Below are 57,671 nucleotides of genomic sequence, written 5' to 3'. Positions count from 1 at the left end.
GATCGCATGAGCGTCATAGAACAGGCAGCCAAACGCCTCGAGCAGCTCCAGCGTGCCGGGGTTGCCGCGCCCGCGCCCGCGCCGCAGCCCACCGCTCAAACGGCCACGACCGAGGCGCAACCTGCGCCCGTGCCGCCGCCGAAAAACGAGGTGTCGCCTGCACCGGTCACGTCGCTGCGCGTAGAGGTGCCGCCCCAACCGGCCCCGGAAGCGGCGCCGACGTCGCGCAAGGTGGAGCTCGACCTCGCGCGCCTCGCCGCCGCCGGCATCGTCACACCCGACGCGCCGCGCTCCCGCGCCGCCGACGAGTTTCGCGTCATCAAGCGGCCGCTGCTCGAGAACGCATCCCTCCAGGGCGACTCCGCGATCCAGCACGGCAACCTGGTCTTCATCACGAGCGCGCTGCCCGGCGAGGGCAAGAGCTTCACGTCGGTCAACCTCGCGATGAGCATCGCGATGGAGCTCGACCACACGGTGCTGCTCGTGGACGCGGACGTGGCGAGGCCTTCGCTGCCGCGGATGCTCGGACTGCCGGAAACCCGCGGCCTGCTCGATCTGCTCGTCGACGGCTCGGTCGAGGTCTCGGACGTCCTCCTGAGAACCAACATCGAAAAGCTCTCGATCCTGCCGAGCGGAACGAAGCACGCGCGCGCGACCGAACTGCTGGCGAGCACCTCCATGAACCGGCTGCTCGAGGACATGGCGCGGCGCTATCCGGACCGCATCATCATCTTCGATTCGCCGCCGCTCCTGGTCACCACCGAAGCGCGCGCGCTCGCGACGCACATGGGGCAGGTCGTGCTGGTGGTGTCCGCCGACAGCACCCCGCAATCGGTCGTGACGCACGCCCTCTCGACGATCGAGTCGTGTCCGGTGAAGCTGATGCTGCTCAACAAGGCGCGCGGCTCTTCTCACGGCGGCTATGGCTACGGCTACGGCTACGGCTATGGCTACGGCGGTTGAACGAGGGCACGTGCGCGGCCGCGAACCGTGCGGCGGCGGCTCACGATGACGAGCGGCAGGCGCAGGCTGCCGGCCTCTCGTATCGTGGCGGCGGGCGCCATGGCGGTGATGCTGCCCGCGCGCGCCGCGGAGGCGCCGATGCCGGAGGCCGACGCGTCCGGCCTGCCGGTATACGGCCAGCCTGCGACGACGCCGTCGCAGCAGCGGCAGCCGGCGACGGTCGCCGAGGCGCCGACGGCCTCCCAACGGCGCGGCTGGTTCGTCGTGCCGTCGTTCTCGTTGCTGGAGACCTATACCGATAACGTCGGCCTGAAACCGGGAAGCGGCAAGGAATCCGACCTCGTCACGTCGCTCAACCCGCAGCTTCGCGTCATTGGCGACACCGCGCGCCTCAAGCTCAACCTCGATTACCGGCGGCAGCAACTCTTCTATGCCAACGAGTCCCGCAACAACAGCGGCCTGAACTTCCTGAACGCGACCGGCCGCTTCGAGGCGGTCGAGAATCGGGTATTCATCGAAGGCGGCGGCCACATCACGCAGTCGGCGATCTCGGCTTTCGGCGCGCAGCCGACCTCGACAGAGAACGTCAACGGCAACCGTGCCGAGGTCCGCTCGTTCTACCTGAGCCCGTACGTGCGCGGCCGCTTCGGCAGCACCGCCGACTACGAGGCGCGCTATCGCGGAACGGATACGCATGCGAGCTCGAACTCGCTCGTGAACGCCACCGTTCACGACTGGACGGCGATGCTCAAGAGCAGCAACGAGCTTGCGACGATCGGCTGGCGGTTCGATGCGCAGAAGCAGTCGAGCGAGTTCGACACGCGGCGTACGCTCGATCTCTCCCGCATACGCGCGTCGCTCTTGTACCGCTACCAGCGCGAGCTCACGTTTTCTCTACTCGGCGGCTACGAGACCAACAACTACGCGTCCGCGTCCCAGGAGGGTCGCGCGACCTACGGCATCGGCGTCGACTGGCTACCGGGTCCGCGCACGAGCGCGCACGGCTCCGCCGAACGCGGGTTCTTCGGCGACAACCACGAAGTCAGGCTGACTCACCGCACGCCGCTCTCGTCGTGGGAGCTCCTCGACAGCAGGGTCGTCACCATCCTTCCGAACCAGCTCGCGCAGGCGCCGGTCGGCACCGCATACGACCTGCTCTTCAACGCGCTCGCCTCTCGTATTCCTGACCCTATCCAGCGCGCGCAGGCGGTCGACCGGCAGCTCCAGCTCAGCGGCATCCCGCGGGATCTCGGTCTGGTAAACAGCTTCCTGACCAACGCCGCTTACGTGCAGCGCACCCACCAGGCCTCGGTCGCGCTGCTCGGCGTGCGCAACACCATCACCTTCACCGCGGCGTTGGGGCGGCGCGAGGGCATCACGACCGTCGGGGGGGCGTCCGGCGATTTCGCGACCGCGAACGTGATCGACACCCGCACGATCAGCGCGAACTGGGCGCACAAGCTGTCGGCGATCTCGTCGGTGAACCTGTTGTTGTCGCACTTCAACAACAAGGGAACGTCGGGCACGACCGTCGAAAGCACGCAGAACCTGGCGCGCGTGCTGCTGACGCACCAATTGAGTCCGCGCACGACGGCCACGCTCGGCGTGCGCTACGTCAACTTCACCACCACGACCGGCAGCGGTTACACGGAACGGGCCGTGACCGCGTCGATTGCAACGACGTTCTAGGGGCCGCAGTGTACGAATCCTTCTACGGCCTCACCGCGAAGCCGTTCCAGCTCAATCCGGACCCGGATTTCTTCTTCGCGAGCAAGCAGCACAACCGCGCGCTCGCTTACCTCGAGTACGGCCTGCACAAGAACGAGGGCTTCATCGTGGTGACGGGGGAGATCGGCGCGGGCAAGACGACCGTGCTGCGCAACCTGCTCGGTAAGATCGATCCGAAGGAAGTGGAGGCGGTACAGATCGTCAGCACGCAGCTCGATGCCGGCGATACGCTGCGCATGGTCGCCGCCGCGTTCGGCGTGCCTGCGGCGAACGCGACGAAATCCGATCTCCTGCTGGCGATCGAGGCTTACCTGCTCAAGCTGCGCATGGAAGGCCGGCGCGCGCTGCTCGTCGTCGACGAAGCGCAAAACCTCACGCTCGAGTCGATGGAGGAGCTGCGCATGCTCTCCAACTACCAGCTCGAGAACCAGGCGCTGCTCCAGAGCTTCCTCGTCGGGCAGCCGGAGTTCAGGAGGATCCTCGCGAGCCCGCGCATGGAGCAGTTGCGCCAGCGCATCACCGCGGCGTGTCACATCAGTCCGATGGACGCGGACGAGACGCGCGAATACGTGCGTCACCGCCTGCGCCATGTGGGCTGGACCGGGCGGCCGCACCTCGAGCTCGATGCGTACGAATCGATCTTCGAGGTGACCGAAGGCGTTCCGCGCAGGATCAACACGCTCTGCGACAGGCTGCTGCTCGCCGGCTTCCTGTCCGAAAAGCTCGTGCTCGACGGCCAGGACGTGAAGCAGGCCGCGGAAGAGATCCGCGCGGAGACGACGCTCGGTGCTGCGCCGGAACCCGCGGCGGCGAACGAATCCCGCGCGGGACCGAACGGGAGCGATGTGCTGCACGGCCTGGGCATCACCGCCGACGATCTCGATGCGCTCGACCTCGCGATCGACGACGAGACCGCGCAGCGCGTGACCACGATGGTGTCTCGGCTGCAGGCGGGCGATTTCGAAGAGCGTCTCGAGCGTCTCGAAAAGCAGAGCCTGTCGACGCTCGCGGTGCTGCGACATCTGCTGAATGCGCTGCGCGCACGCCGCTCGTCATCGGTCCAGAAGGAAAACGAACAGTGAATGCGATACGTGAGCTCGACGCGCCGGTCGCATGCGTCGTGGGCGCCCGCCCGAACTTCATGAAGATGGCGCCGATCCTGAGGGCGTTTGCCGCGCACGTGCCACGCCTCCCGACACTGCTGGTGCATACCGGCCAACACTACGACGTCGATATGAACAGCCGGCTGTTCGCAGACCTGGAGCTGCCGCCGCCGGACATCAACCTGGAGGTCGGGTCCGCGAGTCATGCGGTTCAGACGGCGGAAGTCATGCGGAGGTTCGAGCCGGTGCTCGACACGCATCGCCCTTCGTGCGTGCTGGTAGTCGGCGACGTCAATTCGACATTGGCGTGCAGCCTCGTCGCGACGAAGAAGGGCGTGCCGGTCGTGCACGTCGAAGCCGGCCTTCGCAGCTTCGATCGCGCGATGCCGGAAGAGATCAACCGCGTGCTCACCGACCAGCTTTCCGATGTGCTCTACACGACCGAGCGCGCCGCCGAAGGCAACCTGGCTCGCGAAGGTATCGAGCCCGCGCGCGTGCGTTTCGTGGGTAACGTCATGATCGACAGCCTACGGGCGAACCTCCCGCGTGCGCGCGCGCCCGAAACGACCCTGCAGGCATGCGGACAGGATGACGGGCTCTTGCGCGATGCCCGCGGTTTCGGCGTCGTGACGCTCCATCGCCCGTCGAACGTGGACGAGCCGGAGACGCTCGAACATCTCCTTCGCACGCTGAGCGAGGTGGCAAGGCGCTTGCCGCTGGTCTTCGTCATGCATCCGCGCACGCGCGAACGCGTGGAGCGATTCGGCTTGATGCCTCTCGTCGCCGCTTCGCGCATCGCGCTGCTGCCGCCGCAGGGCTATCTCGAGACACTCGGCCTGCTCTCGAAAGCCACGCTCGTGCTGACGGATTCGGGTGGTTTGCAGGAGGAGACGACCGCGCTCGGCGTCGTCTGTCTCACCCTGCGCGAGAATACCGAGCGCCCGATCACGGTAGAGCAGGGCACCAACACGGTCGTCGGTCGCGACCGGGGCGCCATTCTCGGCGCGGTGGACGACGTGCTGGCCGGCGGCGGCAAGCGCGGGCGTGTCCCCGAGCTCTGGGACGGCCGCGCCGCCGAGCGGATCGCCGCCGATCTGGCGCAGTACCTGTTGCTGCGTGATAACTCGGAGGCGCGCATTGGCTGATCCCGTGCGCTGCGTCAACGCTCTCACGATCGATGTGGAGGACTACTTCCAGGTCTCCGCATTAGCGCCGCACATCGATCGCGGGGGCTGGGATACGCGCGAATGCCGTGTCGAGCGCAACATGGAGCGCATCCTCGCGATGCTCGAGGCGAGCGGCGCGCGCGCGACGTTCTTCACCCTCGGCTGGATCGCGGAGCGCTACCCGCAGCTCGTCCGCGCCATCGTCGCGGCGGGGCACGAGCTTGCGAGCCACGGCTATGCGCACCTGCGTGCGAGCGAGCAGGGCGAAGCCGAGTTTTTCGACGACGTGGCTCGCGCGAAGCGGCTGCTCGAGGACATCGGGGGCGAGCGGGTGCGCGGCTATCGTGCGCCGAGCTTCTCCATCGGCGCGTCGAACCTCTGGGCTTTCGAATGCCTCGAGCGCGCCGGTTACGAGTACAGCTCGAGCACGTACCCGATCCGCCACGACCATTACGGGATGCCCGACGCGCCGCGTTTTCCTTACCGGCCGTCCGGCGGTCTCATCGAAGTGCCGGTCACGGCGATGCGCCTCTTCGACCGCAACTGGCCGGCGGCGGGCGGCGGTTATTTCCGTCTCATGCCTTATCCGGTCTCGCGCTGGCTGCTCGCACGCGTCAACGACGTCGACCGGCGCCCGGCGGTCTTCTACTTCCATCCATGGGAGATCGACCCGGCGCAGCCGCGCATTCCCGGCGTCGGCGCGAAGACCCGCTTCAGGCATTACGTGAACCTCTCGCGCATGGAAGCGCGCCTGAAGCGCCTCTTCGGCGATTTTCGCTGGGACCGGCTCGACCGAGCGGTCCCCGAGCTGGCCGCGGCCTGAAGCGTGGACCTGACGCTGCCCCAGCTCGTCAGTGCGCCGTGGGTGATGGCGCTGACCTCGGCGGATCGCGCTGAGCGCGCCCGCTGGGACGCGTTCGTGATGAACGCACCGGACGCCTCGTTCTTTCACCGCTCCGGCTGGCAGCGCGTGATCGAGCGCGTCTTCGGACATCACACCTACTTCTTCTACGCGGTCGAAGGCACCGAGGTGACCGGCGTGCTGCCGCTTGCGCACGTGAAGAGCCGGCTCTTCGGCAATGCGCTGGTGTCGCTGCCCTTCACCGTGTACGGCGGCGTCGCCGCCACGAGCGCACGGGCGGCCACCGCGCTGGAAGCCGAAGCGCTCTCTCTCGCGGGCCGTCTGGGTGTCGATCATCTCGAGCTGCGCCACGTCTCGCCCCGTCATCCGAGCTGGCCGCGTCAGGACCTCTACGTGACCTTCCGCAAGGAGATCCTGCCGGAGGTCGAAGCGAACATGCTCGCCATCCCGCGCAAACAGCGCGCGATGGTGCGCAAGGGGATCAAGAACGGGCTCACGAGCACCGTCGATGCCGGCACCGATCGTTTCTTCGATTTGTTCGCCGACAACGTGCATCGCCACGGGACGCCCGCGCTGCCGAAGCGCTACTTCCAGGCGCTGAAGGACGAGTTCGGCGACGACTGCGAGATCCTCACGGTCTGTGACCGCGCCGGAAAAGCCGTCAGCAGCGTCATGAGCTTTCGCTTTCGGGATGAGATCCTGCCTTACTATGCCGGCGACGCCGAAGCCGCGCGCGATCTCGCCGCGAACGACTTCAAGTACTGGGAAGTGATGCGCCGCGCGTGCGAGCAGGGCGTGCGTATCTTCGATTACGGGCGCAGCAAGCGCGACACCGGCTCGTTCGCGTTCAAGAAGAACTGGGGTTTCGAGCCGACGCCGCTCCATTACGAATACCACTTGTACCGCCGGCGCACTATTCCGCAGAACAATCCGTCGAATCCGAAGTATCGCGCGTTCATCGCGCTGTGGCGCCGGCTGCCGCGCGCGGTCGCGGACCGGCTCGGTCCATACATCGTGCGCAATCTGGGCTGACGCGCGTGAGCAACCTGCTTTTCCTGGCGCACAGGCTTCCGTACCCGCCGAACAAAGGCGACAAGGTGCGCTCGTACCATCTGCTCAAAGCGCTGGCTCGTGACCATCGTGTCTTTCTGGGCACGTTCGTGGACGATCGTGCCGACGCCGCTTACGTCGGCAACCTGGCGCCGCTGTGTGCCGGTTTGCACGTCGAGCCGCTGAGGCCGGCGGCGGCCAAGGTGCGCAGCCTTACCGGGCTGCTCACCGGCGAAGCGCTGACGCTGCCGTACTACCGGGACGGCAACCTCGCGCGCTGGGTGCGCCGCACGGTGGCAGAACAGGGCATCGATACCGCGGTCGCGTTTTCCTCACCGATGGCGCAGTACGTCGAGGGGCTGCCGGGCGTGCGGCTGTTCGTCGATCTCGTCGACGTCGACTCGGCGAAGTGGCAGGAATACAGCCGCTCGCATCACTGGCCGTCGTCGTGGATCTATGCGCGCGAAGGACGGCGTCTGCTCGCAGCCGAACGCGCGATCGCCGCTCGTGCCGAGCGCTCGTTCCTCGTCACGCCCGCCGAAGTCGCGCTCTTCAGCCGGCTCGCGCCCGAGTGCGCGGGAAGGGTGGACGCGATCGGCAACGGCGTCGATTCGGAGTACTTCGCTCCGCAGACCGAGCGGCTGTCGCCGTATGCAGCGGGCGAGACGCCGGTGGTGTTCACCGGCGCCATGGATTACTGGCCGAACGTCGACGCGGTCACGTGGTTCGCCGACGCGGTGCTGCCCGCCCTGCGGGCGCGCAGGCCCGACGTGCGGTTCTACATCGTCGGCATGCGGCCCGCGCCGGCAGTCGAAGCGCTCGCAAGCGATGCGATCGTCGTCACGGGCGGCGTTCCCGACGTGCGGCCGTACGTGCAGCACGCCGCGATCGCCGTGGCGCCGCTGCGTGTCGCTCGCGGCATACAGAACAAGGTGCTCGAGGCGATGGCGATGGGCAAAGCAGTCGTGACTTCGCGGGCGTGCGCGGGCGCGATCGAAGGCGCGACGGACGACGTGGTCACCGGCGTCGGGAGCGCCGGCGCTTTCGTCGATGCGATCGATGCGCTGCTGGCCGATCCCGCACGGGCTCAAGCGCAGGGCGCCGCGGGCCGCCGCTTCATCGCCGCGCGCCATAGCTGGGATCGACAGCTCGAGCCGCTGTTGCGGCGCATTGCGCAGCCTGCCGCCTTCGCTGCGAGTCCGTTCGCGCGAGGACACGAGGCGCTGGCGCCATGAAACGGGATCTGCCGACCGATTACGATGTCGCTTCGTCGGCGCGGAGCGGCATGACGTGGCGTACGAGCGCGATCGCGATCGGCGCGTGCATAGCGTGCGTACTGGCGCTGTATGGCTCCACCGCGCGCGGAATGGTCGAGATCTGGACGCGCTCGGACACGTTCGCTCACGGCTACGTCGTCGTTCCGATCTCGCTGTGGCTCGTCTGGAGCGAGCGTGCCGAGATTGCGCGGGCGGTGCCGCGTCCGGCATGGTGGCCGCTGGTGCTGCTTGCAGCCGCGGGCGCCGCCTGGCTTGCGGGCGAGCTTGCGAGCGTCAATGCAGTGACCCAGCTCGCGCTGGTGGCGATGGTCGTGTGCGTCGTCGTCGCGCTCGTCGGCGGAGAGGCTGCGCGCAGCCTCGCATTTCCGCTCGCCTTCCTGTTCTTCGCGGTGCCGATCGGCGAGTTCGTGATGCCGCGGCTCATGGAATGGACCGCCGACGTGACGGTGCTCGGGTTGCGCCTCACCGGGATTCCGGTTTATCGCGAAGGGCAGCAGTTCGTCATACCCAGCGGGCGGTGGTCGGTCGTCGAGGCGTGCAGCGGCGTGCGCTACCTGATCGCCTCCCTCATGGTCGGCACCCTGTTCGCGCACCTCGCGTATCGCTCAGCGCGTCGCCGCATCGCATTCATCGCGTTCGCAGTCGCGGTGCCCATCGTCGCGAACTGGATGCGCGCCTACATCATCGTGATGCTCGGCCACCTGTCCGACAACAAAGTGGCTGCCGGCGCCGACCACCTCATCTACGGCTGGGCTTTCTTCGGGATCGTGATGGCGATCCTCTTCTTCGCCGGCGCGCGCTGGCGCGAGGATCGGACCGGCGCTGCCGTAACAGCTTCGGCCGCGGCTCCGGCGGCGGGCCGGAAGGGCCGGAGCGTGATCGCGACCGCAGCGCTCTGCGTCGCCGTCGCGGCGGTGTGGAAGCTCGCGTTCGTCGCGATCGAGCATGCCGACGCCGCGAGCGCCCCGCAACTCGCGCTCGTGCAGCCGGGCGGCGGATGGCAGCGCGTCGATGCGTCGCGTGATGCGTGGCGCCCACGCTTCGAGAATCCCGCCGCGGAAACGAACGCGATCTTCAGCGACGGCACCGCACGCGTCGGGCTCTTCGTTGCGTATTACCGGAACCAGGGCTACACGAGCAAGCTCGTCAGCTCCGAGAACGTGCTCGTCACGACCAAGGACAAGCGCTGGGCGCAGGTGAAGTCGGGCGCGCGCAGCGTCGACGCCGGCGGTCGTAGCCTCGAGGTGCGCTCGGCTGAGCTCAAGGGTGCGAGCGGCGAGCGTATGGTCGTATGGAGCTGGTACTGGATCGCCGGCCGCACCACGACCAGCGATCACGTGGCGAAGGCGTACACCGCATTGTCGCGGCTGCGCGGTGAGGGCGACGATTCGGCCGCGGTGATCGTGTATGCGACGGGCGCGGACACGGCCCAGGCGGTGAAAGCGCTCGAATCGTTCGTCGCGGCATCCGAGGGACCGATTTCCGCTGCGCTGTCGCGAACGAGGTCCGTGCGATGAGCCCAGCCGATCCGCGTCCGCTGATCGCGCACGTCGTGTATCGCTTCGACATCGGCGGTCTCGAGAACGTGATCGCGAGCCTCATCGACTGGCTGCCCACCTACCGGCATGCCGTGGTGGCGCTGACGGAGGTCACTGCGTTCCGCGAGCGCATCGCACGGCGCGACGTGGAGTACATCGCGCTCGGCAAAGCCCCGGGACACGCGGTGCGGCTGTATCCCGCCTTGTACCGTTATTTCCGTCGTGCACGGCCGGCTGTCGTGCACACGTGCAACCTGGCCGCGCTGGAAGCCGCCGTCCCCGCATGGCTCGCGCGCGTTCCCGTGCGCGTGCACGCGGAGCACGGCTGGGACGTGCACGATCGCGACGGATCGAGCCGCAAGTACCGCCATATCCGCCGGTTGTATCGGCCTTTCGTCAGCCGCTACGTCACCGTGTCGCCGCACATCGTCGAATACCTGACGCGCGGCGTCGGCATAAGCGAGGCGGATGTCTCTCTGATCTTCAACGGGGTCGATACCGATCGCTACGCGCCCGCTGCGGGCGGGAGCGCGGCCGTGCCGTTCGACGGCGGTGCATGGGTGGTGGGAACGGTCGGACGGATGCAGGCGATCAAGAACCAGACGCTGCTCGCGCGCTCTTTCGTGCGCGCGCTGCAGATAGAGCCTCGCGCCGCCGACAGCATGCGCCTGGCGATGATCGGGGACGGTCCGTTGCGCAGCGTAGCCGCGGCCATCCTCGCCGAGGCCGGCGTCCATCACCTCGCCTGGCTGCCCGGCGCACGCGACGACGTGGCGGCGATCATGCGCGGGTTGGGATGCTTCGTGCTGCCGTCGCTGGCGGAGGGCACGTCGTGCACGATCCAGGAGGCGATGGCGAGCGGCCTGCCGATCGTCGCTACGGCCGTGGGAGGCAACGCCGACTTGGTGACCGAAGGCGTCACCGGCACGCTCGTTCCCTCGGGTGACGTCGACGCGATGGCGCACGCGATCCTGCGCTACTGGGGCGACCGCACGCTGGCTGCGCGCCACGCAGCGGCGGCGCGCGCGCGCGTCGCCGAAGCATTCAGCATCCGCGCGATGGCGGACGCCTACGACCGGCTGTTCTCACGGCTGCTCGCCCAGCGGGCGCCGCAGCTTGCACCCGGAGCGGCCTGATCGTGTGCGGCCTCACCGGCATCTTCGACACCCGGCACCGCCGCGACATCGATCGCGGCGTTTTGCACCGCATGAACGAGAGCCAGCACCATCGCGGGCCGGACGAGGGCGGCCTGCACGTCGAGCCGGGTATCGGCCTCGGCCACCGGCGGCTGTCGATCATCGACCTCGCCACGGGACAGCAGCCGCTCTTCAACGAAGACGGCAGCGTCTGCGTGGTGTTCAACGGCGAGATCTACAACTACCGCGACCTCATACCCGAGCTGACGGCGCTCGGGCACGTGTTCCGGACGCGCAGCGACACCGAAGTCATCGTGCACGCATGGGAAGCGTGGGGCGAAGACTGCGTGCAGCGCTTTCGCGGCATGTTCGCTTTCGCGCTGTGGGATCGGAACAGCGAAACCCTCTTCCTCGCGCGCGACCGGCTCGGCGTGAAGCCGCTGCACTACGCGCTGCTCCCGGACGGCCTGCTGCTCTTCGGCTCCGAGCTCAAATCGCTGCTGGCGCACGGCGGCTTCTCGCGCGACATCGATCCCTGCGCGGTCGAGGAGTATTTCGCCCTCGGCTACGTCGCCGAGCCGCGGTGCATCTTCAGGCAGGCCCGCAAGCTGCCGGCGGGACATACGCTGAAGGTGCGGCGGGGAGAGCGGGTCGCGGAGCCGCGCCAGTATTGGGATGTGCGATTCGGCGCGACCTCACCCATCGGTGAGGTCGAAGCTCGCGAAGAGCTGATCCGGCGGCTGCGCGAATCGGTGAAGCTGCGCATGGTGTCCGAAGTGCCCCTCGGCGCGTTCCTGTCCGGTGGCGTGGATTCGAGCGCGGTTGTCGCGATGATGGCCGGTGTTTCCACCGAACCGGTGAACACCTGCTCGATCGCTTTCGCCGACCCCGCATACAACGAAGCGCAGTTCGCGCGACAGGTCGCGGATCGATACGCCACGCGGCATCACGAGGACCTCGTCGACAGCGAAGACTTCGGCCTCGTCGATACGCTCGCCGCGCTCTACGACGAGCCTTATGCGGACAGCTCGGCGATCCCGACCTATCGCGTGTGCCAGCTCGCGCGCAAGCACGTCACCGTAGCGCTGTCGGGTGACGGCGGCGACGAAGTCTTCGCAGGCTATAGGCGCTACCGCATGCACCTGGCAGAGGAGGGCGTGCGCGCGCGTTTGCCATTGTCCCTGCGCCAGTCGGTCTTCGGCCTGCTCGGTCGCGCGTATCCCAAGCTCGACTGGGCGCCCCGCGTCTTCCGCGGCAAGACGACATTCCAGGCGCTCGCGCGCGATGCGGTCGGTGCGTATTTCCATTCGGTCTCGGCCGTGAGCGACGACCTGCGCAGCGGCGTCTTCAGCGGTGAGCTCAAAGCGGCCCTCGGCGGCTACAACGCGGTGGAGGTCTTCCGCCGCCACGCGGCGTACGCCCGAACCGACGATGCGCTCGCGCTCGTTCAGTACATCGACCTCAAGACCTGGCTGGTCGGCGATATCAATACCAAGGTCGACCGAGCGAGCATGGCGCATTCGCTGGAAGTGCGCGAGCCGCTGATGGATCACGCGCTCGTCGAATGGGCCGCGACTCTGCCGAGCGCTTTCAAGCTCGCCGGCGGTATTGGCAAGAAGGTGTTCAAGCAGGCGCTCGAGCCGTACCTGCCGAACGACGTGCTTTACCGGCCGAAGATGGGTTTCTCGGTTCCGCTTGCGCGCTGGCTGCGCGGTCCGTTGCGCGAGCGCATCCGCAGGTCGTTGCGCGGAGAGCGCCTGCTCGACACCGGCTGGTTCGATCGGCGCACGCTCGAGCAGCTCGTGGAAGAGCACGGATCCGGACGGCGTGACCACAGCGTGGCCATCTGGTCGCTGCTGATGTTCGACGCGTTTCTCGGCCAGGCCGATCACCGCATTGCCCGGCCCGCGCTGGCCGCGTAAGACATGCGCATTCTCTACCATCATCGCACCGCCTCCCGCGACGGCCAGGCGGTCCATATCGAAGAGATGATCTCGGCCCTGCGCAAGCTCGGGCACGAGCTGATCGTCGTCGCGCCGGGCGGCGACGGCGGCGCCGGGATGGGCAACAAGATCGGCTGGGTGCATCGGCTCAAGTCGGCTTTGCCTAAAGCGTTATACGAGCTGCTCGAGCTCGCGTATTCGCTCGTTGCGTATCGGAGGCTCGTCCGTGCGATTCGCGACGCGCGGCCCGACGTCGTCTACGAACGCTACAACCTGTTCATGCTCGCCGGCGCGATGGTCCGCAGGCGATTCGGCCTGCCGCTTCTGCTGGAGGTGAACGCGCCGCTCGCGCACGAGCGCGGCCGGTTCGGGGGGCTCGGCCTGCCGCGGCTTGCCGCATGGGCGGAAGGCGTGGCATGGCGCAACGCCGATTTCGTGCTGCCGGTCACGAGCGCGCTGGGTGCGCACGTGCAACGCCGCGGCGTGCCGGCGTCGCGAGTCGCGGTCATCCCCAACGGCATCAACCTCGAGCACTTCAGCGCCGCGCCGCCGCCTGCTACCGCAAAGGCGACACTGGGCTACGGCGACGAGATCGTCCTCGGCTTTACGGGTTTCGTACGCGACTGGCACGGTGTGGATCGTGTGGTGCGATGGCTCGCGAGTGCCGCGGCGCCTCGCAACGCGCGGTTCCTCGTCGTCGGAGACGGTCCCGCGCGCGCCGATCTCGAAAAGCTGGCCGCGGACCTCGGGCTTGCCGAACGCGTCAGGTTCACCGGCGTCGTCGATCGCAGCGCCGTGCCCGCGTACGTGGCCGCATTCGATATCGCCTTGCAACCGGCAGTGGTCGAGTATGCGTCGCCGCTCAAGCTCTTCGAATACCTCGCGCTCGGCAAGGCCATCGTAGCGCCGCGTCAGCCCAACATCGAAGAAGTGCTCGTCGACGGTGAAAACGCGGTGCTGTTCGATGCATCCGGAGCAGGGCTCGAAGCGGCGCTGACGCGGTTGTGCGGAGACGCTCGCCTGCGCGAGCGCCTCGGCGCGGCGGCCGCCGCCACCATCGCGCAGCGCAACCTTACGTGGACGGGTAATGCGCGGCGTGTGGAATCGCTTGCGGCGGAGCTGTCCGGGCGCGGCCCGGGCAGCCTGGCCGCGGAGCACGGAGCGCGGCGGTGATCAAGCTGCTGACTTTCACGACGCTCTACCCGAACAGCGTCAATCCCGCGCACGGCATCTTCGTCGAGACGCGCCTGCGGCATCTCGTGGCGAGCGGAGAGGTGCAGTCGAAAGTGATTGCGCCGGTGCCGTGGTTTCCGTCCAAGCATCCGCTGTTCGGAGAATACGCGGCTTTCTCTGCCGTGCCTCGGGTCGAGGTGCTCAACGGCATCGAGATCCGTCACCCCCGTTATCTCGTGCTGCCGAAGATCGGCATGACGGTCACTCCGTTCACGCTCGCGCGTGCGGGTATCGCGGCGGCGCGCAAGCTGATCGCGGAGGGCTATGACTTCGATGTCATCGACGCGCATTACTTCTATCCGGACGGGGTTGCGGCCGTGATGATGGGCAAGGCTTTGGGCAAGCCGGTCGTGGTCACGGCGCGCGGGACGGACATCAACCTGATACCTCGCTACGCGCTTCCGCGCCGCATGATCCTCTGGGCGGCCGAGCATTGCGCGGAGATCATCACGGTCTGCGCCGCTCTCAAGGACGAGCTCGTCGCGCTGGGCGCCGACGGCGCAAAGATCACCGTCCTGCGCAATGGCGTCGATTTGAAGCTGTTCAGGCCCGAGGATCGCGGGCAGGCACGCGCGGCGCTGAATATCACGCGATACAGCCTGGCCGCGGTCGGTCGTCTGGTCGAGGCAAAGGGGCACGATCTCATCATCCGTGCGTTGCCCCAGCTTCAGGATGTCGAGCTGCTGATCGCGGGAACGGGACCCTGCGCGCAGGCACTGCGCGAGCTCACGGTCTCCCTCGGGGTGGCGGATCGCGTCCGCTTTCTCGGGCGTCTGTCTCAGGGCGAACTGCGTACGCTCTATAGCGCGGTAGACGCGCTGGTGCTCGCGTCGGTGCGCGAGGGGTGGCCCAACGTCTTGCTCGAAGCGATGGCCTGCGGAACGCCGGTTATCACGACGCGCCTGGCGGGTTGCGCCGAGGTCGTGACTGACCGCGCGGCCGGCGTCCTCATGCGCGAACGATCGTCGAGCGCGATCGCAGAGCACGTGACGGAGCTGCGCCGCGATGCTCCGGATCGCGCCGAAACCCGGCGCTACGCGGAGCGGTTTTCGTGGGACGACTCGACGGTCGGGCAAGTCGATCTGTTCAAGCGGGCCTGCTCGACGACGGGCGAGCTACGGGCGGCCGCACTACGTTCGACCTGATGCCCGATGCGTGACCTCGCCATTACTTCGTTCCTCATCATCGGTGCGCTTGCCGCGCTCGGCCGGCCATGGCGGGGGGTGATTCTTTGGGCAATTGTGAGCCTCATGAATCCGCACCGCCTCACGTGGGGATTCGCCTATGACTGGCCATGGGCGCAGTGGATCGTCGCAACGACGATGATTGGTTTGTTGTTCCATTGGAAGGAGGCGCAGGCGAAGTGGTATGCGCCGGTGATTCTGCTCGTGGTATTTACGGTGTGGCAGAGCATCACGTATCCGTTCTCGTTCAACCCGGAGCTCAGCTATGAAATGTGGACGCGGGTACTGAAGATCAACTTCATGCTGCTGGTCACGATCGCGCTTCTGCATACGAGGAAGCACGTGCACGCACTGGTGTGGGTGATCGTGATATCGCTCGGATTGTACGGGGTGAAGGGTGGCTTGTTCACATTGGCGACGGGAGGACATTACCGCGTCTACGGTCCTACGCAGACGTTCATCGAAGGGAACAACGAAGTGGCGTTGGCGCTGACGATGGTTATCCCTTTGATGTACTACCTTTCGTCGGTCGCCACCAAGAAATACGTGAAGTGGGGCTTGCGAGTCTCGATGTTGTTATGCGTCGTCTCGGTTCTGGGCAGCCATTCACGCGGTGCGTTGGTGGCAATCGCCGCGATGTCGGTGCTCTTGGTGTGGAAGAGCGAAAAGAAACTTGGCGTGGGCGCTCTTGTTGTGCTCGGTGCCGCACTGATACTTCCGCTGATGCCGGAGCAATGGTGGGAGCGGATGGAGACGATCCAGGACTACGATACGGACGCGTCGGCGCAGGGTCGGATCAACAGCTGGTGGCTTACCGTCAACGTGGCCAAGGCGCACTTCTTCGGCGGAGGCTACGCCATGTATACCCGCGACGTATTCGCACAATTCGCCCCGAATCCGCTGGATATTCACGTTGCACATAGCATTTACTTCTCCACGCTCGGGGAACACGGAGTGGTCGGCCTCGTGCTCTTCCTCGCTTTCTGGGCGGCGACCTGGCGCGCAGCCGGGTGGGCACAACGCGACGCGCGCGTCCGGACGGGGCCGGAGTTCGCGTGGGCGCGTATGTTGTTCGCAATGGTCAAAGTGAGCCTCATCGGGTATCTCGTCGGAGGCGCGTTCCTGAGTCTCGCCTATTTCGACCTGCCGTATTACTTGATGGCGATCGTGGTCGTCACGCGTTACTCCATAGAAAAGGCGAGGCAACAAGAGCCGGTGCTGCAACACGCGACGCCCCCGAGTGTTGCTGCTCAGCCGCACTGACGAGACTTTTTGTGCGCCGCGAGGCGGCTGCCACGGCGTTATGCCTGGTCGCCCGCTCACTAGCACAAACCGCGCGAGTCCCTACGTATCGCAACGTTACGAAGACCGGTACACGCTATGTTGAGCGTACGAGCATGATGGCTTGGTTCAAGAACCGCCTGCGCGCGATTGCCTATGGCGTTGGAGTCTATGGATTGATCCATCGCGTACGGAACAGGCACACGCTGACTGTTTTCATGTTCCATCGCGTGCTTCCGCGTTCCAGTACGGCTTTTGCGAGTGCCGAGCGGGAGTTTACGCTCTGCGTCGAGAATTTCGCGCGATCCCTCGACTTCATTCAAAAGCACTATCACGTGATCGACCTCGATCATGTCGCGCGCGCAAGAGAAGGAAAGCGGCCTTTACCAACTCGCGCGGCCCTTATCACCTTTGATGATGGCTGGCGCGATTCACTCGAATTCGCGTACGCCGAGCTTCGTCGGCGGCGCATGCCATGCGTAGTCTTTGTCGCCTCCGAAGTCCTGAATACGGAGCAACCGGTCTGGTGGCAGGATCTCCTAGTCTCGGCACTCGCGGAATCGACTGAGATCGCGGAGTTGAAGACGTTGTTCCCGCCTCTTGGCGAGGGCCGGGCAAGTGCTCCTATAGGTATCCAGGAATACACCGCGGAGCTCGCGCGGCATCCCCTTGCCGATCGCTATGAGATGCTGCGCAGGTATGCGCCCTGCCATGCCCCTGGGCGGCAGATGCTTACGGCTCATGATGTGCAGGAAGCCGATCGCACGCTCGTCGAGTTTGGAGGTCACGGGCATACCCACGCCCCTCTGACCCACGTCGATGATGTAGACGGCGAGCTCAACGAGTCATTCACCGCAATTGCCAACGTTGCCGGCAAGGTGCGATCGATGTCGTTTCCGCATGGGGCGTTCGATGAGAGTGTGGTAATGAAGGCGGCGTCGGCAGGCTTCGAAATGCTTTTTTCGAGCGAGCCGGTGCTCAACCGTCCCCAGACGCAGGGGCGCGTGCCCGGTGTGTTTGGCCGCGTCCATCTGCCAGAGAATCAGTGGACTTGCGACGGGTTGAACATATCGCATCCAAAGCTCGCGACTTTTATGTTTTTCCGGCCTCAGCGGAACCCATGTGCGCCACGCGATCGCACAAGCATCCCCGTTCCACGCCAGCCTGAAGCTTTCCTGATCCATGCACTCCCCGGGCGCGCACATGGCGATTGGTCCGGGGTCGTCAAGCGAATGGATGATCTTACGCAGCAAGAGCGTGACGCGTGGCGGAAGATCCAACAAGAACACCCGGAATATCAATCACCTTTCTTCTCGGCGGAGTTTTCAGCCGCGGTCGCAAATGCATCCCGGCAAGTGCGGGTGTGTCTCTTGCACTTCAACGGTCGTTTGTGCGGCTTTTGGCCGTTCCAGTTTGCCAATGACTTTGCCCGCTGGTGTCGAGCTGCAGAACGCGTTGGTTCTGAGCTCAATGACTCGTGCGGAGTCATTTTGGACACTGATATAGCCCCAACCATCGATGCGGTTACGTTGCTCGCCTGCGCTGGACTATCGCATTTCCTTTACAGTCATTTGGACGAACGGCAGCTGGAACTGGGATTAGCCGGGGCAGAGCCTCGGGTCGGAGCGAGTATCTCGTTGCCTGATGGGTCTGACTCGTATTGGAGTGGTGTGAGGCAGCGCCATCGTGGCGTGTTCAACAACATCAAGAACAGACAACGCAAAGCTGAAAAGGATTTCAAACGCGTCGCCTTTACGTTTGATCAGGAACATTCATGGGAGTGGCTGCAAGTCGCCATTTCACAAAAGCGCGAGCAATACCGCGTGAACGGGGTGCCCGACGCGCTGGCGGAGGCGTGGAAGGGACATGTGCTTGAGAATCTGCGCGTGCAGAAGTCGCCCGGGTGCGCTCTCGTCCTATCCACGCTCGAGTTCGACGGCGTGTGGGCGGCAGTACATATCGGTCTGCGATCGTTCGACAGATTGCATTACTGGTTTCCCGTCTATAACCCCGCTTTACGCGGATACAGCCCGGGGTTATTGCTCCTCTCGAACATCATCGAGGAATCTGGTCAGCATGGGGTGTCGCACATCGACCTGGGAGAAGGTAAGAGCCAGTACAAGGACTGGTTCGCAACCGAAGAGTATCGGGTGTTCCGTGGCGCGTGGAGCGCTTCGGATATTCGGAGTATCGCTTATCGGGTTCAGTTGTCCGCTGGCTGGCGCTTGTCGCGTTATGCGGCCGCGCTCAAGTAGATATAAGAAAGCCTGGCGGCGCGATTGGTTCGACGCGGCCCGCGAAAAAAACGAGGAAGGTTTGTTACTTAGCTCTATCCCTGTCGAGGAATGCGCGTGCGAGGCCAGGCGGTGATGCGGGGCCAGCAGTGCGCATCGGCGATCCGACATCTATCGGAGATACGGCGATCAAGGACGCTACGGCTGTGCTGAAGAGGTTCGCAAGATGTTTGTAGAAGCGAAAGAAGCGTTTTCCCGTGATCGAGCGCTGCGAATCGCGCTATATGCGCCGATCGCCGAGCACGCGGCCTATAGCGCGATTAAAAAGAGACCTGTAGCCCGTCTCAAGAGCGTTATCAAGAACGCTTGGAACCGTTTGAGCACGCGGATCACCGGCACGCTCGTGTTGAGCGATTACCATTACCTGACCCGACAGCACACGAACAAGGGTGACCTAGCCATTAGAGTGGCAATTCGAGAGCAGCTGATCGAAGCGTTCAATCCGCAGCAGCTGGAGTTTTTGGAGATCACCTGGGGCGACATGACGCCCGAGCTACTGCGGGAGGTGAACGCAAGTTGCGACTTGTTCGTGATCGGCGGCGGAGGCTACGTCTTCGTGCGGGGCGACGGCTCTACGAACACACGCTTGGAGGACATCAACTTTTTACGGCAGATCAGTTGTCCGGTCATCGCCTACGCTATCGGCATGAATCGATTGATGCACGAGCAATTGTGTGGGCTGGATGAAGTCACCGCCGAGACGAAGAAAAAGCTTGGCGAGCTTGCGCGGCTCTGTGCTCACATGTCCGTGAGGGATGTGGAGACGCGTCAACTATTCGCCATGCACGTCGACAAGTTGCAAGCGCCAGCCGTAGTGGGTGACCCGGTGCTGTTTTTGAGAAAACGCAACGAATCGAGGGGCCGGGGCGTTGTCGCCGAGCGATGCCGCATTGGCATCAATCTCGCTGCGCACGGCTGGCAGGCCATCCAGGTCCTAACAGGGGCGCTGAGCGAGCTCGTTGCGTTCCTGCGATGGCTAAAAGACGAATACGGCGCGGAGCTCGTTTACTTTGTCCATCACGATCTCGAGCATCCTGTCGCGGACTACCTACAGGCGCAAGGTCTGCAACTGGTCAAAATCGACACCGATCCGGTTTCAATGATCGGGGAGTATGCGGAAGTGGACTTTGTAATCTGCCAAATGCTGCACTCGAGCATTTTCGCCGCAAATGCGGAGGTCCCTTTCCTGAGTATTGCTTACGATCAAAAGAACCTGGCATTCTGCCGATTGCTCGAGGTTCCGCAGTGCTGCATCCCACACGAGCATGCCACCGTGGCTACGTTGCAGGAGGCGTTCCGCACGTTGTTCGGCGTGCGCGATGAGTTGCGTGGCGTTCTGCAGCGTCGGAAGCAAGAACTACAGGCCGACATGCTGGAGTTTCAGAGGCGCATTAAGGAGTTGCGGGCCCACGTAGGTGACTAGCGCAGCCGTCGGACGCGTCCCTAAGAGATTCGTTCCTCCGCTACGACCGGGAACCGAATGCCGAGCGTCATCAGGTATTGCACGAGCAACCTGTTCGACGTCTTTGCCCAAGGCGAGAAACGCGGCAATTGATAGAGCGACGTCTGCCGCGTGGCCGCCCCGAGGGCAGTCGTGACCGCCGCGGCGAATCCGGCTTGCCGCACGTAGCGCACGTGCGTCGATACGATGTCCACGCCCGGGAGGCCGTTCGGATAGGCAAACAGGTTCACCGGGGCCCGGATCACGCTCTCGAGCATCTCCTTGGACTCGGCGATCTCTGCACGCGCCTCGTCGTTCGAGCAGCGCGACAGTATCGGGTGATTCACGGTATGTGCCCCGATAGAGAAGCCTTTGTCGTGCAGCGCGCGGACGTCGTCCGCGGAAAACAGGGGGTAGTCACGCGCGACCCCCGACAGCTCCTCGCATTCCAGAATGAACGCGTCGCGGTGCTCGGCGCCGAGGTACTTCGCATGTTTGATGACGTCCGCCGCCTGTACGGGGGCGAGCGGGTGAGAGCGTACTCCGTACTTGCGGAGCAGCGGCTGCAGGCGGCGGGGCTCGCCGCCCAGCGCGTTCAGGACGCGGTGAAGCCTTTCGAACCATAACGGCCGCCCCTGCAGTTGGCAGGTCGTAATGAAGAATGTCGCCGGCAGACGGTGCGTTTCGAGGTACGGAACGACCCCGGTCAACCAGTTGCTGTAACCGTCGTCGAACGTGAGGGCGGCGGCAAACGGCGGCAACGCATTCCTGCCCAGGCGCGCGATGGCGTCCTCGAGAGGAAGCAACACGAAATAGCGCTGAACCACGGCGAGCAGTTGCTCGAAATCGCGGAGCGTGAATTCGTCCGGGCCATACTCGTCCGACTCGCCGGGGACCTTGTGGAAATTGAAGATCGTCAGCTTCTCCGTGCGGCGGCGGACCACGTCGCCGCTGACGACCCCGGCTGCGAGCCTTGCCCATAACGGAGCGCCCGCGCGGCGCGAAATGATGGGCGCCGTGACCTGCGGCTCCAGGGTCGCCGGCCGCGCCGCCATTGATCGCTCGTCGGAATCGGATCGCAATGACCGAGCGCGCTCGCGCATCACCCTCGCGGCGGCGAGGCCCAGATAGACCAGCGCTCGCGACGGACGGGCACCGCCTTCGAGCGCTTTCCGAAATGCATCCAGGGCGACGGAAGCATTCCCGTCCCAGTAATGCGAGTAGCCGTGCGCGAAGTAGGTCATCGCCACGCGCCGGCGAAACTCCGCGTCCGGGATGGTGTTGCCGTTCGGATCGACGGTGCCCCACTGAGCGTGCGCGCGCTGAAGTATGAACGCGAGATGATTTTCCGCGTCCAGCCTGTGCATCGCGCTCGCCGGATGCATGCGATACAGCGCGATCGGTGCGTCGAGACAGTCCATTTCCGCGACCCGGGATGCTCTCAACCAGAAATCGTAGTCCTCGCCGATTCTCAACGATTCGTCGAAGCCTCCAATGCGCTCGTAGACGGTTCGCCGGATCATTGCGGTGTTCATTCCGACCAGCAAGCCGAGCAGCAAGCGCGTATAGATCCAGCCGGATCGAGTCGGTTCTGGACGCGCCAGAGTCGAGCAATTCCTGACGAGACCGGCGGCAGCTGGATACTCGCCGTCTTCGCCGCGTTCCCACCTGATGAAGCCGCCGAACACCACGCCGACTTCGGGATGTGCCTCGAGGTAGGCGGCCTGTGCGGAAAGCTTGCCGGGGAACCAGACGTCGTCGGCATCAAGAAACGCGAAGAATTCGCCTCGCGCCTGGCTCATTGCGAAGTTGCGCGCGCGGGATACGCCGCCTTTGTCCCGCCGGAAGACGCGTATGCGGGGATCGAGGTCCGCGAGCGTGGAGTACGCGAAATCGTCCGAGCCGTCGTCGACGATCAGGATTTCGATGTTCCCGAAGTCCTGGCTCAGGATGCTGTCGAGCGCCTCGCGGATGTACTCCCGGCAGTTGTATACGGGAATGATGACGGAAACGACGGGCGCTTCACCGGCGCTGGCGTTCGGCTCGGCACTCTGCTGCGTCTGCAACGATGTGTCCACGGCGGTTATCGGCTTCCCGAATCCGAGCGTTTCCTGACCTGCAGCGTCGCGCTGACGGTGGAGAGCATCAGCAGCAGCTCGCGACGAAGGGGATGCCGGATGAGAAGCAGCGTGACCGTCCAGACGGGCAGCACGATCGCACCGGCAACCACGAGCCGCTCGAACGGCGCCGCAACCGAATCGAACAACAGCGCTTTGATGCCTGCGACCGCCAGGCTTACCGCGAGGGTGAGGGTGAGGCTCGACACCAGTGGCAACATCAACTGCCCTGGCCTGGTTTGGATGTGCTTGTGGGCGAGATACAAATACGCCGGGATCGAGGCCACCTCCGCGATGACCACGGCGTACGCGAAAGAGACGAGCGAGCCGTCGAACAGGGCGAGACCGAGCGCGATCTTGGCTGCCACGACCAGCACAAGAGGCAAGGCCGTCCAGTACGGCCTGCCGATGCCGGTCAAGGCCGGCTGCAGGAACGAGAAGGTGATCTGCACCGCGCACGCGAGGCAGAGCAGGGGGATGACCGGCGCGCATTCGAGCCACGCGGATCCGTACAGGGTTTCGATCACTTCCGGGGCGAGCGCCGCGGTGACTGCGAGGATGGGCCAGGCGATCGCGGTCAGGTAGGCGATCGCCCTGGTCACTTCGGCGCCGAGATCTGCCCCGCTGTGATGCACCGCCGCCATGTAAGGCAGCGACACGTAGTTGAGCGTCGGGCCGGTGACATGGTTGAGGATGTTGACGGTCGAATTCGCCCGGCTGAAGAGTCCGACGTTGTGCGCGGTGCTGAGCTTGCCGAGGAAGAGGTCCGGAATCGCGTTGTCGATCGCTTTCAGCGCTGATGAGAGCATCGCACCGAGTCCGAAGTGCGCAACGCTGCGCCAGCCTCTGAGGCTGGGCAACCAAGGCAAACCCTTCGGCCGCAGGAGGTTGTATGTGGTCACCGAGGCGATGATGTTCAGCAGGTTCCCCCAGGCGAGGCTCATGTAGCTGAAACCGAGGTAGGCGAGGGTGATGCAGGAGGTCGCGTACACCACGGTGCTCACACCGGTCGCAATGGCCGCTTTCCCTGCCTGGAGCTCGCGGCCAAGGACGGCGTTGGACACGGCTCCGAACGGAATGAAGAAAAAGCCGATCGCAAGCACCTTCATCGTGTCGCCGACGCCGGGCTGCCTGAAATAAGCCGCCAGGAAGTCGCTGGCGACGAACAGCGTCGCGGCAATAATCCACGAGGAGGTCATCAGCACACCCAGCGCCGCGCGCAGCATGTCAGGCGTGAGGTGCTTCTGCCTCTTGATGAACGCAGCTACCCCGAAGTCGCGAAATACGTGCGAAAAGTTGACGACCACGGCGGTGATCGAAAATATTCCGATCTCCGACGGGGAGAGCAGGCGCGCCAGCACGATCGACACGATAAAATTCGTGACGGTCGCGAAATTCGAGGAAAGAAACTGTATCGCCAGTTTCTGACGGAGATGTAGCATCTGCCACAATGTTGAAACGAATCGGCACCCCTGCCTTCGGGGCGTGAGTCTAACAGCTGACTTCCGGCGTCGTATCGCCCGTAAGGCAGTTTCGGGAAATGCGTCCTTTTAAGGCGGCGTGGGCCCTGCTTTTTCTGCTCGTCTGCTGCGCGGGAGCGGCGGCGGCCCCGCGGAATTCGGTCTCGATCATCAACCGCAGCGGCGCGGAGGAACTGAACTATCCCGTGCAGCTAGGGCGGCCCTTCGTCGAGGGCGAAGTGGCCCCCGGCAAGTCCGTCGAGGCGCGCATCGACGACCGGCCGCTGCAGACGCAGGTCGACGTCAAGCAGCGCTGGCCCGACGGATCTCTTAAGTACGCCATCGTTCTGTTCGTCGTCCCGAAGCTTCCGGCCGGCCAGCCCGTCGAAGTGGTGTTGCATCCGGCCGGGGCGGCCGCAGAAGCTGTGCCCCTCAGGCCGGCCGAGATGCTCGATGCGAGGTTCGACTTCGACGCGACGATCAATGTCGCAGGAACGTCGATTTCGGCGCGCGAGATGCTTTCGCGAGGCGACTTCGCGTACTGGACGAGCGGCCCGGTCGCCACGACCGTGATACTCGGCGATCACTCGGCGCGCCGGACCTACGACGTCCGCGCATCGTCGTTTCGCCCGATTTTCCACGCGACGTTCTGGCCGGCGATCAACAAGGTGAGAGTCAGGTTCATCGGCGAGAATTCGCTGACGACCGATATTCGGGATTCGCGCTACGACCTGATGCTTTCGGCGGGACATGCGCGCGCGCAAACCTTCTACGAGAAGCGCGACGTGAAGCACTACGCCGCGACGCGCTGGACCAAGGAATACTGGCTCGGCGGCGAGCCTGCGCGAAACGTCGATGTGGACTACAACCTCGCGTATTTGAGCGCTACCCGCTTCGTGCCGAATCTGGAAATAGCCGCCCGCGCGGAAAACTCGCGCGCCGTCGCTCAATATCATTCGCGCTGGCTGAAGCAGCCGCGAGATCTGTACGACGCCGGCTTGTGGACCAAGTACATGCCGACCACCGGCGGTCGGGACGACATCGGCCTCATGCCGGAGTGGGTTGCGCGCTGGATCGCCTCGGGCGATGCGCGCATGCGCGAAGTCGCGCTCGGTTCCGCGGACCTGGCCGCGGCATGGCCGGTCCATTATCGCGAGGGGAACGCGGCCAGGAAGTACGACGCGTCGGGAAAGATCGCCGCGATTGGCCGGCCCGTTTCGGTGGTCGCGTGGCCGACGATCTGGCTCGTGAACAACGCCGGAGTGCCGTACTTCGTCAAAGGCGATCGGATCACCGAGCAGGCCTATCCGCACGTCAGCGGCGGGTGGATAGCGGATGGGGCGCATCAGCCAGATCCATTCTCGATCGCGTATGTCGTGACCGGCGACTACTGGTACCTGAAGGAGTTGCAGTTCTGGGCCGCGGCCTGGGCGCTCATGTACAACCCCGGATTCAGACCACCGGGCGTTGCGAGGATCGACGATCAGGTCCGCGGCGACGCGTGGGTGTTCCAGAACCGGGTGAATGCCGCTTTCCTTTCTCCCGATGGCACACCCGAGCAGGCTTACTTCAGAACGCTGGTCGATCAGGCCTTGGCGATCTGGGAGGGCGAACGGGACGTTCATGGGCGCTACTCGGGCTCGGACCTATGGTCGTGGGCACGCCGAAATGCGGTGGAGCGGTCGCCACTTCATTTCTGGGGGCGCGGCAGCACTGAAAGCCGTGCCTTGGCCAACTTTGTAACACCCCAGGTAGCCGCGACAGAACCGCTCTGGATGAACTACTACGTGATGGCGGTCCTTGGCGTCGCGAAGGAGAAAGGTTTTGCGACGGCGCCGCTGCTGCGCTGGCATTCGCGGCTATTGACGACCCAGTTCGGCGCCAAGGGATACGACTCGCGGCTCCTGGCTGCCTATGTGACTCCGATGAAGCGATCGAACGGAACCTACTTCCAGACGTGGGAAGAGATCGGGAACGCATACGCGAGCGTAGCCAAGGTCAACCGGTCATTCGACAACAGCGCCTACGCCATTCAAGCCGCGACTGCGGCGGCGTTCGTCAGCGGAGAAGAGAGCGGCGCGGATGCGTGGTCGTGGCTTTCCAAGAACGTTCGGCAGGCACGATGGTACGACCCCACCGCGAATGCACGCTGGGCGGTCGTCCCTCGATGAGCAGGCGCGTGCTCATGGTCGCTTTTCACTTCCCGCCATTCGCCGGCAGCAGTGGCGTCCAGCGTGCTCTGAGATTCGTGCAGTATCTGCCGGCATTTCAATGGCAGCCTATTGTCCTGACCGTTCACCCTCGTGCTTACGAGTGCACCGCCGACGATCTCGTGGGTGAGATTCCCCACGACACGCCCGTGGAACGCGCGTTCGCGGTAGATGCTGCGCGCCATCTCTCGATTCGCCGGCGCTACCTGCGGATCACCGCGACCCCAGACCGCTGGACGATGTGGCGCTTCGGCGCGATCCGCTCGGGATTGCGGCTGATCGAGAAATGGCGCCCCGATGTGATCTGGTCGACTTACCCGATCGCTACCGCGCACACGATCGCCGCCCGTCTGCACCGGCGCACGGGATTGCCGTGGATCGCGGAGTTCAGGGACCCGATGGCACAGAGCGATTATCCGACCGACCCGGTGATATGGAAGAGCTTCAAGCGCATCGAGGAAGACGCGTTGAGCTCGTCGAGGTTCGCCGTCTTCGCGACGGCGGCCGCGGCCGAAATGTATACAGCCCGGTATCCGGACGCTGCCGACCGCGTGCGCGTGATCGAAAACGGATTCGACCAAGCCGCCTTTGAGGCGGTGGATGCTTCACCTCTCCGGCACACGCCGTTGACGTCAGGGGCGACGACGTTGCTGCACAGCGGTGTGGTGTATCCCTCCGAGCGCGATCCCAGCCACCTCTTCGAAGCCGTGGCGAACCTGCGGCGGCAGGGCGCTATCGATCCGGCGCACCTGCGTCTGCGATTTCGCGGCTCCGGTCACGACGCGTTCGTGCGATCGCTCGCTGCACGGGCTGGGGTCATCGAGTTCGTGGAGCTGCTGCCCTCTACCGCGTATGGGCAGGCGCTGGAAGAGATGGTTCGCGCGGACGGTCTACTGCTTCTGCAAGCCGCGAATTGCGACAACCAGATTCCGGCGAAGCTGTACGAATACGTTCGAGCGCAACGACCGGTGCTCGCGCTGACTTCCCACGAAGGCAGCACCGGCCGCTTTCTGCGCGGTGCTGGCGTCGATTCGATCTCCCCGCTCGATTCGGTCGAGGCGATCGCACGGCTGCTGGTGCGCTTTGTCGAGGACGTGCGGGCAGGGCGGGCGGTAACGCCGGCGCAGTCGTCGATCGAAGGCAGGTCACGGCGAGCCGGCGCGGGCAAGCTCGCAGAGCTGCTCACGGAGGCGTCACGGTGACGCGGTTAGCCGCCGCGATCTGCCTCGCGTGGCTTACGAGCGCGTTCGCTGCGGAGCCTGCGCCCTCGGCGCCAGGCCGCGTGCTGACCGTCGGCCCGGGCCAGCAGTACGTCTCGATCGCAGACGCGGCGCGCGCGGCACGGGACGGTGACACAGTCGAGATCGCTGCGGGGGAATATCGGGCGGATGTGGCGGTGTGGACCCAGAAGCACGTCACCATTCGCGCGGTCCAGGGACGCGCGCGCCTCGTCGCAGACGGCGCCGCGGCGGAAGGCAAGGCGATCTGGGTCATGCGCGGCGGAGAGTTCGTCGTCGAGAACATCGATTTCACGGGAGCACGCGTGCGCGAGCGCAACGGCGCCGGCATACGCTTCGAAAGCGGCCGGCTGATGGTGCGCAACTGCACGTTCACAGACAACGAGAACGGCATCCTCACGGCGGGAGACGAGAATGCGGCGCTGGAGATCGACCGCAGCGAATTCGGTCATAGCGGCGCCGGTGATGGATACAGCCATAACCTGTATGCCGGAACGATTCGCAAGCTCAGCGTCACGCGCAGCTACTTTCACCACGCGAGGACAGGCCATCTGTTGAAGAGTCGGGCCCGCGAGAACGACATCCGCTACAACCGGCTGACCGACGAGACCGGCGGGCGGGCAAGCTACGAGCTCGAGTTTCCGTCGGGCGGCGTCGCATACGTCGTCGGGAATATCGTCCAGCAAAGCGGCACGACCGAGAACCCCATCGTCGTCTCGTTCGGAGGGGAAGGCTATCGCTGGCCGCGGAGCGAGCTCTATCTGGTCCATAACACGCTCGTCGACGATCGCGGGCCGCCGGGAACGTTGCTGAGAATCGCACCGGGCGCCGATCGCGTGGTCGTTGCGAACAATCTGACCGTTGGAGGCGCAGAGCTCGCAGGGGACCGCGTCGGCCACTACACAGCGAACTTCAACGTGAGGCCGAGCGATCTTGCACGGGGAAGCGCGTTCGAATATCGGTTGCCGAGGAACTCCGGCCTACTCGGGCGTGCAGTGCCGATTGCGCCTATCGACGGCGTGTCGCTGACACCGCTCGAGGAGTACGCACATCCGCTGAATAGCCGGCCGTTGGCTGGCTTACGCCTCAGCCCCGGGGCATTGCAGCAGTCGTCGCCGTGAGCCGGGCGATGGTCATAGTTGCAGGCGTGGCGTGCCTGTTCGCCGGCATGGCGCTGGCCGCGGTCTACCCCTTAGGCGCTGCTTGGGCAGCCACCGCCTTTGCCGCGGCTGGGATAGTGTTCTACAAGTTCGAAGAGAGCTGGCTCGTCTGGGTTCCCGCTCTCCTTCCGGTCATCGGCTTCGCCACGTGGACCGGTTCGATCACCTTCGAAGAGTTCGACCTGCTCGTGCTCGCGGCCGCAGGCGCGGGATATCTGCGGCGTGCGGTGGACGATCGCTCCCGCCTGGAGCCGAAGCGTCAGGCTCGACCGGATGTTGTCGCCTACGCGCTGATTACGGCCTTTGCGGTATCGACGGTCATCGCCTTCATTCGGGGTTGGTATCCCGGCGACGAAGGCTTCGGATATTGGCAGGGATACGATGGCCCGATGAACAGCCTGCGGATCGCGAAGCCATTCATCCTCGCTGTGCTTCTCCTTCCGCTGTTGCGGTCAGCGCTGGCAAGAGATGGTGCGCTCACCGCCCGGCGGCTGAGCCTCGGCGCGACCATCGGACTCGCGGCCGCGTGCTTGACGGTCGTGTGGGAGCGAGCCGCTTTCCCGGGGTTGCTCGATTTCTCCGCCGACTATCGTGCGACGGCATTCTTCTGGGAGATGCACGTCGGAGGGGCTGCGCTCGACGGCTTCATCGCGCTGACCGTGCCATTTGCGGTGTGGCGCTTTCAGCGCGCGCATAGCAACGTGCACCGCACCGTGCTCACGCTCGTGCTCGGCATCGCGGCTTACGCATGCCTGGTGACCTTCTCCCGTGCCTTGTATGTCGCGGTCCTCGCCGGGGTCGCGCTGCTCGTGACGCTGCAGTTGAAGCAGGAGCGTGGCGAACGCTCGACCACCATCATCGGCGCACTGTCGCTTGCCGCGTTATTCGCATGCGTCACGGCGCTATTGTGTTTCGTCGCGTTCCGTCACGGAGGCTACAGGGCGCTTGCAGCGGTGCTCGACGTGGGCGCCGTGTCGATATTGCAGGCGCCCCTCGTGCGCTCGTCGACGCTTTCGCAGCAATCGGCCGGCGCCGCGGTCGGCGTGCTGGGCGGCGCAGGGCTGCTCATGGCCGCCTGTATGTTCTCGAAGGGGCCCTACGTGCTTTTCGGGATCGCGCTCGCGGCTGCCGTCGGGGTGGCGATGGCCGCGCACAAGACGCCGTTCATTCGAGTGGCTGCGGTCGCAACGTATGTGTGCTCAGTGATGAGCGCGGGCGCCGTCGCTGCCCACTGGGGCGGTGTCGAAGCGTTGAGGGATGCCTCCGCCAGTCTCGCCGCGGTCACGGCGGTCGCCGCGTGGAATGCGCGGGCACGCGTGCCGCTCTGGCCGGAGGAACGCCGGGCGGCATTGACGTTGATCGGAAGCGCTCTTCTCGTGGGTGCAGTCGTCGCTGTTTTCAGCGCGGGAGCCTATATGGGTGGCCGTGTGTCGACGGCCGAGCGCGATATCAGCGGCCGCATTCAGCACTGGGGCACCGGATTAGCGTTACTCAGCGGGTTGGACTGGTTTGCCGGAAAAGGTCTCGGCCGTTTCCCCGGGGCGTACTTCTACGAAGCGCCGGCCGGTGAACTTCCGGGCAGCTATCGCATCGTTGCCTCCGGCGGGGAAAGCTTCCTGGCGCTTGGAGGTCCGCGGCATATGCTGGGTTTCGGCGAGTTGTTTCGGATCTCGCAGCGCGTCTCGGCATCTTCCGCAGGCGTCTACACCGTCTCTCTGAAAGCGCGTGCGGCGGAGCAGGCTGCGCTGCACGTGGAAATCTGCGAAAAACATCTGCTCTACGTCGGTGCGTGTGCGGTGAAGGCCGTGGCGCTACAGGCAGCGCCAGGCGAATGGCGACCGCTTACGATCGCACTCGACGGCACTCAGTTCGGTCGCGGTCCCTGGTATGCGCCGCGCCTCGCGTTCTTTTCCATGGCGGTGGAGACGAAGGGACGCCTCATCGACGTAGACGAGGTGCAGGTCGTCGGTCCCGACGGCAGGTCGCAGATCCACAACGGCGACTTTGCGGGCGGGATGAGCCGGTGGTTCTTCACGAGCGACAAACACCATCTGCCGTGGCACATGAAGAACATGCTGCTCGCCCTGTTATTCGATCAGGGCGTGCTCGGACTCACCTGTTTGCTGCTGCTCGTCGCGACCGCTTTCGTTCGGGTTGCATTCGGTATCGCGGCACGTTCGGCAGTCGCGCCGGCGTTGGCGGCGTCATTGGCAGGCTTCCTGGTGGTAGGTCTTACCGACAGCCTCCTCGACATACCTCGCATCGCATTCTTGTTTTATCTTTTGGTTGGCGCCGCAGTATTCGCGCCGACGCCGACTGCAATCGATTCCCAGCACGCAGCCCCGCGCCGCCGCATACGCAACTCCCGCGGCAATCAGACCGACACGCGCTGAAATGGGTCTCATGTCTACGAACGAACACCTGCATCCGCTCGAGGCGCCGGCGTATTGCGCCATCCTGTGTACGCTCTGTGCTCTGCTGTTCGTATTCGGTGCGCCTGCCGGAGGGGCTTTTTCGTGGCCCGATTCTCCACGCCACGCGTTGAACGGCGCCTTCGTGATGGATCTTGTTCGCGCCGCTCCGATGTCAGACCTGAAGGGCTACGCCTACAACTACTACTCGCAATATCCGGCGCTCACGATTCTCTTCTATCCGCCGCTGTTCTATGTGCTGCTTGCACCGTTTTATGCGGTGCTGGGCGTCTCCCAGGAGACAGCGCTCTTCGTCATCTTCCTGTGCTATGCACTCTTCGCGTGGGGGACCTTTTTTTTCGCGAGGCTGTGGCTTGCACCGGTGCTTTCACTCGCAGTTGCGCTGGTGCTCGTGACGGCTCCGGAGGTGACCTATTGGGGACGTCAGGTCATGCTCGAGATTCCCGCCTTTGCCTTCCTGGTGTGGAGCGCGTACTTCTTCGTGCGCCACATACGCGAAGAGCGTATCGGGTGGCTCTATCTCAGCGTCGCGCTGCTCATCCTCGGTGCGTACACGAAACTCTCCGTCGTGTTCGTGGCGGCGCCCTACGCGATTACGCTTGTTGCCCATCGCGGAGCCAGTTTCTTCAGGGACCGCAATACGTACATCATCGCGGCGGCTGCGGCAGTCGCGATGGCCCCGCTCATCTACCTCACGCTCAACTTCGGTCAGGCCAACGTGCAGTCGGTTACGGGCCTCGCGGATGCGGCCGTGTCGAGGAGAAGCCTGGAAGGGTGGCTCTGGTATGCGCGCAAGCTGCCGGGCCAGATCGGCTGGCCCGCGCTGGTCGCGGCGATCGTATTCGTCTTCGCAAAGCCCGTTCTGCGCCATCGCAGCACGGGGATACACACCGCAACGTTTCTGCTCTCGTGGCTCATCGTCGGCTATGTGTTCTTCTCGGCTATCGACCTGAAAGAGGAGCGCCATAGCATTTTCCTGCTGCTGCCGGTCGCGATGGCGGTAGGGTTTTCGGCAAGCCTGATCTTCGAGCGCTCGCCTCGCTGGGCGGCGGTATCCGCCATTGCGATCGGCCTCATGACCCTCTCGATTACTTTGTTTACCAGGCCCGTGCACTACGTGCGGGGCTATGAAGCCGTCGTGGATTATGTGTCACGCCACGCTCCCCAGTACAGTAACGTAATGTTTTCAGGCTATCGCGACGGCGCGTTCATTTTCAACATGCGCGCTCGCTCGCATCGACCCGACCTGCGCGTGCTGCGCGCCGACAAGATGTTGCTGCAGATTTCGGTGCGGAGATCCCTGGGAGTCGGCCAGAGGACTTACACCGAAGCGGAAATCGGCAATCTCATCAGTGCGATGGGGGTTCATTACGTCGTCGCACAGCCCGATTTTTGGACCGATCTTGACCAAATGGCGCGTCTGCAGAGCGTCTTGCGGGGCGCCCAGTTCGAGGAGGTCACGCGATTCCCGATGCTCGCTAATTACAATGCGCAAGAGAAGTTGTTGATCGTTTACCGTAACCTTGGTCAGGTCAACAAAGATCCGGTCACGATCACGAACGAGATTCCGATGCTGAACATGAACGTCATCGAAGGAAAGCCGCCTGCAACTAACTGACTTCGTGACGGGCCCCGCGAATCAGGGCCAAGAAGACGAGGCAGAGAAAGCCTTGATGTCGAGCGCAGACGAAAGCGATGGCCTGGTTTCTGATTTGGCAGAGGGTATTACCGACAACTCTCTCACGCGTGAGATTCTGCGGGCTGTTATCTCGCTCAGGAACTCCCGCGGTCGACACGTCCAGATGATGCCGCGGCAAAGTATCTCTCAACAGCGAGAGCGGCAAGGATACACACCAGCGGCATGATCGGTTCGCGATAGCGAAAGATCACGTAGAAGAGCGCGTGCACCGCCGTGTAGCAACCCACGGCAGTCCAAAGCAAGGCGCAGCGTCGCTCGCGCAGCGTGCTGAGAAAGACAGTGGCTAGAGCACAGAGTGCGAGAACGAGAAACTCTATTGCCCAAAGCAGCCTGACGGAGCTCTCGACTGTTCCCGCCGGTTGTTTTCCGCTATGGAATGGCGGTGTCCAGAAATAAAGCACCTTTTTGATCGCCAACATCCCGAATTCGGCGGGGTGCTCCGCTATCCAGGCTAGCGCTTCTTGCTTCAACACATTCGACGCACGCACCTCTCCACTGCGGCGAAGCTCAGCCCAACTCCCTCCTCGCGGAGTATCTGCAATGGACACAAACCAACCGGTCGCAGCGGGGTTGTTGCCGAGATAAAGATTGAAACCCCCGTTGGTGTTGAGCACAGGGCTTCCCAATACTACAGCGTTTCGAATGAGCCATGGAGCGACAGTAATGAAGGCGACGATCATCACGATCATAGATAAAACGATGCGCTTCCTGGTGTTTACCGGGAGGAACACCAATGTGAGAGCTGCGGCGCCGGCGAGCGCGAGCCCTGCGTTACCGGTTAGTGAGATCAATCCGAATAACAAACCCGCCGCAAGGGCGATGGTCCAGGAAGGCTTTTGCATGAGCCGTAGTAAGCACCAGATTGTGCCTAGCATTAGCGGCGTCAACAGGTTCTCCTTCAGAACATAGACGCAATACACACTCGCCGGAAGATATACGGCCCATGAGAGCGCTGCGATTCGTCTTCCCCAGCGGCCGGCTCCGGCCTCCGCCGCCACAAAGTAGCAAAGAACGATCGTGACTGCGCCCAAGATGGCGTTAGCTGTCAGAACCGGTGAGACGATTTCACCAAACAATGCGAAAACAGGTGCGACGACGAGGAGCGGATAGCCCGCGTTATACATGGCGCGATTTCCCGCATCGTCCACCATAGCAGGGCCGTTTATGAGAGTTCTGGCCATGCTGATGTAAGCGAGCTCGTCGCTTTCGGGGATGTGTTTCAGAAACAAGACGGCGGCAACGCGCAAGACTACTCCTGCGGCGACGATGCCTACGAGCCAGCATACGTCGCGAGTGCTCATCCTGATATCGCAGAGCGCCATATCAACTGCGCGCGACGATGAATACGCCGGCGCAAATGAGGAGCACACCGATTAATCGGGGCAGCGAAACGTGCTCTCCCGCAATCGCACCGACAGCGACCGTTGCAAGGAAGCCGAGGCCGACGAGCGGATATGCCTTGCTCACATCCCATTTCGACAGCACAGCGAGCCATACCACGGCGCCGAGAGCGTAGAGCGCGAAGCCGGCGAGAACATATCCGTTCGCGAATATGGCGGCGACTGCTCGCACTCGAAATGGATCGCTCAAGGCGCTCTGGGCATCCGCACTGGACATGCCGGCTTTTAGGCAGAATTGCGCCGCGACTGAAAGCACTATGCTCAGAAGCGCAGTCAGGAGTGGGTTCATAGCGGCCAAGAGAAGGCGACGGTGTGTGCGACAACCACTACCGCGATTATTACGAGGACAAGGATGCGGCTGCCGTGATCCTTCGCAGCGTAAACGATCGGGTCGTCGTGCATTTCGCCTCTAGATGTCTTGATCCACAGACGCGTGAGCCAGTAAATAAGCCCGAGCCCCACCAGCCAAAGCAGTTGAGGGCTCGCATAGCGTGCCTGGGTCTCGGGCGTGACGATGAAGAGCCCGAATACGACGATCGCAGATACCGCAGCGGCGACTCCGAGCGGCCACAGCACGGCGAGGTCGGTCACTCGATAGTCTCGGCCGCGCGTCGTTGAAGTCCCCTGTTCGTGTAGCGTTACGAGCTCCGCGCAACGCTTCACCAATGCGAGGCTGAGAAAAAGAAAGATCGAAAAGGCGAGTAGCCACGAGCTCGTCGTGACGCCTATGGCGACCGAGCCCGCGAATATCCTGAGCGTGTACAGGATCGCAAGCACCAACACATCGAGTACGACGTACTGCTTCAACGTCCAGCTGTAAGCGCTGGTCAGCCCGAGATATATCAAAAGCATCACAAAGAACGCTGCCGAAACTGCCAACGCTAGTAAGCATCCAATCACCAACGTGACGAGAGCGACGACGAGCCCATGCGCGATCGGCAGATGCGCGCTGGCGAACGGACGTGTGCGCTTGCGTGGATGTGCGCGGTCAGCTTCCAGATCCAACAGATCGTTAACTATGTAAGTCGCCGAGGCGGCGAGCGAAAAGGCGACAAACGCCACAATGCTCTGGCTGAGCATCGACGTCGAAAGAGAGAAAGCGGTGAGGGCAGGTACGAACAGCAAGCAGTTCTTAACCCACTGGTGCACTCGGAAAGCCCTTGCCCATGCGCCCAGGTCGACGGACCGCCTCGGAAACTCGCGTTCTACGACGACGCTCCGACGAATCCTACGTGTGAGTCGGGACGGCACGCCCACTAGGATGGCCGCCTTTGCGGCCTCCCAGATCGGCACGTCCGCGCGGCTGTCGCCCGCATAGACGAACTCGTTGCCGACGGCCTCGCGTATGGCGCGCAGTTTCGCTTCGCCCTTCAGGTTATCATCGCCCGCGGTCGCAATGACCTTGTCGAAGATGCCCACATGCTGACCGATCGCACGGGCGATCCCCACGTGCGCGGCCGTCGCCAGCACGATGGAACGCCCCAGCGTCTTCTGCTCGCGAAGGTAGGCGAGAAGCTTTCCGTGCAATGGCAGGTGCTCGACGGACAGGCTCACCCGGCTCGTGACGGAGGCTTTGAATCGTGCGCGGCCGTGGAGCAGCCACAGCGGCAGGTTGAGCAGCGCGATCGGGGACGTCTTCAGGAGCTTGAGGAGCGATTCGAGCAGGGTGTCCGTCGGGGTGAGCGTTCCATCCAGGTCCACCACTATCGGAAGGCGTTGAGCTGAGTCCAATTTGCACCTTTGCGCTTGTGGCTACGTTGCCCCAATCACAGCAACAAAGTTGGGCTGGGCTGCATTCTAAGCCCGCGCCGAAGCCGCGACAGGCATGAGTGCCTCGCCGAATGCCGTTTCAGTCGAGTGCCGGACCGATGTCGATGGCGCGAGCGTGTTTCTGTCGCCCCGGTGGTTCGAACTGCTGAGCGCAACGGGTCCGAGGGCCGAGGCGCCCGTTCGCGTCTATTCGCTAAGGACGGCGAGCGGCGAGTCGATCGCTGAATTACCTACCGTGGAGGAAGCGGGCCGCGGCTTATGGCGACCGCGCACGCTGCGCGCTCTATCGAGCTACTACACACCGCTGTTCGCACCCTTGGTCACGCCGGGCGCGGCGCTCACTTGCCTCCCCGAGGTCGCGCGGGTCGTAGCCCGCGAGCGAGCGTGGGACATCGTCGACCTGCAGCCGCTCGCGATCGAGGCCCCGACGTTCGTTGCGCTGGAGGACGCTTTTCGCGCCGCGGGCTATCTCACCCAGCGTTACTTCCGCTTCGCGAACTGGTACCTGCACGTCGCCGGGCGCTCGTTCGAGCAATATTGCGAGAGTCTGCCTGCCGCGCTCCGCAACACCATCCGACGCAAGACGCGAAAGCTTGCCGCTTCGCACGATGTGCGTGTGGCGATCACGACGGGCGAGGCCGCCGACCTCGAGCGGATCGTTGGTGCGTACGAGCGGGTCTATGCCGCAAGCTGGAAGGAACCCGAGCCCGATCCGACCTTCATCCCTCGGCTCATACGCGTCGCCGCCGCCGAAGGCTGGCTGCGCCTGGGCGTCCTCTATATCGACGATCAGCCGGCCGCGGCCCAGCTGTGGCTAACGTCCGGCGGCACCGCCTCCATCTACAAGCTCGCCCACGACGAGCGCTACGCGGAATGGTCGGTCGGCTCCCAGCTCATGCTCGAGATGATGCGCCATGCGCTCGACGTCGACCGCGTCGACGAGGTGGATTTCCTAATGGGAGACGAGCCTTACAAGCGGGACTGGATGTCGGGTCGCAGGGAGCGGTGGGGGATCATGGCGTTCGATCCGCGGCGCCCGCTCGGGCTGCTCGCCGCCATGCGGCACATCGGCGGGCGGGCGTTGCGAAAAATGTTCGCCCGATAGCTTTCCCCGACATACAACTTGGTGCAATTTGTGTAAAATTGCACGTGCCACGTTGCAACCCTCAAGAAACGCAGTCCCCAGTCCGTGGCAGGGGTGGTCGGGGACTGCCGTCTAAGAATTCCCCCTCAGCTTTGCCTTGAAGCGGCCGTGCGCCGGCGTCTTTTCCGGCCGCGCGTGACGAATGTTGCACTTTGTGTCAAGCAGCAACGTTTGAACTATTGCCTTATTCCTGTAAGCGTGGCCGTACACAATACGCCCGTCTCCCGGATAGCTCGAATGGCCGACGCCGTCGATCGCCGGTGCGACTAAATTTGCTGCTTTGTGCACCTACGCCGAGTTTCAAATAAATCTAAAAATCGTTTTCAAATTAGCACCTAGTTTGTTGCGCTAGCATCGCCCGGTGGTTCGGCGCCGAGCGGACCCATAGAACGTAGAAGAGCGCCTCGAAAGGGCGCGAAAAGTGGTCGATAGGGGAATATCTTGATCAGGGTGTTCAGTCACTGGCTGCCGTCGCACACGGTCATCCAGATCGCGTTCGACGTATTGCTGCTGGTGGCGCTGGTCCTCGGCGCCGCATGGATGAGCTACGCCGAGCTTCCGGCGGTCTGGATGGCGGCGCCGTATGCGATCACGTTCGCGGTCGTCGCGGTGGCGCTCAACAAGGCGCTGGGGTTCTACCACCTGCGCGTGAAGCGCAGCACGGCGCGCCTCGCGGCGCTCGCGCTGGCGTCGGGATTCCTCGCCGCACCCGTGGCCTACGCACTCTTCGAGGAAGTTCCCCAGCGACACCTCGGCTATCCCGGGCTCGCCGTCTACGCCTTTGCGGCATTCCTCGGCATTCTCGCGATCCGGCTGTCCGCCAGCGCGCTCGGGTTCCGGCCGGTGCTGCAGCGCCGGGTGATGGTCGTCGGCACCGGCGCCGACGCGCAGGCGCTCGAGCACTCGCTCCAGCGTGCGGACACCACCGTGGTGGGCTTTTACCCCGTGGACGATTCCAAGCCCCAGGTCGCGGCTTCGCGCGTCCTGGCGAAAGGCGCCTCGCTCGCGCAGGTCGCGCTCGGCCTCAAGGTCAACGAGATCGTCGTCGCCGTCTCGGAGCGGCGCGGCGGCGGCATGCCGGTCAACGCGCTGCTCGACTGCAAGCTCGCCGGCGTGCGCGTGCTCGACCTTTCCAGCTACTTCGAGCGCGCGCTCGGTCAGCTCCGGCTCGATTCGCTGCGCGCGAGCTGGCTCGTCTTCGGCGACGGTTTCCGGCAGGGCTGGACCCGTACGTTCAACAAGCGTGTGTTCGACGTCGTCGTGAGCGCCGTGCTGCTCGTGCTCGCGCTGCCGGTGATGCTGGTGACCGCGCTGCTGATCCTCGCCGAGAGCCGCGGCCCGATCTTCTACTCCCAGGAGCGCGTCGGCCGCGGCGGCCGCCTTCTGCGCGTCGCCAAATTCCGCAGCATGCGACCCGACGCGGAAAGCGACGGCAAGCCTCGCTGGGCGCAGACCAACGACGAGCGCGTGACGCGCGTCGGCCGTTTCATCCGCAAATACCGCATCGACGAGCTGCCGCAGCTCCTCAACGTACTCAAGGGCGACATGAGCCTCGTCGGACCCCGACCCGAGCGGCCGTATTTCGTCGACAAGCTCACGAAAGACATCCCGTTCTACGCCGCCCGTCACAGCGTCAAGCCCGGGCTCACCGGCTGGGCGCAGGTGCGTTATCACTACGGCGCCAGCCCCGACGACGCGGTCAACAAGCTCCAGTTCGACCTGTACTACATCAAGAACCACACGCTGTTCCTGGACCTCGTCGTGCTCTTCGAGACGGTGATGGTCGTCATCACCGGCAAAGGCGCCCAGTAGCCGCGCCCGCGGCTGCCTACGCGATCGCGGAGCGCGCGTGACCGTTACAGCCTGGAGCTATGGTGCGGCCTGCGTCATCTTCATCGGGCTCGCGCTGCAGCTCGGCCTGACGCGCGGCGGCGGCCGCCATCGCTCGGCGCTCGCCGCAGCGTGCGTGTTGAGCGCGGTGTGGGGCCTGGCGGGCTGGGCGTTCGCCGTCACCCAGGTCTTCGGCTTCCTCATCGCAGCGGCGGTGGCCGACGCCCTGCGCATGTGCGCGTGGTTCGCCTTCCTGGTCCTGCTCCTCGCCGGGGCACGCGACGCCGAGACCGCGAGCCGCTGCCGTCCGCTCATCCGGGTCGGCGCGGTGCTCGGGTGCTTCGCGCTGTTCAGCGTGATCGCGGCGGCGAACGCGTGGCCCATCCTCGGCGCTCCGGGCCGCCTGGCGATGCTCAGCTCGCTCGGCATGGCGGTATTCGCGCTGGTTCTCCTCGAAACCCTGTACCGCAACGTCTCGGCCGATGCGCGCTGGCAGGTGAAGCCGCTGTGCATCGGGCTCGCCGCGGTCTGCGGCTTCGACGTCTACGTCTACAGCGACGCGCTGCTCTTCAACCTCGTCGACGTTCACGCGTTCAGCGTGAGAGGCTTCGTCAACGCCGCGATCGCACCGCTGATCGCGATCGGCGCCGCGCGTACCGGCGCGTGGCACACGCAGGTGCGCCTGTCGCACCGCGTGGTGTTCCATTCCGCCGCGCTGGTCGCGACCGGCGTCTATCTCCTGTTCGTCGCGGGCGCGGGCTACTACGTGCGCATCGCCGGCGGCACGTGGGGGCCGGCATTCCAGGTCGCGCTCCTGTTCGCCGGCCTCGTCGGACTGTGCGTGTTCGCGACCTCCGGCGCGGTGCGCGCACGCTTGCGTGTCTTCGTCGCGAAGCACTTCCACAGCCATCGCTACGACTATCGCGAGGAGTGGCTGCGGTTCACCCGCACGCTCGCCTCGGCCGAAGGCGAAGCGGTGCTGGGGCAGCAGATCGTGCACGGCCTGGCGAACCTCGTCGAAAGCCCCGGCGGTGCGCTGTGGCTGCGCGAGGGCGCGGACGGCGAATACCGGCAGAGGACGCGCTGGAACATGGGCGAGAGCGCCGGCGCCGAAGGGACCGACGGCGGCCTGGTCCGCTATCTGCGCGAGAGCGGCTGGGTGGTCGACCTCGACGAGTATCGCTCGTCGCCGGGACGCTACGGCGAGCTGCGCATTCCCGAGTGGCTCTCGGCGCTGCCGAGCGCGTGGCTCATCGTCCCGCTCGCCCTGGGCGACGACCTCATCGGCTTCGTCGTGCTCGGCACGCCGCGCACGCGCATCGCGATCGACTGGGAAGTGGGCGATCTCCTGAAGACCGCCGCGCGGCAGGCCGCGAGCTTCATCGGTCACATGCAGGCGACCGAGGCGCTCCTGGAGTCGCGCAAGTTCGACGCGTTCAACCGCATGTCCGCGTTCGTCGTGCACGATCTCAAGAACCTCGTCGCGCAGCTCTCGCTCATGCTGAAGAACGCCGAGCGCCACAAGTATAATGTCGAGTTCCAGGAAGACATGCTCGCCACGGTGCAGCACGTGGTGCAGCGCATGCAGCACCTGATGTTGCAGCTTCGCGACGGCAACACGCCGATCCAGTCGGCCGCGCCGGTCAACGTCGCCGACGTCGTGCGCCGGGTAGCGCGCACCAAGCAGGGCCAGGAACCCCAGCCGGTTTACGACCTTCAGGAAGACGTGCTCGCGCGAGGCCATGCCGAGCGCATCGAGCGCGTCATCGGGCACCTCGTCCAGAACGCGATAGACGCCACGCCCAGGAGCGGCGGCGTTCGCGTGCGCGCGGAGCGCGCGCGCGGCCACGCGGTGGTCGAGGTCTGCGACGACGGCTGCGGCATGACGCCCGAGTTCGCGCGCGAGCGTTTGTTCAAACCGTTTCAGACGACGAAAGACGGCGGCATGGGAATAGGGGCTTACGAGAGCCTGCAGTACGTGCGAGAGCTCGGCGGCGACATCGACGTCGAAACACGTGTGGGCGGCGGCACGACGATGCGCGTGCTGCTGCCGCTGTACGACGATGCGCGGTCGGCGCGCGAGCAGCCGGAGGCGGTGGCGTGAGCGAAGCCGCGCGCGTGCTGCTCATCGTCGAGGACGACCCGGCGCTGCAGAAGCAGATGCGGTGGGCCTTCGACGGCTACCAGACCGTGACCGCTGCGGATCGCGAGGAGGCGCTCGCGCAGGTACGGCGCCATTCGCCCGCGGTGATCACGATGGATCTCGGCCTGCCGCCGAATCCCGATTCGCCGGAGGAAGGGCTGAAGCTCCTCGAGCAGATCCTCGCCGAGGCGCCGGAGACCAAGGTCGTGGTCCTTACGGGGCAGAACGACAGGGCGCACGCGCTGAAAGCGATCGCGCTCGGGGCGTACGACTTCTACGCCAAGCCGTTCGAACCCGAATTGCTGGCGCTCACGCTCGAGCGCGCCTTCCGGCTCTACGACCTGCAGCGCGAGAACCGCCGGCTGCTCGCCATGCAGCAGCCCGACGCGCTCAGCGGATTGCTCACGCGCGATCCGGAGATGTTGCGCATCTGCCGGACCGTGGAGAAAGTCGCGACGACCGGCGCGTCGGTGCTGTTGCTCGGCGAGAGCGGCACCGGCAAGGAGCTGCTCGCGCGGGGCCTGCACCAGCTCTCGCGCCGGCCCGCCGAGAAGTTCGTCGCGATCAACTGCGCCGCCATCCCGGAGAACCTCCTGGAGAGCGAGCTCTTCGGCTACGAGAAAGGCGCGTTCACCGGCGCGGTGAAGACGACGCCGGGCAAGATCGAGCTCGCCGACGGCGGCACGCTCATGCTCGACGAGATCGGCGACCTGCCGCTCGCGCTGCAGGCGAAGCTGCTGCGTTTCCTCCAGGAGCGCGTGGTGGAAAGGCTCGGCGGCCGCCGCGAGATCGCGGTGGACGTGCGCATCGTCTGCGCCACGCACCAGAACGTCAAGGCGCTGATCGCCGACGGCCGTTTTCGCGAGGATCTCTACTATCGTCTCGCCGAGATCGTGGTGTCGATCCCCCCGCTGCGCAGCCGCAGCGGCGACGCGGCGCTCCTCGCACATGCGCTGGTGCGCCGCTTCGCCGAGGACTACAAGCGCGGCGGCCTCGCGCTGTCCGACGACGCGCTGAACGCCATCGCGGCGCATGCGTGGCCCGGCAACGTACGCGAGCTCGAGAACTGCGTGAAGCGCGCGGTGATCATGTCCGAGGGACGGCAGATCACCGCGGCCGATCTCGGTTTCGACGAGCAGCGCGAAAGCACCGAAACCACGCTCAGCCTGCGCGACGTGAGGGATGCCGCCGAGCGCAGCGCGGTCATCTCGGTATTGAGCCGCGTCAACGGCAACATCGCCAAGGCCGCCGAGGTCCTCGGCGTCAGCCGTCCCACCCTGTACGACCTCATGCACCGCTTCGGCTTGCGCTGATCGCGGCTTTAGAACGGGTTCACGATGACTTCTTCCAAATTCTGCAGGACCACGCTGCTCGTCCTCGCCGCTCTGACGGCCGCCGCGTGCAGCCGCGAGACGCCCGAAAGCCTCGTCGAGTCGGCGCGGGCGTACATCGCCAAGCAGGACCACAATGCCGCGGCGATTCAGCTCAGGAACGCGCTGCAGAAGCAGCCCGGCAACGCCGAGGCGCGCTATCTCCTCGGGCGCGAGCTGCTCGCGACGGGCGACTACGTCAGCGCCGAAAAGGAGCTGCGCCGCGCGTACGAGCTCAAGTATCCCGCCGACAAGGTCGTGCCGGCGCTCGCCACCGCGCTGGTGGCGATCGGACAACCGAAGAAAGTGCTCGACGAGCTGGCGTCGCAGACCGTGAGCGACCCCGACGCGATCGCAGAGCTGCAAACGGCGATCGGCTACGCCCATTTCGCCGGCGGTAACCAGGCGGCCGCGCGCAGCGCCTTCGCGGCGGCGCTGGCCGCGCGCCCTGCATACGTGCGCGCGAAGCTGGGGCAGGCGCGGCTCTCCGCTGTGGGCGGCGATCTCGCCGCGGCGCTGCAACTCGTCGAGCAGGCCGTCGCGGCGGATCCGAAGTCGGCCGAGTCGTGGCAGCTCAAGGGCGATCTCCTGGCCGCGCACCAGCAGCCCGACGCGGCGCTCGAAGCGTTGCGCAAAGCCGTGGAGCTGCGGCCGCAGTCTCCGGCCGCCCAGGCCGCGGTCGTGTCGCTGCTCCTGAGGCAGAACAAGCTCGAAGAGGCGGGCAAGCAGCTCGAGGCGATGAAGAAAGTCGCGCCCAAGCATCCGCAGACCGCGTACTTCGACGCGCTCTACCAGTACCGCAACCGCAAGCTGAAGGAGGCCGAGCAGGCGATCCAGCAAACGCTGAGCGTCGCGCCCGACGATCCCGCGGCGCTCACGCTCGCGGCCACGATCAAGCTCGACCTCGGCCAGTATGCGCAGGCCGAGGCCCACGCGCAGAAAGTGCTGTCGCGCTCGCCCGACCAGACGCTCGCCCGGCGCGTGCTGGTCGCGACGTACCTGCGCAGCGGTCAGGCGGCCAAAGCGCTCGAGTCGCTCGAGCCGGGACTGAATGCCTCGCCGCGAGACGCAAGCCTGCATGCGCTCGCCGGCGAGGCTCACATGATGAACGGCGAGGCGGGCAAGGCCGCCGCAAGCTTCGCGCGCGCGGCCGAGCTCGAGCCGTCGAATTCCAAAGTGCGCACGGCGCTGGCGCTGTCGCGCCTCGCGAGCGGCGATACGCAGAAAGGCCTGACCGAGCTGGAGCAGGTCGCCGCCGGGGATAGCGGCACCCGCGCCGACCTCGCCCTGATCTCCCAGTACCTGCAGCAGCGCTCGTACGAGCGCGCGCTGGCGGCCATCGCGGCGCTCGAGAAGAAGCAGCCCGGACCGCTCGCGCCCCACCTGCGCGGCATTGCATTCATGCTCAAGGCCGATCTCGCGACGGCCCGCAAGAGCTTCGAGCGCGCGCTCGAGATCGATCCGGCGTACCTGCCGTCGGTGGCGAGCCTTGCGAGGATCGATCTGGCGGAGAAGAAGCCGGAAGCCGCACGCGTCCGATACGAGGCGATCATCGCCAAGGATGCCAAGAACGCGGCCGCGATCCTGTCGCTGGCCGAGCTTTCGGCCGTAACGGGCAAGCCGCCGGCTGAAGTCGGCGCGCTGATCGAGAAAGCGGTCGCCGCGCAGCCGAACAACGGCAAGGCGCGCGCGACGCTGGTTCGTCACTATCTCGCACACAAAGACACGCAGAAAGCGCTGGCTGCGGCACGCGAAGGCATGGCCGCGGTGCCCGACAACCTGGAGCTGATGGACGCCGCGGCGCGGGCGTACCAGGTGAACGGTGAGACGAACGAAGCGCTGAGCATTTACAAGCGCATGACCGAGCTGCAGCCGGGTAGCCCACATCCGTACCTACGCATGGCCGAAGCTCAGCTCGCCGCAAAGCAGGTCGACGCCGCGGCGGGCAGTCTCAAGGAAGCGCTCGCCGTTCGGCCCGATTCGCTGGATGCGCAGCGCGGACTGATCGCCGTGCACCTGAGCGCCGGGCGCGTCGAGGAGGCGATGAAGGTCGCGCGACAGGTGCAAAGGGCGCATCCGCGGCAGGCGATCGGTTACGTGCTCGAAGGCGACATTCATGCCACGCGCAAGAGCTGGAGCGAAGCGGCTGCGGCCTATCGCGCCGGCCTGAAGCAGACCGGCAGCTCGACCGATCTCGCCGTGCGCCTGCATACCGTGCTCGTGGCCGGCGGCGATCGGGGGGGTGCCGAGCGCTTTGCCGCCGATTGGCTGCGCACCAATCCGCGCGACCAGGCTTTTCGCATGATGCTCGCGCAGGCCGCGCTGAGCTCGAAGGACTACGCCGCCGCCGTCGAGCAGTATCGGGCGATCCTGAAAGACCAGCCGTCGAATCCGGTCGTGCTCAACAATCTCGCCTGGGCTGCCGCGCAGCTCAAGGACCCCCACGCCATCGAGTACGCCGAAAAAGCGTACGCCGTCGCGCCCGCGCATCCGTCGGTGATGGACACTTACGCCGGACTGCTGATCGAGCGCGGCGAGACCGCACGGGCCGTCGAGCTCCTGCGCAAGGCTTCGGCGGCGGCGCCGGAATCGGCCGAGATCCGCCTCAATCTCGTGCGCGGCCTCATCAAGGCCGGCGACAAGCAGGCGGCGCGCGCCGAGATCGATTCGCTCGCGAAGCTCGGCGACAAGTTCGCCGGGCAGGCCGAGCTCGCCAAGCTGCGGCAGCAGCTCTGATGCGGTCGCGAGCGGGGCTGCGCGCAATCGCGGCGTGCGCGCTGCTCGGGCTGTGCGCGGCCGACGGCTTTGGCCAGGAGGCGTCCGAGCTGCGCGCCGAAGCGCGCGCGTACGAGCACGGCGAAGGCGTGCGCAGGAATGTCGCGCGGGCGATCGAGCTCTACTGCAAGGCGGCGCGTTACGGCGACGTCGAAGCGCAGTTCAGCCTCGGCTGGATCTATGCGAACGGGCGCGGCGTGCCGAAGGATGACGCCATGGCCGCATTCTATTTCCGGCTCGCCGCCTCGCAGGGCCATGACCACGCCGCGCAGATGCTGCGTTTCGTCGGCGACTCGGTCGCTGCGGCTCCGCACTGTCTCACCCCCGACCCGCCCTTGCTCGCGGCAGCGCCCGCGACGCCTGTCGACCGCGAAGCGCACGACGACGAGGCCTTCGTGCCGCGCACCCCGATGCAGAAGCTCGCGGCGGGACTCGTCCGCGAGCTCGCGCCCAAGTACGGGGTCAGGCCGCGTCTCGCGCTCGCGGTGATCCGCGCCGAATCGAACTTCGAGGCTTCGGCGCGCTCGCCGAAGAACGCGCAGGGACTGATGCAGCTCATTCCGGAGACGGCGGCGCGCTTCAACGTCGCCAGGCCGTTCGATCCGGCACAGAACATACGCGGGGGACTGGCCTATCTGCGCTGGCTGCTCGCGTATTTCGAAGGCGACGTCACGCTCGTCGCGGCGGCGTACAACGCGGGCGAGGGCGCGGTGAACCGCTTCCGTGGAGTGCCGCCGTTCGCCGAAACTCGCGATTACGTGCAGCGCATCCTGCGGCTGTACGGGGCGCTGGAGCATCCGTTCGACCCGGCCGTCACCGATTCGTCACCGGAGCTCGGCAGCATCCGCAAAGCCGCGTCTCGCGGGCCGAGGGTGTCGGCCGCCGCAACGCCCGCGCGCGAGTTCTGATCCGTGCCGGTCCGACTCGCGCTATTGCTGCTCGCGCTGGCGGGAGCGATGCCATGCCGCGCCGGCGCGCTTCCCGACACCATCGAGCGCATCAAACCTTCGATCGTCGCCGTCGGCACTTATCAGAAGACGCGCAGCCCGCCTTTCCAGTTTCGCGGCACCGGCTTCGTCGTCGGTGACGGCACCCGGGTCGCGACCAACGCGCACGTGCTGCCGGAGCAGCTCGACGTGCAGCAGCGCGAGGTGCTGGTCGTCATGGTGCGCGCAGGCGGCGAGCCGCAGCCGCGCGAAGCTGCACTGGTGGTGACCGACGGCGGCCACGACGTCGCCGTGCTGCGCATCAACGGCGCGCCGTTGCCCGCGCTGTCGTTCGCATCGGACGCGGTGCGAGAGGGCGACATGGTCGCGTTTACCGGCTTCCCCGTCGGCGGCGTGCTCGGTCTCGCGCCGGTGACGCACCGGGGCATGGTGTCCGCGATCACGCCGATCGCGCTGCCGATGGCAAGCGCACGGCAGCTCGACCCGCGCGTCGTGCGCCGGGTCAAAGCCGGCACGTTCTCGGTGCTGCAGCTCGACGCCACGGCCTATCCGGGCAACAGCGGCAGCCCCTTGTTCGACATCGAATCGGGTCGAGTCGTGGGCATCATCAACATGGTCTTCGTGAAGGGCACGCGCGAGTCGGTGCTGAGCCATCCTTCGGGGATCACGTTCGCCATTCCCATTCGTCACCTCGCCGAGCTGCTGTCGGCGCAGGAGAGCGGCGCACGCGACCGTTAGGCGGGCTCGGATGAACGAACAGCCTGTCGTCTTCGAATGCGCCGGCGAGAGCCTCGTCGGCATCGTCAGCGTGCCCCGCGGATCGCCGAAGCTCGGCGTGGTGATCCTCGTCGGCGGCCCGCAGTATCGCGTGGGCAGCCATCGCCAGTTCGTCCTGCTCGCGCGCCGTCTCGCCGCCGGCGGCGCCGCGGTCATGCGCTTCGATTATCGCGGCATGGGCGACAGCGCAGGCGCGAGCGTGCCGTTCGACGAGATCGCGCCCGATGTCGCGTGCGCGATCGACGCGCTCGCCGTCGCGTGTCCGTCCATAGATCGCGTCATTCTGTGCGGCCTGTGCGACGCCGCGTCCGCCGCGCTCCTGTACGCGCACTCGACGCACGATGCGCGCATTGCGGGTCTGGTGCTGTTGAACCCGTGGGTGGGCAGCGAGCGCGCGCGGGCGGCGGCCTACGTCAAGCACTACTACACCAAACGAATGCTCGAAGCATCGTTCTGGCGCAAGCTGCTCGCCGGAGGCGTGGACATCGGGTCAGCGGCCGCACACTTGTCGCGGTCGATCCGTCGCGTGCTCGGCAGTGCCGGGGAACCTGCAAGCCGCGGCGGGGAATCGCTCGCCGATCGTCTCGGCCGTGCGCTCGACGGGCTGACCACCCCCACCTTGCTGCTGCTCAGCAGCGACGATCTGACGGCACGGGAGTTCGGCGAGTACAGCCGCGCACGGCGGCGCGGCGCGCGGCTCAGCGCGTGCGTCGAGCAGCACACCGTCGATGCCGATCACACGTTCGCGTCCTCGGCGGCGCGACGGCGGATGGAGGACCTCACCGCCGAATGGTTGCACCGCACCTATCCGGAACCCGAGTGCCTCATCGCGAGCGGCGGTTTGCTCAATATCGATTGAGCGGACGTTCAACCGCTCTCGCACTTGGCCCTGCTGCGTGTCAATCATATAAACTGCGCTAATTCCAAGAACGATATCGAGGGAGAGTACGTGGACGAAAAGGTCTCGTACGCAGCAGGTCAGATTCACGCGCACATGTGTCTCCTGCGCGCGCTGGTCGCGGTTCATCCCGAGCGTGAGAAGCTGCTGATGGATTTCATCAGCAAGCGCGACATCGCGGTATCGCTGTCGATCTCGAGCGCAGTCACCGAAGGTTATCTCGAAGGTCTGCGCGACGAGAGCGAGAGCCTCCTCAAGGGTTTCGATTGCTGAGATGCGGTGCGTGTTAGGACGAACGACGGCGCCGCGACTCGCACCGCCCATGTCAAGTCCGGCGCGTCGTACCTTTGGCGGGTACGGCCTTTGATGCCTCCTGTGGCACAGTGTGCGCGGGAGAAGCATCGGGTCGAGCCCGGTCGCTGAACGGGAGCTTCCGAGAAGACCAAGAAGTGCGCCGGAGATGAAACCCCCGCGTTTACCGCTCTCGAGCCTGAGAACATTCGCCGTGGTCGCGCGGCTGCTGAGCGTCACCAAGGCGGCCGACGAGCTGAAGGTCACCCCGTCGGCGGTCAGCCATCACATCAAGCTGCTGGAGGAATATCTCGAGACCAAGCTGCTGCGTCGCACGGGCAACAAGATCGCGCTGACCGCCGCGGGCGAGCGCTACGTCGCTCAGGTCGAGGACGGTCTGCTGCTCCTGTCGAACGCGACGCGCAATCTGAAGGCCGCGAAAGACCAGCCCATCCTGCGGGTCGCATGCCCCCCGAGCCTCGGGATGCTGTGGCTGATGGGGCGCATCGGCGGCTTCATGAAAGAGCGCGACGACATCTCGCTGTCGATGACGATGGTGCCCGATCCGACGATCCTGCTCCGCAGCGCTTTCGACGTCGGGCTCTGGTACGGGCAGGGCCCGCTCAGCGGACTGCGTGTCGTGCCGCTCAGCCGCAACCCGATATTCCCGATCTGCAGCCCGCACCTGGCGAGACACGCAGGCGCGATCGCCGAGCCGGGCGATCTGGCGAATCACACGCTGCTCGACAGCTCGGACGAAACCTATTACGACAAACAGCCGCAGCGTCCCGGCTGGCACGGCTGGCTGCAGGCCGCCGGCCTCCCGGATATCGCAGGAAAGCGCTATCTCAATTTCACGCCGCGCGTGTACATGCATCAGGCCGTCAGGGAGTGTCTCGGCGTCGGATTGAGCCGCGGCTTGCTCGCGGTGGACGAGCTCGCGGAGAAACAGATCGTCGTGCCGTTCGGCCCCGCCGTCGAGCAACCCTCGACCTACAACCTGGTGTGTCCGACCGTGCTCATCAAACGCAGGGACGTGATCGCATTCACCGAGTGGATCGTGAGCGAGGCACAGCGCAGCATGTCGATTCTCGACAAGCTGCTCGCCGAGTTTCGCTGAGCCCGCGCGGGCAGGGACGGCCGCTCACTCGAAAAAGCTCGAGTTGAAGCAGAAGAGGTTTTCGCCGCGGTTGATCACTTCGAAATCGAGCGCGGCGATCGTCTGGAGAAAGCGCCGCGACGTGCCCTTGAAGGGCAGCAGCCAGTCGTGCAGCTCGATCGCGATGAGCGCGAAGCGGTCCACCCATTCGGTGTTCGTCGCGAAGAGATCGGCTTCGCCGCCTTCGATGTCGAGCTTGCACACCAGCGGGAATGCCGAACCGGCGCGTTCGAGCAGCGCGGCGATCGAATGGACCGCGACCGGCCGGCCGCCCTCGGCTTCGACACGATAGGCCCATTCGCCGCGGCCGGGATCGACGAGGTGCATCGTCCCGTCCTCGGCGCCGACCGCGCCTTCGACGATGGTGACGTTCGGGCCCGTGCAGTTCAGGCGCAGGAGCTCGACGTTGTCGGGCGCGGGCTCCACCGCGACGATCCGGGCCTCGGGAAACAGCGCGCGAAACCACGCCGCGCTCGCGCCGATGTTGGCGCCGGCGTCGAGGATGAGCGGCGTGACGCCTCCGGCACGCACGCTGTCGTAGAGGCGCCGCACGAGCTGTCCCTGCGCCCATTGCTCGAAGTGGTAATCCTGCTGGACGAATACCTGCTGCAGCACCCCGGCGTCGGCGTGGGACGCCTTGCGCGTCCAGAAGTCGAGCGTGGTCTTACCGAGCCTGACTTCGTGCTTCTCGAGCGCGTCGGCAGGAATCACGAGCGGGGCCTGTCAGGCGGGCCTGCCGTAGAGATCGTGCTCGTCCGAATCCTCGATGAGCACTTCGGCGAGCTCGCCCTGTTTCAGCTTGTGCGAGCGCGGCATGTGCACCAGCCCGTCGATCTCCGGCGCGTCGGCGGGTGTGCGGCCGACCGCGCCGCCCTCGTCGACCTCGTCGACCAGCACGGTCAGCGTGCGGCCGACCTTGCGTGCAAGCCGTTCGGCGCTGATGCGCGCCTGAACTTCCATGAACCGCTCGCGGCGCGCTTCCTTCACTTCCTCGGGCACGGGGTCGGCCAGCGCGTTCGCCGCCGCGCCTTCGACCGGCGAATAGGCGAAGCAGCCGACGCGATCGAGCTGCGCTTCTTCGAGGAAGGCGAGGAGCTCCTCGAAATCGCTCTCGGTCTCGCCGGGGAAGCCGACGATGAAAGTGCTGCGAATCGTGAGCTGCGGGCAGATCTCGCGCCAGCGCTTGATGCGCGCGAGGTTGTTCTCCGAGCTCGCGGGACGCTTCATCGCTTTCAGCACCCGCGCGCTCGCGTGCTGGAAAGGCACGTCGAGGTAGGGAAGGACCTTGCCCTCCGCCATCAGCGGGATCGCTTCGTCGACGTGCGGGTAGGGATAGACGTAATGCAGGCGCACCCACACGCCGAGCTCGCCGAGCGCGCGGGCGAGCTCGGTCATGCGCGTTTTCAGCGGGCGGCCGCCCCAGAAGCCGGTGCGGTACTTGACGTCGACGCCGTAGGCGCTGGTGTCCTGAGACACGACGAGGAGCTCTTTCACGCCCGCGTCGACGAGCGCTTCGGCTTCCTTCATCACGTCTCCGATGGGCCGGCTCACGAGGTCGCCGCGCATGGACGGGATGATGCAGAAGGCGCAACGATGGTTGCAGCCTTCGGAGATCTTGAGATACGCGTAATGCTTCGGCGTGAGGCGCACGCCCTGCGGCGGCACGAGGTCGACGAAGGGATCGTGCGGCTTCGGCAGGTGCGTATGCACCGCGGACATCACTTCTTCGGTGGCGTGCGGGCCGGTCACCGCGAGCACCCTGGGGTGCGTCTTCTGCACGACGTCGCCCTTGGCGCCGAGGCAGCCGGTGACGATCACTTTGCCGTTCTTGTCGAGCGCCTCGCCGATCGCATCCAGCGATTCGGCCACGGCGGCGTCGATGAAGCCGCAGGTGTTGACGACGACCAGGTCCGCGCCTTCGTACGACGGCGAGATGAGATAGCCCTCCGCGCGCAGCTGCGTGAGGATGCGTTCGGAATCGACCGTCGCTTTGGGACAGCCCAAAGAGACAAAGCCCACCTTGGCGGGCGCTTGAGTGCTCACGATGGAAAACGGTAGAACGACGCGCGGCTACTTCTTGTCGTCGCCGCCGCCTTCGGGTTCGGGTTTATTCGGCTGCGCCCCGGGGAAACCGGGGAACTGGAAATTGCCGAACATGTTGCGCGTCTGCTGCTGGAGCTGCTGCTGCATCTCCATGAACGCGTTCGCGCTCTGCTCGAGATAGCGGCTCATGAAGCCCTGGAGCGCCGGCCCCTGCATCTTCACGAACTCGCCCCAGGCGTCGGAGTTGATCATCGGGTTCTGGCCGTAGATCTGCCGCGACTGCTCCTGGAGGCGCTTCTGCATGTCGATGAAGGTGTGGATGTTCTTCTCGAGATACGTCCCCATCATGCCCTGCATCGCGTTGCCGTAGAAGCGGATGATCTGCGAGAGCATGTCGGAGGAGAACATCGGCGCGCCCGCGGTTTCTTCCTCGAGGATGATCTGGAGCAGGATGCTGCGGGTCAGATCGTCCTTGCTCTTCGCGTCCTCGACGCGGAAGTCGACTTGCTCGAGCACGAGCTTCTTCACGTCCTGCAGGGTGATGTAGCTGCTCGTCTCGGTGTCGTACAACCGGCGATTCGGATACTTCTTGATGATTCTCGACGGCTGCTGCGACATGGAAGGAACCTCGGAGGCTAGTGCGATCGGCAATTATTCCACAACCGCCCGGGCGTGACAATTAAAGGCCTGAATTAGCGGGGTAAATTCCCGCAAGAGAGGAGAGAGGCGAAAGGCGAGAGGAGAAGAACCCGGATCACGCGACGGTGTTCTCCTCTCTCTTATCGCCTCTCTCCTTTCGGCCTCTCACTGCATGTGCTGTCCGCCGTTGATGGCGATGTTGGCGCCCGTGACGAAGGCGGCCTCCTCCGAGCAGAGATAAGCCACCAGGCCCGCGACCTCCTCGGGCTTGCCGAGGCGGCCGACCGGAATCTGCGGGACGATCTTGGAATCGAGGATGTCCTTCGGGATCGCCAGCACCATCTTGGTCCCGATATAGCCGGGGGAGATCGTGTTCACGGTCACGCCCTTCCTTGCGTACTCGAGCGCCGCCGCCTTGGTGAACCCGTGCATGCCGGCCTTGGCCGCGGAGTAGTTGGTCTGGCCGAACGCGCCTTTCTGGCCGTTCACCGAGGAGACGTTGATGATGCGGCCCCAGCCGCGGTCGGCCATGCCGTCGATCACCGGCTTGGTCATGTTGAAGACGCTGTCGAGGTTGGTCTTCATCACCGCGTCCCAGTTCGCCCGGTCCATCTTCTTGAAGGTCATGTCGCGGGTGATGCCGGCGTTGTTGACGAGCACGTCGACCGGCCCGTGCTCGGCCGCGATCTGCTTCACCGCTTTCTGGCACGAATCGAAGTCGGCGACGTCGACCTCCACGGCGCTGAACTGATGGCCCTGACCCTTCATCTCGTCGAGCCATTGCTTCGATTTGGTATTGCCGGGCGAATACGTGGCGACGACCTTGTAGCCCATGGCGGAAAGCTTTACGCAGATCGCCTCGCCCAATCCGCCCATCCCGCCGGTAACCACCGCCAAACGCTGTGCCATGATGTCCTCCGCTGTTGAAAACGCGCGTGCTGCAACTACCTCAAACCGTCTTCTCTTTCACGTACCGCCCCGGTGCGGGTTCGATCTCGGGATACTCGTCGCTGCCGGGCGTCGAGCACGCCGGGATGCGTTCGCCCGCCTGCTTCGCGAGCCACTCGCTCCAGTGCTTCCACCAGCTCCCCGGCGTGTCGGTCGCTGCTTCCAGCCATCGCGCCGGGTCCTTCATGAGTTTACCGCCGGCCCAGAAATTGCGGCGGTTGCGGGACGCCGGATTGATGACGCCGGCGATGTGTCCGCTCGCGCCGAGCACGAACTGCACGGCGCCCTTGAGGTGTCGCGCGCTCGCGTACGCCGTCTGCCACGGCACGATGTGATCGTCGCGCGCTGCGACGACGTATGCCGGCATGTCGATCTTGCGCAGGTCGACCGGCACGCCGCACATCGTGAGCTTGCCCGGCTTCTTCAGGTTGTTCTCGAGGTACATGTTGCGCACGTAGTACGCATACATCGCGCCCGGAAGGTTGGTGCTGTCGCCGTTCCAGTAGAGGAGGTCGAAAGCTTCCGGCGTCTTGCCCTTGAGATAGTTGTTGACGACGTACTGCCAGATGAGATCGTTGGCGCGCAGCGACGCGAAGGTGAGGGCGAGCTCCTTGCCCGGCATGACGCCGCCGTTCGCGAAGTCGCGCTCGCGCTTGCCGACGTACGCCTTGTCGACGAAGACCGAGATCTCGCCGGTGTCGCAGAAGTCGAGCATCGCCGCGAGCAGCGTGAGGCTGGCGACCCGATCGTCACCCTGCGCGCGGCGCACCGCGAGCGCGCTGCCGAGCAGCGTGCCGCCGATGCAGAACCCCAGCGCGTTCACCTTGTCCGCGCCGGTGATGTCCAGCGCGACGTCCAGCGCGCGCATGACCCCTTGCTGCAGGTAATCGTCCCACGTGGTGGTGCCCATCGACTCGGGCATGTTGCGCCACGAGGCGATGAACACCGTGTGGCCCTGCTCGACGGCGTAGCGCACGAACGAGTTCTGCGGCTGGAGGTCGAGGATGTAGTACTTGTTGATGCACGGCGGGACGATGACGAGCGGCCGTTCGTAGACCGTGTCGGTCGCAGGATGGTACTGGATGAGCTGCATGAGCTCGTTCTCGTACACCACCGCGCCCGGCGTCAGCGCGAGATTGCCGCCGACCTCGAAGGCGGTCTCGTCGGTCATCGAGACCAGCCCCCGGTCGATGTCACCTGCGAAGTTGCGCAGCCCCGCAGCCAGGCTTTCGCCGCCGGTCTCGCCGGCGAGCTTCAGCGCCTCGGGATTGCTCCACGGGAAGTTCGACGGCGCCATGGCGTCGATGTACTGCCGCGTATAGAAGGAGAGCTTCTTCTTGTCGCGCGCCGGAAGCTCGGCGGCTTCGACGAGCTCCGAGAGCAGGCGCGCGTTGAGGAGGTACGACTGCGCGAGAAAGCTCCAGTACGGCTGCTGCCAGTCGGCGCCGCGGAAGCGGCGGTCGCCCGACTCGGCCTGGACGACCTGCGGCGGCGCGGCATCGGGCGCCGTCGTCGAAACGCTGGTCCAGAGCTCGAGCTGTTTCTGGTAATAACGGCTCTGGATGTCGAGCCAGCGCTGGGGATCGGCGGCGAACGCCGTCGTCAGCGATTTCAGCATCGCGCCGCTGCCGGGCGCGGTGCCGTCTTCCGCGAGCGGCTTCATCATGCGCTCGAGGAGTTGGCGGTTGAGGTCGGCGAGCGCCTGCATGGAGGCGGGAGCGGGCGATCCGGTGCGAGACGGTTCTTCGGCCATGGCGGGCTGCCGGCGGCGGGCCGGTTCGTTTGGTATGGTCTCGATTATGCGGGCAGATACGGATGCGAGCACGAGACGTGCCGCCTCGCCGCGTCAGACGTACGAGTGCACGACTTCGCCGACCAGCCAGATCGTCGCGATGCCCAGTCCGATCAGGACGACCTGCTGCGCCGTCGCGCCGAGCTCCGCCCGGCGGTGCAGGCCCGGGATGAGATCGGCGACGGCCACGTAGAGCATGCTCGCCGCGGCCAGCCCGAGGAGCGGCGGCACCCACTGCTGCACGGTCTGCAGCGCGAAATACGCGATCACGCCGCCCACGACCATCGCCACGCTGGAGAGCATGTTGAGGAGGAGCGCGGCGCGGCGGGTATATCCCGAGTGCAGCAGGATCAGGAAGTCGCCCACTTCCTGCGGAATCTCGTGGGCGATGATCGCGAGCGCGGTGACGATCCCGAGCTCGGTGTTGGCGAGAAACGCGGCGGCGACGAGGATGCCGTCGACGAAGTTGTGGAAGGTGTCCCCGATGAGGATCATCAGGCCGCTGCGGCCGTGATCGTGGGCGCCGTTGGGCGGCGGCGCGGCGTGGCTGTGCGCGTGATCCTGGACCGACGGATCGTGCGCCTCGCACTGCTCGAGGTGGCAGTGGCGCCACAGCACGAGCTTTTCGAGCACGAAGAAGAGCAGGATGCCGCCCAGTATCGTCGCGGCCATCGCCTGCATGCTGGTGGCGACCTCGAAGGCGTGGGGCAGCAGCTCGATGAACACCGCGCCGAGCAGCGCGCCGACGGCATAGCTGATGAGCACCGGGATGTGCGCCGCGCTCGCGAACGTCGCGAAGAACGAGGCGACGAGCACCGAGAGCACGCCACCCGCGAGGGTCGTCGCGACGATCCAGGTCAGGGAAGTCATTGAAGGAACCGGCGGGGCAGCGCGCGCGTCATGCAGCGCACGTCGCCGAGAAAAGGGCGGATTATACGCGCCAGATGAAAGCGCCCATACGCCCGGTGATGCGGTCGCGGCGGTAGGAATAGAAGCGCTGCGCGTTGTCGTACGTGCAAAGGTCGCCGCCGTAGACGCGCGCGACGCCGCAGCGCTCGAGCGTGCGCCGCGCGAGCGACGGCAGGTCGGCGAGCCACTTGCCTTGTGCGTGCGGCCGGAAAGCGCTTTTCGCGCCGGCATCCTTCGCCGTGTAGGCTTCGAGGACGTCGTCGCCCACTTCGAACGCCGTCGGCCCGATGCCGGGTCCGATGTACGCCATGAGGCTCCTGCCGTCGGCGCCGCGCTCGACCATCGCCGCGATGGTGTTGTCGATGACGCCGGCCGCGAGGCCGCGCCACCCCGCGTGTGCAGCGGCGACCACGCTGCCGTCGGCGTCGGTCAACAGGATCGGCAGGCAGTCGGCGACCATGATCGCGCACACCGTGCCCGGCTCGCGCGCCGTCGACGCGTCGGCCTGCGGGCCGTCGGCGACGCTTTCGGCTTCGACGACGCGCGCGCCGTGCACCTGTTTGAGCCAGCGCGGTTCAGCCGGCAGCATCGCGCGCAATCGCTCGCGGTTCGCGCGCACCGCCTGCGTGTCGTCGCCGGTGCTGTAACCGAGGTTGAAGCTCGCGTACGGGCCGGCGCTCACGCCGCCTGCCCGCGTGGTGATCACCGCCCGCGCGTTTGCGGGTGCGGGCCAGTCGGGAACGATCCAGTCAGGATTGAACATTTGAATATAGAGAGGAGACAGGAGACAGGGGAGGCGCGACGCTATTCTCCTCTCTCCTCTCTCTTCTCTCCTTTCAACCTCTCCATGAGCTCTCGCATATCCTCCGGCACCGGCGCCTCCCAGCTCATCGCCTTGCGCGACACCGGATGCACGAGCCCCAGCCTTTGCGCGTGCAGCGCCTGGCGGTGGAACGCGAGCTTAGGGTTAACGTTGCGCTTGCCGTACACCGGGTCGCCCAGGAGGGGATGTTTGATCGAGGCGAGGTGCACGCGGATCTGGTGCGTGCGTCCCGTTTCGAGGCGGCAGGCGAGCAGCGTCGCGTCGGGGTAGCGCTCGACCACGTGGTAATGGGTCACCGCGGGCTTGCCGCGCGAGACCACCGCCATGCGCGTGCGGCTCGTCGGGTGACGTCCGATCGGCGCTTCGACCTTGCCGTCGCGAGCGACGGCGCCGTGCGCGATCGCGGCGTACTCGCGCCTGACCGTTCGCGCCTGGAGCTGCCGCACCAGATCGGTCTGCGCTTCGAGCGTCTTCGCCACGACGAGAAGGCCGCTCGTCTCCTTGTCGAGCCGGTGGACGATACCGGCGCGCGGCACCTGGGCGAGTTGCGGCGCATGGTCGAGCAGGGCGTTGAGCAGCGTGCCGCTCCAGTTGCCGCTGCCCGGATGAACTACGAGCCCCGCCGGCTTGTCGATGACGATGATCGCCGCGTCTTCGAAGACGACGTCGAGCGCGATCGCCTCGGGTGCGGCCGCAAGCTCGCGCGGGTCGGCGGCGGGGCGCACTTCGAGCGCTTCGCCGCCCCAGACCTTCGCGCGCGGCAGCGCGGCGCGGCCGTCGATGCGTACGCGCTCGTCCTTGACCCATTGCGCGAGCCGGCTGCGCGAGTGCTCGGGCAGCAGCCTGGCGAGCGCCTGGTCGAGGCGCATGCCGGCGCATTCGGCGGGTACGGTCAAGGCCAGCGCCGCAGGCGAAGCCTGTGAGCTATAATCCTGTTTTTCGGGGAGTTTTTGCATGATCCAGCGTAGTTTAGCCGTAGTCCTGATGCTGCTCATCGGGTGGCTGCTGGGCGCCTGTGCGCAGTTCAAGAGCGACTACGACGAAACCAAAGGCTGGTCGGCGGGCAAGCTGTACTCCGAAGCGAAGTCCAACCTGAACGACCGCAACTTCGAGCAGGCGATCAAGTATTACCAGAAGCTCGAGGCGCGCTATCCGTACGGCCGCTTCGCGCAGCAGGCGCAGATCGAAGTCGCCTACGCGCACTACAAGCAGGGCGAGCCCGCGCTCGCCGTCGCCGCGTCGGACCGCTTCATCAAGATGCACCCGAATCATCCCAACGTCGATTACGTCTATTACCTGAAGGGCCTCGCGAACTTCAACGAGGATCTCGGCATCATGGGCTTCATCGGCCAGCAGGACATGTCCGAGCGCGATCCGAAGGCGGGGGTGGAATCGTTCGATGCGTTCAAGGAGCTCGTCGCACGCTATCCCGAGAGCAAGTACACGCCCGACGCGATCGAGCGCATGAAGTACCTCGTCAACTCGCTCGGGGCTCACG

Annotated in this window: 45 protein-coding genes (2 of these 45 running past the window's edge); 32 read left to right on the top strand and 13 right to left on the bottom strand. The window is 65.3% G+C overall.

Translation table 11 applies throughout. The features are described from left to right. The 16 genes from VHP37_24610 to VHP37_24535 all read left to right on the top strand — a co-directional run. Positions 1-10: the end of an XrtA system polysaccharide chain length determinant gene (locus tag VHP37_24610; protein HEX2829550.1), read on the top strand. Its footprint begins 1,562 nt before the window's first position; 10 of the gene's 1,572 nt are visible here — the last part of the coding sequence; the start codon falls outside the window, past its left edge; it ends in the stop codon at positions 8-10. After that, positions 7-963 carry an XrtA-associated tyrosine autokinase gene (locus tag VHP37_24605; protein HEX2829549.1) on the top strand — a complete coding sequence of 319 codons (957 nt, stop codon included), beginning with the start codon at positions 7-9 and terminating at the stop codon, positions 961-963. Before VHP37_24610 ends, VHP37_24605 begins: the two co-directional genes overlap by 4 nt. A 45-nt stretch (positions 964-1,008) precedes the next feature. After that, positions 1,009-2,652, top strand: a complete 1,644-nt coding sequence (locus VHP37_24600) for a TIGR03016 family PEP-CTERM system-associated outer membrane protein (protein HEX2829548.1) — start codon at positions 1,009-1,011, stop codon at positions 2,650-2,652. Between the two features lie 8 nt (positions 2,653-2,660). Beyond that, positions 2,661-3,773, top strand: coding sequence for an XrtA/PEP-CTERM system-associated ATPase (locus tag VHP37_24595; GenBank protein HEX2829547.1), 1,113 nt, complete (start codon positions 2,661-2,663; stop codon positions 3,771-3,773). Continuing rightward, positions 3,770-4,939, top strand: coding sequence for a UDP-N-acetylglucosamine 2-epimerase (non-hydrolyzing) (wecB, locus tag VHP37_24590; protein HEX2829546.1), 1,170 nt, complete (start codon positions 3,770-3,772; stop codon positions 4,937-4,939). The genes VHP37_24595 and wecB overlap by 4 nt, the downstream gene beginning before the upstream one ends. Further along, positions 4,932-5,783 (top strand): XrtA system polysaccharide deacetylase, encoded by an 852-nt coding sequence (locus VHP37_24585; protein ID HEX2829545.1) that lies wholly within the window; start codon positions 4,932-4,934, stop codon positions 5,781-5,783. Before wecB ends, VHP37_24585 begins: the two co-directional genes overlap by 8 nt. A gap of 45 nt (positions 5,784-5,828) precedes the next feature. Then, on the top strand, positions 5,829-6,854 hold the full coding sequence (locus VHP37_24580) for a FemAB family XrtA/PEP-CTERM system-associated protein (protein ID HEX2829544.1): 1,026 nt from the start codon (positions 5,829-5,831) through the stop codon (positions 6,852-6,854). A gap of 5 nt (positions 6,855-6,859) precedes the next feature. Then, positions 6,860-8,107 (top strand): TIGR03087 family PEP-CTERM/XrtA system glycosyltransferase, encoded by a 1,248-nt coding sequence (locus VHP37_24575; protein ID HEX2829543.1) that lies wholly within the window; start codon positions 6,860-6,862, stop codon positions 8,105-8,107. Further along, positions 8,104-9,666, top strand: a complete 1,563-nt coding sequence (gene xrtA, locus VHP37_24570) for an exosortase A (protein ID HEX2829542.1) — start codon at positions 8,104-8,106, stop codon at positions 9,664-9,666. Before VHP37_24575 ends, xrtA begins: the two co-directional genes overlap by 4 nt. Beyond that, complete coding sequence (locus VHP37_24565; protein ID HEX2829541.1) at positions 9,663-10,823, top strand: TIGR03088 family PEP-CTERM/XrtA system glycosyltransferase; 1,161 nt, start codon at positions 9,663-9,665, stop codon at positions 10,821-10,823. Before xrtA ends, VHP37_24565 begins: the two co-directional genes overlap by 4 nt. 2 nt (positions 10,824-10,825) lie before the next feature. Continuing rightward, complete coding sequence (locus VHP37_24560; GenBank protein ID HEX2829540.1) at positions 10,826-12,745, top strand: XrtA/PEP-CTERM system amidotransferase; 1,920 nt, start codon at positions 10,826-10,828, stop codon at positions 12,743-12,745. Between the two features lie 3 nt (positions 12,746-12,748). Continuing rightward, positions 12,749-13,939, top strand: a complete 1,191-nt coding sequence (locus VHP37_24555) for a glycosyltransferase family 4 protein (protein ID HEX2829539.1) — start codon at positions 12,749-12,751, stop codon at positions 13,937-13,939. Further along, positions 13,936-15,144, top strand: coding sequence for a glycosyltransferase family 4 protein (locus VHP37_24550; protein HEX2829538.1), 1,209 nt, complete (start codon positions 13,936-13,938; stop codon positions 15,142-15,144). The genes VHP37_24555 and VHP37_24550 overlap by 4 nt, the downstream gene beginning before the upstream one ends. 6 nt (positions 15,145-15,150) lie before the next feature. Continuing rightward, complete coding sequence (locus tag VHP37_24545; GenBank protein HEX2829537.1) at positions 15,151-16,446, top strand: putative O-glycosylation ligase, exosortase A system-associated; 1,296 nt, start codon at positions 15,151-15,153, stop codon at positions 16,444-16,446. Positions 16,447-16,583: 137 nt separating this feature from the next. Next, positions 16,584-18,719 carry a GNAT family N-acetyltransferase gene (locus tag VHP37_24540; protein ID HEX2829536.1) on the top strand — a complete coding sequence of 712 codons (2,136 nt, stop codon included), beginning with the start codon at positions 16,584-16,586 and terminating at the stop codon, positions 18,717-18,719. Positions 18,720-18,924: 205 nt separating this feature from the next. Beyond that, positions 18,925-20,181, top strand: a complete 1,257-nt coding sequence (locus VHP37_24535; protein HEX2829535.1) for a polysaccharide pyruvyl transferase family protein — start codon at positions 18,925-18,927, stop codon at positions 20,179-20,181. A 20-nt stretch (positions 20,182-20,201) separates the two neighbouring features. Here VHP37_24535 and VHP37_24530 read toward each other — a convergent pair whose 3' ends face one another. Both VHP37_24530 and VHP37_24525 read right to left on the bottom strand, forming a co-directional pair. Beyond that, positions 20,202-22,277, bottom strand: a complete 2,076-nt coding sequence (locus VHP37_24530) for a glycosyltransferase (protein ID HEX2829534.1) — start codon at positions 22,275-22,277, stop codon at positions 20,202-20,204. Positions 22,278-22,282: 5 nt separating this feature from the next. Next, the gene (locus VHP37_24525; GenBank protein ID HEX2829533.1) at positions 22,283-23,758 is read right to left on the bottom strand and encodes an oligosaccharide flippase family protein; all 1,476 of its coding nucleotides are present in this window, start codon (positions 23,756-23,758) and stop codon (positions 22,283-22,285) included. A gap of 98 nt (positions 23,759-23,856) precedes the next feature. On the opposite strand from VHP37_24525, the gene VHP37_24520 reads away from it, so the two are divergent. Genes VHP37_24520 through VHP37_24500 form a run of 5 tightly spaced genes read left to right on the top strand, consistent with a single transcriptional unit; the run spans position 23,857 to position 32,434 of the window. After that, positions 23,857-25,947 carry a hypothetical protein gene (locus VHP37_24520; GenBank protein ID HEX2829532.1) on the top strand — a complete coding sequence of 697 codons (2,091 nt, stop codon included), beginning with the start codon at positions 23,857-23,859 and terminating at the stop codon, positions 25,945-25,947. A gap of 14 nt (positions 25,948-25,961) precedes the next feature. Next, positions 25,962-27,188 (top strand): glycosyltransferase, encoded by a 1,227-nt coding sequence (locus VHP37_24515; GenBank protein ID HEX2829531.1) that lies wholly within the window; start codon positions 25,962-25,964, stop codon positions 27,186-27,188. Continuing rightward, on the top strand, positions 27,185-28,345 hold the full coding sequence (locus VHP37_24510) for a hypothetical protein (protein HEX2829530.1): 1,161 nt from the start codon (positions 27,185-27,187) through the stop codon (positions 28,343-28,345). Before VHP37_24515 ends, VHP37_24510 begins: the two co-directional genes overlap by 4 nt. An 8-nt stretch (positions 28,346-28,353) precedes the next feature. Beyond that, positions 28,354-30,777 carry a hypothetical protein gene (locus VHP37_24505; protein HEX2829529.1) on the top strand — a complete coding sequence of 808 codons (2,424 nt, stop codon included), beginning with the start codon at positions 28,354-28,356 and terminating at the stop codon, positions 30,775-30,777. A 10-nt stretch (positions 30,778-30,787) separates the two neighbouring features. Further along, complete coding sequence (locus tag VHP37_24500; protein ID HEX2829528.1) at positions 30,788-32,434, top strand: glycosyltransferase family 39 protein; 1,647 nt, start codon at positions 30,788-30,790, stop codon at positions 32,432-32,434. Between the two features lie 155 nt (positions 32,435-32,589). Here VHP37_24500 and VHP37_24495 read toward each other — a convergent pair whose 3' ends face one another. Genes VHP37_24495 through VHP37_24485 form a run of 3 tightly spaced genes read right to left on the bottom strand, consistent with a single transcriptional unit; the run spans position 32,590 to position 35,646 of the window. Continuing rightward, entirely contained in the window at positions 32,590-33,816 is a 1,227-nt protein-coding gene (locus VHP37_24495; protein ID HEX2829527.1) for a glycosyltransferase family 39 protein, read from the bottom strand. A gap of 22 nt (positions 33,817-33,838) precedes the next feature. Then, positions 33,839-34,204: a hypothetical protein gene (locus tag VHP37_24490; protein ID HEX2829526.1), complete on the bottom strand. Its 366-nt coding sequence runs from the start codon at positions 34,202-34,204 to the stop codon at positions 33,839-33,841. Next, positions 34,201-35,646 carry a UbiA family prenyltransferase gene (locus VHP37_24485; protein HEX2829525.1) on the bottom strand — a complete coding sequence of 482 codons (1,446 nt, stop codon included), beginning with the start codon at positions 35,644-35,646 and terminating at the stop codon, positions 34,201-34,203. The genes VHP37_24490 and VHP37_24485 overlap by 4 nt, the downstream gene beginning before the upstream one ends. A gap of 94 nt (positions 35,647-35,740) precedes the next feature. On the opposite strand from VHP37_24485, the gene VHP37_24480 reads away from it, so the two are divergent. The 10 genes from VHP37_24480 (at position 35,741) to VHP37_24435 (ending at position 48,980) form a co-directional block, all read left to right on the top strand. After that, the gene (locus VHP37_24480; GenBank protein HEX2829524.1) at positions 35,741-36,790 is read left to right on the top strand and encodes a GNAT family N-acetyltransferase; all 1,050 of its coding nucleotides are present in this window, start codon (positions 35,741-35,743) and stop codon (positions 36,788-36,790) included. A gap of 489 nt (positions 36,791-37,279) precedes the next feature. Continuing rightward, positions 37,280-38,641 carry a TIGR03013 family XrtA/PEP-CTERM system glycosyltransferase gene (locus VHP37_24475; protein HEX2829523.1) on the top strand — a complete coding sequence of 454 codons (1,362 nt, stop codon included), beginning with the start codon at positions 37,280-37,282 and terminating at the stop codon, positions 38,639-38,641. A 37-nt stretch (positions 38,642-38,678) separates the two neighbouring features. Beyond that, entirely contained in the window at positions 38,679-40,763 is a 2,085-nt protein-coding gene (gene prsK, locus VHP37_24470; GenBank protein HEX2829522.1) for an XrtA/PEP-CTERM system histidine kinase PrsK, read from the top strand. After that, the gene (gene prsR / locus VHP37_24465) at positions 40,760-42,115 is read left to right on the top strand and encodes a PEP-CTERM-box response regulator transcription factor (GenBank protein ID HEX2829521.1); all 1,356 of its coding nucleotides are present in this window, start codon (positions 40,760-40,762) and stop codon (positions 42,113-42,115) included. The genes prsK and prsR overlap by 4 nt, the downstream gene beginning before the upstream one ends. Positions 42,116-42,139: 24 nt before the next feature. Continuing rightward, positions 42,140-44,908, top strand: coding sequence for an XrtA/PEP-CTERM system TPR-repeat protein PrsT (gene prsT, locus VHP37_24460; GenBank protein ID HEX2829520.1), 2,769 nt, complete (start codon positions 42,140-42,142; stop codon positions 44,906-44,908). Next, positions 44,908-45,855 (top strand): transglycosylase SLT domain-containing protein, encoded by a 948-nt coding sequence (locus VHP37_24455; protein ID HEX2829519.1) that lies wholly within the window; start codon positions 44,908-44,910, stop codon positions 45,853-45,855. Before prsT ends, VHP37_24455 begins: the two co-directional genes overlap by 1 nt. Before the next feature lie 3 nt (positions 45,856-45,858). Beyond that, positions 45,859-46,632: a serine protease gene (locus VHP37_24450; GenBank protein HEX2829518.1), complete on the top strand. Its 774-nt coding sequence runs from the start codon at positions 45,859-45,861 to the stop codon at positions 46,630-46,632. Between the two features lie 10 nt (positions 46,633-46,642). Next, on the top strand, positions 46,643-47,530 hold the full coding sequence (locus tag VHP37_24445) for a hydrolase 1, exosortase A system-associated (protein HEX2829517.1): 888 nt from the start codon (positions 46,643-46,645) through the stop codon (positions 47,528-47,530). A gap of 90 nt (positions 47,531-47,620) precedes the next feature. Continuing rightward, on the top strand, positions 47,621-47,842 hold the full coding sequence (locus tag VHP37_24440; protein HEX2829516.1) for a hypothetical protein: 222 nt from the start codon (positions 47,621-47,623) through the stop codon (positions 47,840-47,842). 187 nt (positions 47,843-48,029) lie between these two features. After that, on the top strand, positions 48,030-48,980 hold the full coding sequence (locus VHP37_24435) for a LysR substrate-binding domain-containing protein (protein HEX2829515.1): 951 nt from the start codon (positions 48,030-48,032) through the stop codon (positions 48,978-48,980). Positions 48,981-49,004: 24 nt separating this feature from the next. Here VHP37_24435 and VHP37_24430 read toward each other — a convergent pair whose 3' ends face one another. The 8 genes from VHP37_24430 to rluD form a co-directional block, all read right to left on the bottom strand. Then, the gene (locus tag VHP37_24430; protein HEX2829514.1) at positions 49,005-49,730 is read right to left on the bottom strand and encodes an FkbM family methyltransferase; all 726 of its coding nucleotides are present in this window, start codon (positions 49,728-49,730) and stop codon (positions 49,005-49,007) included. Between the two features lie 12 nt (positions 49,731-49,742). After that, positions 49,743-51,062, bottom strand: a complete 1,320-nt coding sequence (gene rimO, locus VHP37_24425; GenBank protein ID HEX2829513.1) for a 30S ribosomal protein S12 methylthiotransferase RimO — start codon at positions 51,060-51,062, stop codon at positions 49,743-49,745. A gap of 27 nt (positions 51,063-51,089) precedes the next feature. Continuing rightward, positions 51,090-51,680 (bottom strand): polyhydroxyalkanoate synthesis repressor PhaR, encoded by a 591-nt coding sequence (gene phaR / locus VHP37_24420; protein ID HEX2829512.1) that lies wholly within the window; start codon positions 51,678-51,680, stop codon positions 51,090-51,092. Positions 51,681-51,866: 186 nt separating this feature from the next. After that, positions 51,867-52,610, bottom strand: coding sequence for an acetoacetyl-CoA reductase (gene phbB, locus VHP37_24415; protein HEX2829511.1), 744 nt, complete (start codon positions 52,608-52,610; stop codon positions 51,867-51,869). A gap of 40 nt (positions 52,611-52,650) precedes the next feature. Beyond that, entirely contained in the window at positions 52,651-54,402 is a 1,752-nt protein-coding gene (gene phaC / locus VHP37_24410; protein ID HEX2829510.1) for a class I poly(R)-hydroxyalkanoic acid synthase, read from the bottom strand. A 93-nt stretch (positions 54,403-54,495) separates the two neighbouring features. Continuing rightward, on the bottom strand, positions 54,496-55,311 hold the full coding sequence (locus tag VHP37_24405; protein HEX2829509.1) for a ZIP family metal transporter: 816 nt from the start codon (positions 55,309-55,311) through the stop codon (positions 54,496-54,498). Between the two features lie 61 nt (positions 55,312-55,372). Beyond that, on the bottom strand, positions 55,373-56,113 hold the full coding sequence (gene pgeF, locus VHP37_24400; GenBank protein ID HEX2829508.1) for a peptidoglycan editing factor PgeF: 741 nt from the start codon (positions 56,111-56,113) through the stop codon (positions 55,373-55,375). Between the two features lie 41 nt (positions 56,114-56,154). Next, a complete protein-coding gene (rluD, locus tag VHP37_24395) occupies positions 56,155-57,069 on the bottom strand; it encodes a 23S rRNA pseudouridine(1911/1915/1917) synthase RluD (protein HEX2829507.1) in 915 nt (304 codons plus the stop codon). Positions 57,070-57,127: 58 nt separating this feature from the next. Here rluD and VHP37_24390 point away from each other — a divergent pair, with 58 nt between their 5' ends. After that, positions 57,128-57,671, top strand: partial view of an outer membrane protein assembly factor BamD gene (locus VHP37_24390; GenBank protein HEX2829506.1) — the 5' portion only. Its footprint extends 269 nt past the window's final position; only the first 544 of its 813 coding nucleotides appear in the window; the start codon lies at positions 57,128-57,130; its stop codon lies beyond the right edge, outside the window.

Source organism: Burkholderiales bacterium (genome assembly GCA_036262035.1).
In the GTDB taxonomy this organism is placed as follows: Bacteria; Pseudomonadota; Gammaproteobacteria; order Burkholderiales; family SG8-41; genus JAQGMV01.
This window is presented reverse-complemented; position numbering and strand designations above follow the sequence as displayed.

What these genes read in the sequence shown, in the direction of transcription:
- VHP37_24605 (HEX2829549.1), top strand. Translation starts at nt 7, where the DNA reads ATGAGCGTCATAGAACAGGCAGCCAAACGCCTCGAGCAGCTCCAGCGT.
- VHP37_24600 (HEX2829548.1), top strand. Translation starts at nt 1,009, where the DNA reads ATGACGAGCGGCAGGCGCAGGCTGCCGGCCTCTCGTATCGTGGCGGCG.
- VHP37_24580 (HEX2829544.1), top strand. Translation starts at nt 5,829, where the DNA reads ATGGCGCTGACCTCGGCGGATCGCGCTGAGCGCGCCCGCTGGGACGCG.
- xrtA (HEX2829542.1), top strand. Translation starts at nt 8,104, where the DNA reads ATGAAACGGGATCTGCCGACCGATTACGATGTCGCTTCGTCGGCGCGG.
- VHP37_24565 (HEX2829541.1), top strand. Translation starts at nt 9,663, where the DNA reads ATGAGCCCAGCCGATCCGCGTCCGCTGATCGCGCACGTCGTGTATCGC.
- VHP37_24555 (HEX2829539.1), top strand. Translation starts at nt 12,749, where the DNA reads ATGCGCATTCTCTACCATCATCGCACCGCCTCCCGCGACGGCCAGGCG.
- VHP37_24545 (HEX2829537.1), top strand. Translation starts at nt 15,151, where the DNA reads ATGCGTGACCTCGCCATTACTTCGTTCCTCATCATCGGTGCGCTTGCC.
- VHP37_24540 (HEX2829536.1), top strand. Translation starts at nt 16,584, where the DNA reads ATGGCTTGGTTCAAGAACCGCCTGCGCGCGATTGCCTATGGCGTTGGA.
- VHP37_24535 (HEX2829535.1), top strand. Translation starts at nt 18,925, where the DNA reads ATGTTTGTAGAAGCGAAAGAAGCGTTTTCCCGTGATCGAGCGCTGCGA.
- VHP37_24525 (HEX2829533.1), bottom strand. Translation starts at nt 23,758, where the DNA reads ATGCTACATCTCCGTCAGAAACTGGCGATACAGTTTCTTTCCTCGAAT.
- VHP37_24520 (HEX2829532.1), top strand. Translation starts at nt 23,857, where the DNA reads ATGCGTCCTTTTAAGGCGGCGTGGGCCCTGCTTTTTCTGCTCGTCTGC.
- VHP37_24515 (HEX2829531.1), top strand. Translation starts at nt 25,962, where the DNA reads ATGGTCGCTTTTCACTTCCCGCCATTCGCCGGCAGCAGTGGCGTCCAG.
- VHP37_24505 (HEX2829529.1), top strand. Translation starts at nt 28,354, where the DNA reads ATGGTCATAGTTGCAGGCGTGGCGTGCCTGTTCGCCGGCATGGCGCTG.
- VHP37_24500 (HEX2829528.1), top strand. Translation starts at nt 30,788, where the DNA reads ATGTCTACGAACGAACACCTGCATCCGCTCGAGGCGCCGGCGTATTGC.
- VHP37_24495 (HEX2829527.1), bottom strand. Translation starts at nt 33,816, where the DNA reads ATGAGCACTCGCGACGTATGCTGGCTCGTAGGCATCGTCGCCGCAGGA.
- VHP37_24490 (HEX2829526.1), bottom strand. Translation starts at nt 34,204, where the DNA reads ATGAACCCACTCCTGACTGCGCTTCTGAGCATAGTGCTTTCAGTCGCG.
- VHP37_24480 (HEX2829524.1), top strand. Translation starts at nt 35,741, where the DNA reads ATGAGTGCCTCGCCGAATGCCGTTTCAGTCGAGTGCCGGACCGATGTC.
- prsT (HEX2829520.1), top strand. Translation starts at nt 42,140, where the DNA reads ATGACTTCTTCCAAATTCTGCAGGACCACGCTGCTCGTCCTCGCCGCT.
- VHP37_24455 (HEX2829519.1), top strand. Translation starts at nt 44,908, where the DNA reads ATGCGGTCGCGAGCGGGGCTGCGCGCAATCGCGGCGTGCGCGCTGCTC.
- VHP37_24445 (HEX2829517.1), top strand. Translation starts at nt 46,643, where the DNA reads ATGAACGAACAGCCTGTCGTCTTCGAATGCGCCGGCGAGAGCCTCGTC.
- VHP37_24435 (HEX2829515.1), top strand. Translation starts at nt 48,030, where the DNA reads ATGAAACCCCCGCGTTTACCGCTCTCGAGCCTGAGAACATTCGCCGTG.
- phaR (HEX2829512.1), bottom strand. Translation starts at nt 51,680, where the DNA reads ATGTCGCAGCAGCCGTCGAGAATCATCAAGAAGTATCCGAATCGCCGG.
- phbB (HEX2829511.1), bottom strand. Translation starts at nt 52,610, where the DNA reads ATGGCACAGCGTTTGGCGGTGGTTACCGGCGGGATGGGCGGATTGGGC.
- phaC (HEX2829510.1), bottom strand. Translation starts at nt 54,402, where the DNA reads ATGGCCGAAGAACCGTCTCGCACCGGATCGCCCGCTCCCGCCTCCATG.
- VHP37_24405 (HEX2829509.1), bottom strand. Translation starts at nt 55,311, where the DNA reads ATGACTTCCCTGACCTGGATCGTCGCGACGACCCTCGCGGGTGGCGTG.
- pgeF (HEX2829508.1), bottom strand. Translation starts at nt 56,113, where the DNA reads ATGTTCAATCCTGACTGGATCGTTCCCGACTGGCCCGCACCCGCAAAC.